The organism is Sphingobacterium sp. BS-2 (assembly GCF_046161205.1).
Classification (GTDB): domain Bacteria; phylum Bacteroidota; class Bacteroidia; order Sphingobacteriales; family Sphingobacteriaceae; genus Sphingobacterium; species Sphingobacterium mizutaii.
Genome location: NZ_JBIXGO010000016.1, coordinates 403,701 through 447,950, shown reverse-complemented (window position 1 = coordinate 447,950; position 44,250 = coordinate 403,701). Strand labels below are relative to the sequence as shown.

The following is a 44,250-nucleotide window of genomic DNA, read 5'->3' as shown; positions in this document are numbered from 1 at the left end:
GCTTTTTTATGTTGTGTCCCTTCCGGAATGGAAGGTCGCAATCTGTCATTTTTTTCCGCTCCGGACATCGCGTCCGTCGCTGTTTCCCTTGGTTGGGACTGCAAAGGTAGGAACCTTTTCTGAAACCGCAAAATCTTTTTTCAAATATTTTTTGTGGCCCTTTTTCGGTGGTTTCGGTAGTGCCCGTTCCGGCCTTCCCTCATCCCTTTTCCTTCCCTTATGTCAGTGGCCCTGCGGCCGTCCCTCCCTTGCGGAGTGGTGCAAAGATAGGAACAAACTACCTTCACTTCCAAGGGTACCGCCAAAGTATTTTTAGGCAAAGGGCATAACTCGCTGTAGCATTGCCAGATAAATTTTACCGGGGGCAGGGAAAAAGGGGCAATGGAGGGTAAAAGGGAGGCTTCCCGGGCCTTTCCATGGTCTTGGCCCATCCTCCTATCCTCCCCATCCTGGTCCCTGCCCAGATCTTGGCCCGTCCTCTTATCCCGTACCCCGAGCGGAGCCGAGGGGAATCCTGGTTCAAATGCGTGGGGCGGGCGAATTCGATTCGCCCCTACCGTGGACGGGAACCCCGGCCCAAAAATCCCCCCTCCCTTTACAGCTGACCCCATTCGACCCACGTTCCGAAATCTCGCAAAGCAAACCATGCCATCCCCCTCCCATTCCCGCAGCGTCCCCCTTCCATCCTCGGGTACGCTGCGGCCGATCCAGCTCCCTCCACCGAAGCTTTCCCGAACATGCCCCGAATGAGTCCCGAACCAGACCCCCAGAAAAACACCTCAAAACCTTTCCAAAAAAAATGGGTGGACCGAAGTCCACCCACACCATCTATTTTACTTTACCCATTTATTGCCATCCACCACCTAAGGCTTTATAGAGAACGACCTGATTCAGCATCTTCTCTTTGTTAATGTCCACGTCGGCAACTTGCGCTTCGATCAAGCCTTTTTGTGCAGTGATGATATCCAGGTAGGTAACCCGGCCTGCTATAAACAGTTCTTCCGCAGCTCCGATGGAAGATTCCAAAGCAGCCACTTGGTCCTTCACATGCGTTGCACGGGTAACGATGGCATCTTGTGTGTTCAAGGCCAAGGATACTTCATTGACAGCATTCAGGACTGTTTTTTCATATTCCAGAAAGCTGATTCCATAGGAAGCTTTCATTTTTTCGTATTCCGATTTCAATTCCCTTTGTCTAAAGATTGGCATGGTGATACCACCGAACAGGCCGTAGGTAACGGATTTGTCCAAACTGAAAAGCTTATCAAAGCTGAAAGACTGCAATCCCAGATAAGGCGAGATCGCTACGGTCGGCAAGAATGCCAAGCGTGTCGATTCCAACTCGTGGAAATCAGCTTTCAAGTCCATTCCTGCTTTACGGATATCGAGACGGTTATTTAACAACTCGTCAAGATTACCGACGGTCAGATCCTGGAACAGTAGGCTGCTACCAATTCCATTGCCATTTCTAGGGATGGGTTGATATACCCTTCCCAAAAGCGAATTGATCTGATGTTCATAGGCAAGGATCTCCTGGACCGCGTGTGCACGATTCGCTTTGGACTGTGACAAAAGCGATTTGAACTGTTGTACGGCCAACTCATCGGCACGGCCTGCTTCCTTCTGCGCTTCGATAATTTCCAGGGCGCGTTCATGGAGCTTGATATTCTCTTCGTAGACCTGGATCTTTTCGTCAAGGCTCATCAGCTCATAATAAGCAGAAGCGATTGAAGTAATCAATTCCGTTTCGATCAAACGTTTCAATTCACTTTCCGACATCAGGTTCAAGAAAGCAGCTTCTCTCCTATTCCGAAGTTTGCCCCATAGATCCAATTCCCAAGAAGAACGTACGCCGACAAAATAATCTGGAATAAAGGGTTCCGGGATTTTCTCATCATCTGTAAGGTTGTCTGAAAAATTGGAGTCATAATTACCTATACCTGATTCCGTATAGTGACCATATTTCCTCAATCCACCTTCCACCGCAGCATCCAAGCTTGGATATAGGGCAGATTTACGGAACTTGAAATTGGCCTGCGCCATTTCAATCCTATGGACCGCCTGACGGACATCCAGGTTATTTAGCAGAGCCGAATCAATCAAGGAGATCAATTGGGCATCCGTAAAAACGTTGCGCCAAGCTAAGCTCCCGACCGAGCTGGAATCTTTCATGACCTGATCAGCCTGTCCGGTCAAGGTCGGTGAGATATCTTGTTGGACACTCGCTTTAGGTACCGAACAAGAAGTGATGAAGAGCAATACCGCTACTGCCACTGCAGCTTGCTTGATTTTCTTTTTCTTTTCGCGTTTTGAGAAAAGAACCACCAAACCCGGAATTACGATAACTCCGATAATGGTACCGATAACCATACCTCCTACTGCCGCGGAACCAATCGTTCTGTTACCGATAGCACCAGCACCATTGGCTAGCATCAATGGAATCAAACCTGCAGCAAATGCAAAGGACGTCATTAAGATTGGGCGCAAACGTGCAACCGCACCTTCAATAGATGCCGTCAAAACATCCATGCCTTGCTTGCGTTTCAGGTTGGCATACTCCACGATCAAGATCGCATTCTTACCCAATAGACCAATCAACATGACGAGCGATACCTGTGCATAGATATTGTTTTCCAGACCGAATACTTTCAGGAACAAGAAGGCTCCGAACAATCCGGCAGGTAAACATAATAACACCGGTAAAGGCAACAGGAAGCTTTCATACTGCGCCGCCAATAATAGGTACACAAATACCAAACATAACAGGAAGATGTATGCAGCTTGGTTACCCGAGATTTTCTGCTCACGTGTCATCCCTGACCATTCGATCGCATAACCTTGAGGCAATTCAGCCGAAATGCGCTCTACGGCTTCGATGGCTTGTCCCGAACTGAAGCCGGGCGCCGCTTGACCAGTGATCATGGCCGATGTAAACATATTATAACGTGTGATCTGCTCAGGACCATAAACCCTTTCCATCGTCATAAAAGAAGAGTAAGGAACCATTTCGCCTTCTTCCGTTTTTACATAAAGGTTCAGTACATCCTCTGGTCGCTGTCTGGCAAAAGCATCCGATTGTACCATGACTTTGTACATCTGTCCGTATCGGATAAAGTTGGTCGCATATAAACTACCTAATAAGGTCTGTAGGGTATTCATCGAATTCTCTACAGAGATTCCCTTTTTGGCTGCCTGATCATAATCGATCTTCAGCATATATTGAGGGAAGTTAACATCAAAGGTGGTTGAAGCACTTTCAATGACTTCGTCCTGTTCCAATTTACTGATGAATTCATTCACCACTTCATTGGTCTGAGCCAAGTCTTCATTACCAGACCTATCCAATAACCTCAACTCGAAACCCGAGGAGTTACCGAAACCAGGTACGGTTGGTGGCGGGAAGAATTCGATTTCTGCATCAGCAATATGTGCCGTTTTCTCCCGAAGGATCTTCATGACATCATCTACGGATTCATTTCTTTCATCCCAAGCCTTTAAGTTGATCATCCCCATACCATAGGAAGCACCGGAAACTTCGGTCACGATACTATAACCTGCCAGGATGGAAACCGTTTCTACCATTTCCAATTCTCTAGAGATCTTATCGACTTCATTGAGTACCGCTTCGGTACGGTCAACCGTTGCTCCTGGCGGTGTAGTTACCGCCACATAGATCATACCTTGATCTTCGGTAGGAATAAATCCGGAAGGGAGGATTGCTGCGGAACCCCAAGTTGCGATGAACATAATAACTAACCCTAATAAAGTGATTATGCGACGACCTGCAATCTTGGAAAGCAACCCTTTGTACCCTCCGGAAATTCTGTTATATACATTGTTGAATCCTCTAAAGAAACGATCCAACCAGTTATTGCTTGGTTTTTTATCATGCGGGGAACGCAGGATAATGGCACAGAGTGCCGGAGTAAGTGTCAAGGCGTTGATACCTGAGATGACAATCGCTGCTGCCAAGGTCAGTGAGAACTGCCTGTAGAAGATCCCCACAGGACCGGACAGGAAGGCGACCGGAACGAATACCGCTGACATCACTAAAGTAATGGCGATAACCGCCGAACCAACTTCGTCCATTGCCGCCAATGTTGCTTCCATTGGAGAGAGGTGTTCCTCTTCCATCTTGGCATAGACGGCCTCGACGACGACAATTCCGTTGTCGACGACGATACCAATGGCGAGCACGAGTGCGAACAAGGTCAATAAGTTGATGGAGAATCCCATCATCTGCATAAAGAACAAGGACCCGATCAAACAGACAGGTACTGCCAAAATTGGGATAATGGTAGCCCGGAAATCTTGAAGGAATATAAACACCACCAAGAAAACGAGGATAAAGGCCTCGACCAAGGTAATCAGTACACTGGAAATCGAGGCATTCAAGAAACGGGATACATCATAACCCATGGTATAGGTCATTCCCGGAGGGAAAGTGGCATCCTTCAATTCAGCCATACGATCCTTAACCCGTTGGATTACCTCTTGAGCATTCGAACCCGGCAACTGCTTGATCATGATCGATGCAGAAGGTCTACCATCGGTTTTGGAAACCATTTCATAATCCAGGGAACCAAATTCAACATCGGCGATATCCTTGATACGGATAATCGATCCGTCTACATTGGCACGGATCGGTATATTTTCATATTCACTGATTTCAGTAAACTTACCGGGATAGCGCAATACATACTGCTGCATATTAACGGTTTTATCCGAACTGATCCCGGTTTGTCCCGGTGCAGCTTCGATATTCTGTCTACGCAAGGCAGCCACCAGTTCTTCAGTAGAAATGGAATAGGCCGAAAGACGGTCCGGTTTGACCCAGATACGCATCGCATAATCCTTCATACCCATAATCTGGGCGAAGCCTACCCCTTCGATACGCTTCAATTCCTTTAGGATATTGATATCGGTAAAGTTGTAGATAAAGCGTTCATCAGCTGTTTCATCATCTGTATACAAGTTCAGATACATCAACATACTGTTTACTTCCTTTTCCGTGGTTACCCCGGCTTTGATTACCTCTTCAGGCAATTCATCAAGAACGGTGGTCACCCTGTTCTGCACGTTTACCGCAGCAATATCTGGGTCAGTCCCCACTTCAAAGAAAACTTGGATCAGCGTATTACCGTTATTTGTGGACACGGAGGACATATAGGTCATTCCGGCCACCCCATTGATCGCCTTTTCCAGTGGAATTGCCACGGCATTGGTACTTACTTCGGCATTTGCACCGGTATAGTTAGCCGTTACAACCACCGAGGGAGGAACGATATCGGGGAACTGGGTAATGGGCAAGGTAAACAATGCCAACAGACCCAAAAGGGTAATAAAGATCGAGATGACCAGCGATAGCACTGGCCTCTTAATAAATTTTTCAAACATTAAATCCCGCTCCCTTCTTAGTTTTTAACCATTTTTGGTTGAATAACCATTCCATCACGAAGGGATTGTACACCTTCATAAACTACTTTAGCATCAGCCGGCAGACCATTTTCCACAACGTAATAATGTCCAACACGACGTCCGTTCTGGAAAGGGGTCATCTTAACGGTATCACCTTTTAAGGTATATACGTAAGCTTTGTCCTGGATTTCGAAAACAGATTTCTGATGAACCAAAAGCAGGTCGCCAGTTTGCACAGGCACCCCGATCCTTCCGGTTGCACCATGCTTCAATAGTCCATCGGGATTTTTGAATTTAGCACGAAGGGAAATTGATCCAGTACTGGCCTCAAATTCACTTTCCACGATTTCAGCGGTTCCTGTATTCGGATAAGCTGCACCATTGGCAAGGATCAATTGCACTTCTTTCTTAAAATTATTTCTATTAAAAGAGGAGTCTGATGCGATACCTAAATATTCTTGTTCAGAGATATCAAAGTAGACATTCATGTTTGCCATATCAGATATGGTTGTCAAAAGTGATCCTTCTTCCAATAAAGAGCCCTCTTTCAATTGGATCCTGTCAATTCTGCCATCAAATGGGGCACGGATCTGGGTATTTGACAGTCTTGTTCTAGCTTGGTTCAATATTGCTTCTGCTTCGCCAACTTTGGCATTGGCAGCGCGTAATTGAACTTTCAATAGATCATATTCGGTTGAGCTGACGATATTTTTCTGAACCAGTTTTTGGGTCCTTTCCATTTCCAACTCTACTTTTTTCACTTCGGCTTCAGCACTGCTGACCGCTGCTTGGGCTTGTGCCAAGTCAGCTTTGTATTCATCCGCAACTAAAGAGAACAGGACCTGACCTTTTTTTACGAATGCACCCTCGTCTACAAAGATCCTATCCAGGAAACCTACCAAACGAGAGCGTAATTCAACATTACGTTGAGACTGGATATCTGCGATATACTCTTTGTATACGACAGTATCCAGTTGAACTAAATTAGATACGGGTACGACTTTAGGTGCATTAGCAGTTGTCTTTTCGTTACTGGTAGCAGTACAGGACGCAACTAATAATGCACAACCTACTACTGGAAGTAGCACGTGTTGTTTTTTCATAGCAATTATAAAATATGGGTATTAAAAATAAAATAGAATACAATAGATGTTGGTTGCTATGCAGATGGCATAACAATCCCTATACTTCCAAGACTGAAAGCACAAAAAATGGAATTTAGAAAGGACGGTATCTATACAAGAACTGGTAATAGCCAGGGAGGCATAGTGTCTTGGACAGATAAAACGGATGTTTAATGGTTGATTTGACCCTGTAAAGTCTGGATATTAACCAGTTAAAGAAGAAAACTAATGGGATCAATCCTAGAAACAGGGAAAGGATTCGGTAATCATCGAAGATGATTTCAGGAAGAACCTCGGAATTTACAGGATGAGTAAGGTTAAGAACCTCTTCCAATACGACTTCGACTAGGGTTTCATTGGCTACCACATTAGCGGAACCAAAAAGGTCGATAGACTTTACCTCCAAACATAGGACATTGAGGTAACCGAATAGCGCCAAGAAATGTAACAGTCGAAACATACGCCACAAAGATAAGCAAGGCGTTAAGCAAAAAGGTATTAGGAATGTAAAAAAACTGTGATTTTAATTTTTTGGGGCTACTTTTTCAGCTTCGGGTTCCGGATTGCTGGGCTCATCGTCAAACAAGATTCTTACCGAAGGAGTATAGGTATCTTCATGCTGTCCGTTTTTGCTCGCCCAAAAGAACGCTCCTAAAAAGAACAGTGCAATCAAAACACTACAGCCAATTAAGAAAAATATGATGTTCATAGTACAAAGTTAAATTAATTTTCTCCGTTTTGCATATCCCCTAGTCATCAAACTGGTGAAGGAAATAATAGTGACGGTACTGATTGGCATGAGGATAGCCGCGAACAAGGGCGACATGGTTCCCTGGACCGCGAAACTGATACCGATTACATTATATAATAGGGAAATGATGAAGGACATCTTGATGACCTTGACCGCATCCTTACTGAAATCAAAGAATTTTGGCAATTTATGGAATGCTTCGCCATCTAAGATGGCATCACAGCCGGGCGAGAAATTATTGATATCATCAGAAACAGCAATGCCCAGATCTGCTTTCCTCAATGCGCCAGCATCGTTCAGCCCATCACCCAACATACAGACTTTTTTGCCTTCCTGTTGCCATTCTGTGATCTTATCCAATTTGGCAGCTGGAGTTTGGTTGAACAGGAGTTTAGCCTTTGAAGGGAATATCATGCGTAAAGCATCAGCACGACGCTCATTATCTCCCGATATTAAATGTAGGCCATATTGCTCCACTTTTAATTCATTGATAACCTCGGATAATCCTGTACGCCATGACTGTTCAAGGGTAAAATATCCTTTTAAGGTACCATTGATCTTGACATATACCACAGAGCCTTCTAAATCGACTTTGGCAGTATTCACATAACTGGCACTTCCGATCTGAATGCTGAAATCTTGGTATTTTCCAGATTGTCCCCTACCCACGACCTCTTCATAATCCTCAATATTCAGCATCTGCACATCTCCCAACCATTTGATGATCTCTCTACTCAAAGGGTGGTTTGAGTTTCTACACAAGGAAGCCAAGAGGTTTCGTTCGATGGGATTTAAATTTCCTTCGAAATACATGCTGGATGCGTTTGGAGAAGAAATAGTACCAGTCTTATCAAACACGACGGTATCAATAGCGGCCATTTGTTCAATAGCGGCGGTATTCTTGATGTACAATTTATTTTTATCGAAGATGCTCAAGGCAGCTGAAAGGGTAAACGGCGAGCTCAAGGCCAAGGCACAAGGGCAGGCAATAATCAATACCGCTGTAAATGCGCCCCAAGCTTTATCGGCATTTCCGCCTGCGATCCAAAATACACATGCCGCAAAGGCAATCATCAATAGACCGATGGTGAAATACTTACTGATAAAACCAACGAAGGTTTCAAATTTCTTTTCATACTGTTTCAGGCTGTCATTGTTCCAGAGCTTGGTCAAATAACTTTGGGAAACCGCTTTGACTACTTCTAGCTCAATGGCCTCCCCCATTTGCCTTCCTCCTGCATATACCACCTCGCCCAATACTTTTTCAACGGGTTTACTCTCTCCAGTCACAAAGCTGAAATCTACCGATGCATTGCCATTCAATAAAATGGCATCGGCAGGAATGATCTCATTATTGCGGACCAAGATCCGATCTCCAACCTGTAGGTCTGCGATCTGAGTAGGCTTTGCAATTCCTTCATCCAACACAGTCACCGCCACTGGAAAATAAGAACGGTAATCGCGTTCGAAAGAAATATGATAATAAGTTCTTTGTTGTACGTATTTACCAATCAAGATAAAGAACACCAGACTACATAAGGTATCCATAAATCCTGCTCCCGTCTGTGAAATGATTTCAAATGCCGAACGGAAGAAAAGCACGAAGATACCTAGTGCCAATGGCACATCGAGGTTCAAACGTTTCTGCTTTAGGCTTAACCAGGCAGATTTGAAATAATCAGATGCACTATATAATAGGACTGGAAGACCGAATGCCAAATTCATATAGTTGAAGAAATTGGAATACTGTCTTTCAAATTCTCCCATACCAAAATATTCGGGAAAGGAAATCATCATGGAGTTACCGAAACAGAATCCTGCCACGGTGATTTTTGCAATCAGTCCATTTTGGTTGATTTTCTTTCCTTCTTTTACGACATCCTGTAGGGTAATCTTAGGATCGTATCCAATCTTGTGCAAGAGGTCTACCAGATCACGAAGGGATATTTCCTCTTTTTTGAAAGTGATACTGGCTTGTTTTTTCATGAAGTCTACTTGCGAAGCCTTCACGCCAGGGTTCAATTTATATAAATGTTCAAGCAGCCAAATGCAGGAGCTACAGTGGATGGCAGGCACATAAAAAGTAATGATGGCTTGCTCATTGTCCTGATAATCCACCAGTTTGGCAATGATATTGGGTTCATCCAGGTAAGAAAGGTCCTCTTTCTGTGCTTTTTGGGATTTTCCTGGATGAGTATTGTATTTATAATAAGATGCCATGTTGTTATCATTCAAGATCTGATAAACTGTTTGGCAGCCTAAGCAACAAAAGCGATGGTCTTCTAAGATATAGGCAGCATCTTCCACCGGATCACCGCAGTGATAGCAAATTGTGTTTAATTGCAATTCCCCTTTTGTTGACATAGTATAAATATAAGGTTAAATAGCTTGACTGAATAGATTGTCTCTTTCTTTTGTTTTTTGGAGGCGTTCATCAAAGGCCATGCAGACATTACGAAGGAAAGATTTCCCCAGTTCGCTGATCTGAACGATATTTTGCTCAACGCTTACCAATTCATCAGCGATCAGTGGTTGAAGGCGTTCGATGATTCTCTCATTTAGTTCAAAGCCTTCTTTCAACTGAACTTTTCCACGGCACATCATATCCAGGATGTATTCACGGATGACAAGATCCTCATCATTTAGAATATGGCCTTTCACAACTGGCAAAGTACCTTCGCCGATAAGCTTATGGTATTCTTCGACGGTTTTGACGTTTTGGGCAAAAGCTGTCCAAGCATCACTGATGGAAGAAACGCCTAGACCGATCAATAATGGCGTATAGCGATCTGCATACCCCATAAAGTTACGGTGCAGGGTACCATCCAAGGATGCAATATATAAGGCATCGTCTGTTTTGGCAAAGTGATCCATACCTACGTCTTTATAACCGCTTTCTTGAATCATCTGTTTTCCAAGTTTATATAGGTTCAATTTCTCCTCGCCAACTGGAAGGTCATGTTCTGTAAATCTGCGTTGACCTGGTTTGATCCAAGGCACATGGGCATAGCTATAGAAGGAGATCCGGTCTGGATTTAATTTCATCGAATGTTCGATTGTCATCCGCACCGATTCAGCAGTTTGCAGAGGTAGTCCATAAATCAAATCGAAGTTGATAGATTCATAGCCTAGGCCTCTGGCATCTTGCATGACGCGAGCGACATCTTCTACAGTTTGATGTCTATTGATGATAAATTGGACTTTCTCGTCGAAATCTTGGATCCCTAAGCTCAGTCTCTTAAAACCTAGATCGTAAAGGGTCTTTAAGTGTTCGTAAGTTGTATTGGCAGGATGGGCCTCGAAAGAAAAGGAGGCATCTGCTGTTTTTTCATTTCCTTCCAACAGACCTGCGATCAAACGGTGCAGATTTTCTGCGGTGAAGAATGTTGGGGTACCTCCTCCTAAGTGGATTTCCGCAATCTTGAGTTTATCTTCTTTCAGGATATCTTTATACATCTGCCATTCTTTCAGCAGGGATGTAATATATGGATCTTCGACTTGGTGGTTTTTGGTGATACGGGTATTGCAACCACAATAGGTACATAGACTCTCGCAGAATGGCAGGTGCACATAAATGCTGATTCCCTGATCTTTGGACTTGTTAAAGTTCAAAGCCACTCTTTGTCGCCAGTCGGCTTCGTTAAAACGTTCGTTTTCCCAGAAAGGTACTGTTGGATAACTGGTATAGCGAGGTGCCGCTACATTATATTTGTTGATCAGTTTGTTTAGAATCTCCGTTTCCATATCGTCTATATTTTACCTTTTTATTGCATTCCATTCTACATTGACAAGCATCCCCCGTACAGCCACCTACCATCCATTGGGTAAGGTTCATGATGGTCTGTTTGGCAATTCCTTCAAGGGTATTATCGAAAGGGACGTTTGCAACGTGTATTTTCAATTCTCCGGCATAATCTAGGTCAATATGGTCGGTGGATCTCGATCGGGTGATAATATTTCTAATTCCGATTTTATAGAGTTCAAATAACATTACTCTATCCAACACATCGCGGTCGGAAATGATGACAGCCTCTTTACCGATGGCATAGTGCATGGTACTAAAATTCAACTCGTTTGATATCAAAGTCAAATCATGTACCTTACCATTTGCCTTGGCGAGGTGCTCCTTCTCTGGCCCCAAAATGTTATATGCAATCACTCTCATCCCTTAAGTAAAGTAGTTATTGTTCCAAAATTAGCGTTTAAGCAACCACAAACGAATGAACTGCATCATAAGAGAAAGTGATATAAATCATGTTTGTGGAGTGAAAAGCAACGGGGATTTAGTGTTTGCTGGGTATGAAAAGTTAGGAATTAGGGAACCTATTTTGAATAAATTGACAACAAACAGGATTGATCCAGAAGTAATTCGCATAAAAAAAGCGGCCTGAAATTGCTTTCAGGCCGCCGTATTGGATATTTCTTCTATTAATCTTTTTTCTTGTTGTTCTTGACATCAGAAGCTAGTGAAGAGTCATCGTCCTTTTCGTTCTTCGAAGAAGAAACAACGATGTCTTTCTTTTCATCATCATAGTCCACCAAGATAGTATCACCGGTTTTAAGTTCTCCTTTAAGGATTTCTTCGGCGATTGGATCTTCTAGGTATTTTTGGATGGCACGTTTCAAAGGTCTTGCGCCAAAGTTGCTGTCATATCCTTTTTCAGCAATGTAGTTTTTGGCGGCTTCAGTCAAGTTAATTTTATGACCTAATCCTTCGATACGGGCAAACAATGATCTAAGCTCTATATCAATAATTTTGAAGATATGCTCTTTTGTCAATGAGTTAAACACGATCACATCATCGATACGGTTCAAGAACTCAGGAGCGAATGCACGTTTTAATGCAGTTTCGATTACCCCTCTTGAATGCGAGTCAGCTTGATTTTCTTTCGCAGCTGTAGTAAATCCTACACCTTGACCGAACTCTTTCAACTGACGAGCACCGATATTCGAAGTCATGATGATGATGGTGTTTCTAAAGTCAACCTTGCGACCAAGGCTATCTGTCAACTGACCTTCATCCAAGACTTGCAACAACAAGTTGAATACATCAGGGTGAGCTTTTTCAATCTCATCCAATAACACGACAGCGTATGGCTTACGGCGAACCTTTTCAGTCAACTGACCCCCTTCTTCATAACCTACATATCCCGGAGGCGCACCGACTAAGCGAGACACAGCGAATTTCTCCATGTATTCACTCATATCGATTTGGATCAAGGCGTCTTCAGAATCAAACATGAAGCGCGCAAGCTCTTTTGCCAATTCAGTTTTACCAACACCTGTAGGACCTAAGAAGATGAAGGAACCGATAGGTTTCTTCGGATCTTTCAATCCTGCACGCGTACGTTGGATGGCTTTCACCAATTTCTGAACCGCATCGTCCTGACCAATGATCCTACCTTTCATGGACTCGCCCATGTTGAGTAGTTTTTGGCTATCCGATTGGCTGACACGTTGCACTGGGATACCAGTCATCATGGAAACCACTTCAGCTACATTATCTTCTGTAACGGTATAGCGTTTCGTTTTGGTTTCTGCTTCCCATGCTGCTTTTTCTTTCTCCAATTCCTCGATCAATTTCTTTTCCGTATCACGAAGTTTGGCAGCTTCTTCATATTTCTGACTGCGGACAACCTTGTTTTTCTCCACTTTAACTTCCTCGATTTTCTCTTCGATATCGATGATGGATTGAGGAACATGGATATTGTTCAAGTGTACACGTGATCCTGATTCATCTAAAGCATCGATAGCTTTATCTGGCAAGAATCTATCCGTGATATATCTTGTGGTCAAGGACACACAGGCATCAATAGCTTCTGGTGTATAAGTAACATTGTGGTGTTCCTCATATTTATCTTTGATACGGTTCAAGATTTCGATCGTATCGTCGATAGAAGTAGGTTCTACAGTTACTTTTTGGAAACGACGGTCTAATGCACCATCTTTCTCAATATACTGACGGTATTCATCTAGTGTAGTAGCACCGATACATTGGATCTCTCCACGTGCCAAGGCAGGTTTGAACATATTCGAAGCGTCCAATGAACCTGAGGCACCACCTGCACCAACAATGGTGTGGATCTCGTCGATAAACAAGATTACGTCAGGGGATTTTTCCAACTCATTCATTACTGCTTTCATACGTTCTTCAAACTGACCTCTATACTTGGTACCAGCCACTAGCGATGCTAGGTCTAAGGTAACCACACGTTTGTTGAAGAGTACTCTAGATACTTTCCTTTGGATGATACGCAGTGCTAGGCCTTCAGCGATAGCTGATTTACCGACACCGGGCTCACCGATCAGGATAGGGTTGTTTTTCTTTCTACGGGAAAGAATCTGCGAAACCCTTTCAATTTCTTTCTCACGACCTACGATAGGATCCAATTTACCTTCTTCTGCTGCTTTGGTCAAGTCGCGTCCGAAGTTGTCTAGAACCGGGGTTTTAGACTTGATATCAGAAACTTTTTTAGGTGAGGAGAATTGTGAGTCTTCATCAGCGTATTCTTCGTCACCTCCTGGAGGCGTACTAGAAGCTTCATCAGTGATGCCAGTGGCATTCTGTTCGACTTCGGTTTTGAATACGTTATATGAAACATTGAATTGCTGTAAGATTTGTGATGCGATGTTTTCTTCATCACGTAATATAGCTAACAGGAGATGTTCAGTCCCAATGATATCACTTTTAAAAATTTTAGCTTCCAAATAAGTAATCTTCAAGACCTTTTCGGCTTGTTTAGTTAGCGGCATATTACTAATTGGAGAGCGTGAAACGGAAGAACCTTTCACAGCATCCTCCACTGATTGGCGGACTGCGCCCATGTCAACTCCGATATTCTTCAATATCTTAATTGCCACTCCATCGCCCTCACGTATTAATCCTAGCAATAGATGTTCGGTACCGATATAATCGTGACGTAAGCGAAGAGCCTCCTCACGACTATATGATATAACATCTTTAACTCGGGGTGAAAATTTTGCTTCCATTAAATTCCTTTCTCAATTAAATTCGGGTGATCAACAGTATAAATGTACTAAAAATACGAATCACACCCATTTGTTATAAATATTTTTTATCAACAATTGCGCCACCAAGCGAAAACTATCAATTTGTCAGTAATTCCATTATCTTTGTGTAAAAACATAAAAGAAAATTTCAAAGCACCTATGTCTGACGAAAAAATTATCTTCTCAATGGCTGGGGTAAACAAAATTTATCCCCCATCCAAACAAGTACTTAAGAACATTTATCTTTCTTTCTTCTATGGAGCGAAAATCGGTGTAATAGGTTTAAATGGCTCCGGTAAATCTTCATTATTGAAGATCATCGCTGGACTCGATAAATCCTACCAAGGTGAGGTTGTTTTCTCACCGGGCTATTCTGTGGGTTATTTGGCTCAGGAGCCTGAATTGGACCCTACAAAGACCGTTAAAGAGATTGTGGAAGAAGGAGTTGCCGAGACTGCTTCGATCTTGAAAGAATACGAAGAAATCAATGAGAAATTTGGTCTTCCGGAGGTTTATGAAAATCCAGATGAGATGGATAAACTTTTGGCTAGACAAGGTGAATTACAAGATATTATAGACGCCACAAATGCATGGGAATTGGACAGCAAATTGGAGCGCGCAATGGACGCCTTAAGATGCCCAGAGCCTGACGCTTTAATTGCCAATTTGTCAGGAGGAGAACGCAGACGGGTAGCAATGTGTCGACTATTATTACAAGAACCTGACGTTTTATTATTAGATGAGCCGACCAACCACTTGGACGCGGAGTCTATTGACTGGTTGGAACAACACTTGCAACAGTATAAAGGGACAGTGATCGCCGTGACCCACGACCGTTATTTCTTGGATAATGTGGCGGGTTGGATCCTGGAACTTGACCGTGGAGAAGGTATTCCATGGAAAGGAAACTATTCATCTTGGTTGGACCAAAAAGCTAAACGTTTAGCCCAAGAGGAGAAAACCGAAAGCAAACGCCAGAAAACACTAGAACGTGAGTTGGAATGGGTAAGGATGGCTCCGAAAGCGAGACATGCCAAATCTAAAGCTCGTTTGCATAACTATGAAAAATTAGCTTCAGAGGAAACCAAAGAACGCGAAGAAAAATTAGAGTTATTTATCCCACCGGGACCTCGTTTGGGGAATGTGGTGATCGAGGCTGATAACATCAGCAAGGCTTACGGGGATAGAATTTTATTCGAGAACCTAAGCTTCTCCCTCCCTCCTGCAGGGATTGTGGGGATCATTGGCCCTAATGGTGCGGGTAAGACTACTTTATTCCGTTTGATTACTGGCCAAGAACAGGCAGATACCGGAACATTTAAGGTTGGAGAAACCGTAGCTTTAGGATATGTAGATCAAATGCACGATGACCTTGACCCTAACAAAACGGTATGGGAAAATATCACCGGCGGCAATGAGAACATTATGTTGGGCAATAAGTCCATGAACTCAAGGGCTTATGTTTCCAAATTCAACTTCAATGGAGCTGACCAACAGAAAAAGGTAGGCGTATTATCAGGTGGAGAGCGTAATCGCGTGCACTTAGCCATTACTTTGAAGAAAGGTTCAAACGTCTTGTTACTGGATGAGCCTACCAACGATATCGACGTAAATACATTACGGGCCTTGGAAGAAGGTCTTGAGAACTTCGGCGGATGCGCGGTAATTATTTCCCACGACCGTTGGTTCTTGAACAGGATCTGTACCCATATCTTGGCTTTTGAAGGAGATTCGCAAGTTTATTTCTTTGAGGGTAACTATACAGAATACGAGGAGAATCGTAAAAAACGTTTAGGGGATATTGGTCCGAAACGAATCAAATACAAAAAATTAGTAAAATAAAAACGTGTTGGAATCAGCTAGGCTATTAGAAGCGATCATCGAAAATGCCATTGATGGCATCATTACGATCGATAATCACGGAATTGTAGAGAGCATCAACCCTGCAGCCTTGGAACTCTTCGGCTACAGAGCTGAAGAAGTAGTGGGCAGAAATATTTCGGTATTGATGCCCGAACCTGACCGTTCTAACCATGACCGTTATATTGCCAATTATGAAGAAACTGGCAAAAAGCGAATCATTGGAATTGGGCGCGAGGTGAGAGGCTTGAAAAAAGATGGCTCTACTTTCCCTTTTCGCCTAGCTGTCAGCGAAGTTTTTTACAAAGACCGGAAGATCTTTACGGGCTTTGTACACGACCTGACCAAGGAAAAACAAGCTGAAAGCGAGCTTAAGAAGCATACCCAGGAACTGGAACTTAAAGTGAGGGAAAGGACCAAGGACCTGATCAAGCTCGTTTCCGAATTGGAGAGGGCAAAGGCCGATGTCAGTGTTTCCTTGGAAAAGGAAAAGGAATTGAGCCAATTAAAATCCAGGTTTGTTTCTATGGCATCGCATGAATTCAGGACTCCTCTGAGTTCTGTTCAGCTATCTGCATCATTGATCGATCGCTATGTTGACAAACAGGAATACGGCCCGATCGAGAAACATACCAGCCGAATCAAAGGTTCTGTACAGTTATTGAACACGATCTTGAATGACTTCCTGAACCTTGAGAAACTTGAGGCGGGGGTAGTCATCGTAAATAAATCGAATACCAACATTGTGCACCTTGGTGAGGAAATCGCCGAGGAGATGCAATTGATCTGTAAGAAAAACCAACATATCCTGTACCAACATACCGGTGAAGAATCTGATTTTATCATAGATCCTAATCTATTGAAAAACAGTATCATCAATCTGATTTCCAATGCCATCAAATATTCGGGTGAAGATACCTTTATAGAATTCAACACCCAGATCGGCAGAAACCAGCTTCTGGTTACAGTAAAAGACAACGGGATCGGTATCCCATTGGAAGAACAGAAGAGCCTATTTGAGCCTTTCTTCCGTGCCAATAATACGGGAAGTATTCCGGGCACTGGTTTAGGGTTGAATATTGTGAAACGATATGTTGAATTGATGGGAGGACGTTTGGAATATTGGTCAGAAGTAAATCAAGGAGCAATTTTTAAGATGTTTTTTATCCAAGAATAATGGAAAAGAGGAAAATATTAATAATCGAAGACAACAGTGACATTCGCGAGAGCACAGCGGAAATATTGGAATTAACCGGGGAATATTCTGTATTGGTAGCTGAAGAAGGTAAAACTGGAGTAGATATGGCCATTAAACATAAGCCAGATCTGATTCTTTGTGATATCATGATGCCTGAACTGGATGGCTACGGCGTACTTTATATGTTGAGCAAACATGAAAATACCCAACAGATCCCCTTTATTTTCCTTACCGCCAAAACCGAGAAAGCAGACTTGCGCAAAGCCATGGAAATGGGAGCAGATGATTATCTGACCAAGCCATTCGACGACATGGAATTACTGAACGCCATAGAAAGCCGTTTCAAAAAGCGCGCACAGTTACAAACTAAGGCCGTTCCTAATATCGATAGCCTAAGACTCGACGAACAAGAGCAAGCCTATCTATTGCAAGATCTGGCGGATCATGGCCGGATCAAGAACATCAAAAAGAAACAAACTATTTACGAAGCTGGTGATACACCAGTGTATGTATATTATATTAAGAAAGGGAAAGTACGTAGTTTCTTAAACTATAAGGACGGTAGAGAACTTTCCACCAACATCTATGTAGAAAACCAATTCTTCGGCTTAGAATCTGTCTTATTGAATGATAAGTATGGGGACAATTCTGCGACGCTTGAAGATGCGGAAATCGCTTTGATCCATAAGGATAATTTCTTTGAACTACTGTACAAAAAGCCAGGAATTGCCTCTAAGTTAATTAAGGTCCTTTCTCAAAACATTCGTGAAAAAGAAGAGCAGATGTTAGGCTTTGCCTACGATTCTGTCCGCAAGCGAGTGGCCAATGCTTTGGTGAATGTTGCCGAGAAATCAGACATTGAATCCGATGAAGTCACCATCAAGATTTCCAGAGATGATCTTGCGGCCTTAGCAGGTACGGCAAATGAGACAATCAGTAGGATGCTGGCCGATTTTAAGGACGAAAAGTTACTGACTAAGGAAGGAAATGCCATCAAAATATTTTCGGTTAACCGCCTGAAAAACATCAAACAATAAGGCTTGAAGACTTCCTTTATATAAAAGTTTCAAAAAGTGGTCATGTTTTTGCTTCATTCTTTAAACTTTCTTACAGTTTATCTGTCTGAATAAGAAAGAAGAATGAAATTATTTACAAAATAACTTTTACCACTCATGAAAAAACTTTTATTAGCACTCGCAATTGGTACAGCTTCTTTAGTAAGCTTTAGCTCTTGTACAAAGGAATATGTGACAAATTATTTACCAGGGGTAAGTTATTATCACCCATTGGCACCAGGTGACTGGGATAGGGTTTCAACAGGTATTTTTGAAGCTGTTATTTCAGTACCAGATCTTGATGATGTTTATTATGAAGATGGACACGTTAGTGTGGCCATACAGTTTGAAGATCAAACTGGAACATTCCACAACATCCCTTCAGAAAAATTATTTGGTTTTGGCTATAATGCCGCTTATTCTGTAGGAAAGGTTTTTCTAACCGCAGAGAATTTGTCAGGTAATACTCCTCCAAAAGCTATGCGCGTTAAGATTGTATTAACCGATGCAGACGTTGGTAACTAAGATATAGAAAAGGGGCATGATTGATCGTGCCCCTTTTTCTTTATTTCAACATTTCTTTGGCATGTTGTATTGCCGTATCTTCCGGATTGGCACCGCTCAACATTTGTGCTATTTCCAAGACCCTCTCCTCCTCATTCATCAACACAATATTTGATTTCGTTTTATTGCCCTTATCCTCTTTATATACTTTAAAGTGGCTATTCCCTTGTGAGGCAATCTGCGGTAAGTGAGTAATACTGATCACCTGCATGTTCTCAGCTAGCTCTTCCATCAATTCTCCTACCCTTAAGGCTACTTCTCCCGAAATCCCGGTATCAATCTCATCAAAGATGATGGTCGGTAATGCGGATGTTTTAGCGACCAAAGATTTAATGGCCAGCATCACTCTGGAAAGCTCTCCGCCTGAGGCCACCCGATGGATAGGCTGCAAAGCTTGCCCTTTGTTGGCCGAAAAAAGAAAGGAAACCTCATCTTGTCCGGATGATTTGAAATCCGATAGTTTATTGAGTTCAACATTCAATTGGGCATGTGGCATTCCAACTCTGGACAGCACCCCTTGAACTTCCTTCTCTACGATCTTGGTTGCCTTGTTCCTGTTTTTGGTCAATTGATCGGCCAACTTGGCTATTTCCTGATACAGCTTTTCAATTTTAACCTTTAACACTTCAATCTGCTCACCTTGCGAATCCGTAGCTTGTAATTTGTTTTCCAAGTCTTGTTTTAATTCCAAGAGCTCTTTTACAGTAGTAACGCGATGCTTCTTTTGCAGATCATATAAAATGGAGAGCCTTTCATTCACGATGCTCAAGCGCTCTTCATCCATGCTGATCCCCTCTGCTACCTGTTCTACTTCAGCACTTAGATCCTTCAATTCGATCAAACTACTCTGCAATCTGTCGACAAGGGATTCTGAAGATGGTAGATAACGGGCACCATTCTGCAAGGAACTCAATGCTTGCTTTAAGCTATCCAATACATTGATTTCACCATCCTGAAGCTCAGAACTTGCCGCATGGAAATGGCGTTTTATCTCTTCGGCATTTTCCAGTTGAGACTGTTCAGCTTCCAACCCTTCTTGTTCTTGATCTTGAAGATTAGCTTGTTCCAATTCGTTGAAAACAAATTGCTGATAATCGGATTCCGATCTGGCCTTTGCCAAATCTTCTTCTAATTGCTTGAGTTCAGCGACTGTACGTTTATATTCTTGGTATTTCTTTTTATAGTCAGCAAGTACAGATTGGTTTTGCGCTACGGTATCCAAAACCAGTAGTTGGAAAGATTCTGTATTGATTTGCAAGGTAGCATGCTGGGAGTGAATATCGATCAACTTCTCCCCTAGGACCTTAAGCGTTTGCAAGGTTACAGGGGTATCATTGACAAAAGCTCTTGATTTGCCATCGGCATGGAGCTCTCTTCGGATCAGACTGGTATCCTCATAGTCCAGGTCCAAAGAATTGAAAAGATCTTGAAGGTTATAGTCTTTGATATAGAAGTGACCTTCGATTATACATTTCCTTGATTCATCGAAGAAATGCTTGCTCTCGGCCCTATTGCCCAAGATTAGACCTAGAGCACCCATAATAATGGATTTACCCGCTCCAGTTTCACCTGTTATGATATTGAGTTTGTCGTCGAAATTAATGTCCAATGCATCAATCAATGCATAGTTTTTTATCTGTAGTTTGCTTAACATTCGCTCCTTTGTGCTTTAGCAACATGTTGAAATAGTCCATTTAATCCCTAACATGCTGTTCCTCATCAAATATAAATAATTCTCATCCCAAGCTAAAATTAAGGCATTAATATTCTGAAATCTCTAAAAAACTGATATGTTTGTATTTCATGCCTGATTTTAGCAAACAGTTAAGTAAGTATATCCCGTCTACCGCAGCCCCTATCATTTCTGAATGGATCAATGATACTGCCTGTAGGTTTAAGGTGACTCGTTCCAGAGCATCCAAACTGGGAGATTACCGTTCGCCTTTCAAAAACGAACCCCATCAGATCACCATCAACCACGATCTGAATCCCTATTCTTTTTTGATTACGACGGTACATGAGTTTGCTCACCTAAAAACTTGGCAACAGCATAAGAACAAGGTAAAACCCCATGGAAAGGAATGGAAAAACAACTTCAAAAGTTTAATGGATGCATTCCTTAAATTGAATCTGTTTCCGGAAGACATCACTTTGGCATTGGTCAAATACATGGACAATCCGGCAGCTTCTAGTTGTACGGACTTGACCTTATATAAGGTCCTTAAATCTTATGATAAGTCAGAATTTGAAACCGTAACGATTGATACCATTGAATTCAATAGTTATTTCAGCATAAAAAACGGCAGGGTTTTCCAGAAATTGGATCGATTGCGGAAAAGATATAAGTGTTTGGAAGTAAAAACACAGCGAATTTATCTATTTCACCCGATTGCTGAGGTAAAACCGATCGAAATGGAATCAAATTCTTAAATTGCGATAACCATATAATCTAAAATTGATAATCAACAATCATGATGAACAACAAACTATTTATTAGTGCAGCCTTATTACTCGGACTTGCATCTTGTAAATCAGGGAGCGATAGTTCTTCCTATGACAAAAACAGTTTAGACTCGACAGCGATTGCTGCGATCACCGAAGATAGCTACAAAGCTTATGTCGCTAAACTTTCTTCCGATGAATTCATGGGTCGCCTACCTTTCAGCAAGGGTGACACCATTACCGTAAATTACATTCAAGAACAATATAAAGCCCTTGGCTTAGATCCAGGAAATGGCGAATCCTATTTCCAAGAGGTCCCGATGGTGGAAATAAGTTCTAAACCTGTAAATCCAACCTTGACCTTTAAAGGTAAAAACGGCGATTTATCAGCAAAATACTTGGATGACTATGTGATCGGAACACCGCAAATGGCAGAAAACATCGATGTTGAAAATACCGAATTGGTGTTTGCTGGATTTGGAATCGTCGCACCTGAATATAAATGGAATGACTATGAAGGCCTTGACGTAAAAGGAAAAACCGTTGTCGTGATGGTTTCTGACCCCGGACGTTATGATAAGACTTTATTCAAAGCCGATACCATGACCTATTACGGACGTTGGATCTATAAATTCGAAGAAGCATCTCGTCAAGGGGCAGCAGGTATCTTGTTGATCCATGAAACAGAAGCGGCTAGTTATGGCTGGAATGTGGTAAGAAGTGGTTGGACAGGACCTAGATTATCCTTGGTACCTGAAAACAAAGGTGCCAACTTAAGCAAGTTCCAAGGTTGGGTTAGCAATGAAACTGCAAAGAAACTTTTCCAATTGGGCGGATTGAATGCAGACTTGATGGAACAAGCTAAAAAACCAGGATTTAAGGCCGTACCATTGAATGTGACTACCAGTGTAAAATTAGCAAACAGCTTCAGGGAGTCTAAATCTAATAACGTCTTAGGGATGATCAAAGGCTCCAAAAGACCTGATGAAACTATTATCTATACCGCTCACTGGGATCACTTAGGAATTGGGGAAGCTAGCAATGGCGACTCTATTTTCAATGGAGCGATGGACAATGCCACTGGCGTTGCGGCATTGTTTGAAATAGCAAAAGCTTTTAAAGCAGCAAAGGTTCAGCCAGAGCGTTCTGTAGTTTTCTTGGCGGTTACCGCTGAAGAGCAAGGACTATTAGGCTCTCAATACTATGCAGAAAACCCTGTATTCCCATTGAACAAAACTGTTGCCAATATTAATATGGACTCATTCAATCCAGTAGGTGCTATGAACGGTTTCCGTGTTACCGGAACAGGTCAGACAGAATTGGAAGACTATGCCATCCTATCGGCAGCTAAATTTAACCGCAAGATGGTACCAGAAGGAAGTGCTACAGGTGGTGGTTTCTACCGTTCTGACCATTTCAACTTTGTAAAAGTAGGTGTACCAGGCCTATATATGGGCAGTGGTGGAGATTACTTAGAATCGGACACAACCGTAATTAAGAACCGTCAGAAGGCATTAGCAGGCCGTTATCATGCCGTGACTGATGAACTAGATGACAACTGGAACTTCGATGGAATCATTGCCGACATCCGATTATTCTTCGATATTGGCTACACTTTAAGTATGGATACAATTTTCCCTAACTTTAAAGCAAAATCAGAGTTTAAAGAAATAGGCGACAAACGCCTTTCAAAATAGTATATTTGTGATATTATATAATTGAAACTATGCTTACAGGAATGAAACATCTACACTCAACTTTAGCTATTGTATTGTTAATAGCGTTGGTAATTGCAATCATTATTACACTTGTTAATTACTCAGGAAACAAACCTTACAACCGTAAAATCGCTTTAATCGGGTTAATCAGTGGACACCTTCAATTAGTGATTGGATTGGTATTATACTTCATTTCCCCACTGGGATTAAGTAGCTTTTCAGGAGAAAACATGAAAAATAGCGGAGCTAGATTATACTTTTTGGAGCATCCAATTATGATGATCTTAGGTATTGTATTGATTACAATGGGATACTCAAAGGCTAAGAAATTAGCAGACCAGAAAGCCGCTAACAAAACAGTCCTAATTTATTATATCCTAGGATTAGTATTGATCCTTTCAAGAATACCTTGGTCTACTTGGTCGATCTTTAACTAGTATCTAGTTTAGTATTTAGTATAAAGTATTTAGTATTTAGACACTAAGCGTATTAATAAAGGGGCAATTTTCATTGCCCCTTTCTCTTTTCTTACAGATAGCCATAGGTCTAAATACTAAATACTCCCTACTAAATACTACAAAAAGAGAGGGCTAAACATCTGTTTAGCCCTCTCTTTTTGTATGATATCTTTGCAATTACTTTTTGCTGAATCCTAAGATTGCAAAAACAACTTTGAATGCTAAGAAAGAAGCAACGATAAGTGCAATGTTAGCGATCCATGAGAATACAGATCCTAATTGATCCAACGCAGGGATTACATCCGGTACAAAACGAATAAACACGCCTACTAAGCCGATAACGATGGCAATAGTTAATGATACATAATATTCAGTACGGTTTGCATTATTGTCCGTATGTTTTGCTGGTCTTTCTACAGTTGTATTTTCCATAATTGATAATCTCCTATTAAAGCTGCACAAATGTACAAAAGTCTGTGTGCAAATAAAATAATAATTACAATAAATTAACGCGATAAGGCTTGTTCTAAATCAGCGATCAAGTCTTCGGCATCTTCTACCCCTACCGAAAGGCGCAAAAGATTATCGACTACCCCTACTTTTTCTCTGGTTTCTTTTGGAATTGAGCCATGGGTCATTGTTGCTGGGTGATTGATCAAGGATTCAACCCCACCCAATGATTCAGCCAAAGTAAATACCTTGAAGCCAGAAGCTACGCGGAACGTTTCTGCCAAATCAGCTCCTTTGATCACAATAGACACCATGCCACCAAAATCTCTCATTTGTTTCTTGGCAACATCATGTCCTGGATGGTCTTCAAATCCTGGCCAATAGATTTTCTCTACTTTAGGATGGTTCTTCAGATATTCTGCTACTTTTCTACCGTTCTCACAATGAGCCTTCATACGAAGGTGCAAGGTTTTGATACCACGTAGCACTAAGAATGCATCTTGAGGTCCCGGAGTTCCACCGCATGCATTATAATAAAACCATAATTGTTTGTATAAGTCTTCATCGTTCATGACCAAAGCGCCCATTACTACATCAGAGTGACCACCTAGATATTTGGTTACCGAGTGCATGACGATATCAGCGCCTAGGTCCAATGGGTTCTGAAGATATGGAGAGGCGAATGTATTGTCGACAGCGTAAAGGATATTTTTCGCTTTTGCAACTTTTCCAATAGCTTCGATGTCTGCTAACTTCAATGTCGGATTTGTTGGAGTCTCTACCCAGATCAACTTGGTTTTGTCTGTAATAGCTTCTTCTACTGCTTTTACATCGGAAGTATTGACAAACTTAAATTTAATCCCAAGAGGCTCATAAACTTTCGTGAAAATACGGTAGGATCCACCGTACAGGTCATCGCCGGTAACAACTTCATCACCTGCTTTCAACAAACGCAAAACACAGTCTGTTGCTGCCATCCCCGAAGAGAATGCTAAACCAAACTTACCATTTTCCAATGCCGCAATACAATCCTCTAGCGCTTTACGTGTAGGGTTTGTACCACGTGAGTACTCATAACCTTTATGGTCTCCCGGTGCTTTCTGTTGGTAAGTAGAGGTTTGGTATATCGGCGTCATCACTGCGCCCGTTGTAGGATCTGCCTCCTGTCCGGCATGAATTGCCTTGGTTGCAAATTTGTAATTCATATTATTTTGTATTAGTCGGACTAAGTTATTAAAAATCTAATGGAGAAGGGTATTTAAACTCGTAATTCAACAAATTGATGATCTTATCCGAATTTACCACTTTTTGGAAACTGTCCTTCGGTTCAAAAGCAATTGGATAACTGTACATATATTTCTGCGCACTTTTCAAGATCACCTCCTTTTTCGAGGGATGTTCTGGAGCAACAAGGTTATAATATCCGATTGGCAGATTGATATCTAGGCTCTGTTCTATTATCCCTACAACATCATCTAAATGAATAAAATTTGCGGGTTGATCTCCGATAGTCACGACCTTATCCTGAAAGTACTTCCCAAAGATCCGTTCTTTCCCAAAAAGACCACCAAGCCTAAAAGTAGAAGAATAAGGAAGGCTCATCATTTTCTTTTCAGCCAATCGGAGTTTAGCCGACATCAATCCTTCATCCCCAAAACTCTCATCGAAGTTGCCATCCCGATCAGGATAAACGCCGACTGAACTCAAAAAGATATGCTTTTTGTAATTTAAGGAACATAGGATATTGAACACATGTGAAAATCGGTGTTCAATCTCGGCTTCGGAATTTCTCTGCGTGGCTGGAATCGAATTGACGATCGCATCAAAACTGACATCAACGGGTAAATCTAGGTTAAGGTCCCTATCGAAGTCATGGATAAATGCAAAAATACCATCGCTTTGCAAGCGATGGTATTTTTCTTCTGTACGGGTGGTGACCCACAGATTCCAACCTTTCTTTTTGAGCTTACGAGCAAGTTCCTCACCTACCCAGCCACAACCCAATATCAAAAGGTTCTTCATTTCATTATATTAATATGCTTTCGCAAATAAAACTCGTTGTTTCGAAGGCTTACCAGTAAAGATACATACACCTTCCTCTTCTTTAGCATCCAAAGGAATACAACGGATCGTTGCTTTGGTCTCTTCTTTCACCCGTTTCTCCGTCTCTACTGTTCCATCCCAGTGCGCAGAAATAAATCCACCTTTTTCTTCTAAAACTTGTTTGAATTCATCATAAGAATTCACCTCAGTAATATGTTCATCACGGTAAGTCAATGCCTTATTATAGATGTTATCTTGGATTTCTCCCAATAAAGCAGCAATACGGTCTGGCAAACCAGCTTGTTGAACCGTCTCTTTGGATTGTGTATCGCGACGAGCGAGCTCAACAGTACCATTCTGCATATCACGAGAACCTAAAGCCACGCGCAAAGGCACACCTTTCAATTCCCATTCTGCGAATTTAAATCCTGGTCTCTGTGTATCACGATCATCATATTTCACACGGATATCCAATTGCTTCAATGCAGCAGTTAATTGATCTACATAAGCATCAAGGTTTGCTTTCTCCTCATCCGTCTTATAGATAGGAACAATTACCACCTGGGTGGGTGCCAATTTCGGAGGCAATACCAATCCTTGATCATCTGAATGCGCCATAATCAAAGCTCCCATCAAACGAGTTGAAACTCCCCATGAAGTAGCCCAAACATAATCCAATTTACCTTCTTTGGAAGTAAACTTCACATCAAAAGCCTTCGCAAAGTTCTGTCCCAAGAAGTGGGAAGTCCCTGCTTGCAAAGCTTTACCATCTTGCATCAAGGCTTCGATACATAAGGTATCGATCGCTCCGGCAAAACGCTCGTTTTCAGTTTTTCTACCACGAACCACTGGAACGGCCAAGGTACCTTCAGCAAACTCCGCATAAACCTCCAACATTTGTTCTGCTTCTGCAATAGCTTCTTCACTGGTTGCATGGGCAGTATGCCCCTCTTGCCATAAGAATTCCGCTGTACGAAGGAATAAACGCGTACGCATTTCCCAACGAACCACGTTTGCCCATTGGTTCACAAGGATTGGAAGGTCACGATAAGATTCGATCCATCCACGGTAAGTATTCCAAATAATGGTTTCTGAAGTAGGACGAACGATCAATTCCTCCTCTAATTTAGCATCTTCATCAACGATGATGTTTCCATTACCATCATTTTTCAACCTGTAGTGTGTAACAACGGCACATTCAGTCGCAAAGCCTTCTACGTGCGAAGCTTCCTTAGAAAAGAAAGATTTGGGGATAAATAAGGGGAAATAGGCATTGGAGTGGCCAGTTTCTTTAAATCTTTTGTCCAGAGTGGCTTGCATTCTCTCCCAGATTGCATATCCGTATGGTTTGATTACCATACAACCTCTTACTGCAGAATATTCTGCTAGATCGGCTTTAATCACCAAATCGTTGTACCATTGCGAATAATCTTCGCTACGGCTCGTTATCCCTTTACTCATTCGAAAATTTAAATAGTATTTTAACCAAAAACATGGGTTTGCGTGTACTTTAACACATAAATAACCAAAGCAAAAAAATAATTTGTAATTTTGATTGGTAGATTAAACCCTGACGATAAAATCGGGTCTAAGATAATAATTAATGACTGTAATATCGAATTTTAACTGTTTTAGAATCATGAAAAACAACAAGATATTTTTGGGAGGGTTAGCCTTAGCTTTTGCAGCTCTGATTAGCTCCTGTTCGACGACAAGCCGGACAGTATACCGTGACGATGTCTATAATAACAGGGACAATGGTACGGTTTATCAAAGCCCAGACTACTACTATACTGATGGCACGGACGAAGAATCCATTGCACAATCAGATTATTATGCAGATGAATACTCCGATGAGGATTACGTAGAAGGTGGTATTGAGGATTTAGAATATGCAAACCGCATCAACCGATTCTATTACAATTCTCCAGGAATGATGTACTACGACCCTTGGTTTGATCCTTGGTATGGCTATTCTGGTTTCGGCCTTGGCTGGAACTCCGGATTCGGCTGGTCCTTAGGCTTTGGATGGGGATCTCCTTATCTTGGCATGGGCTGGGGTTGGGGAAGTCCTTACTACGGCTATGGCTGGGGAAGACCTTACTATGGATACGGATGGGGTAACTATTGGGGCCCTAACTCCTACTATAACTATTGGGGACACCCTTATTACGGCGGTGGTTACTACGGGAATGGATACTATGGCGGAAACTACTACGGAAACAGACGCGTTGCATCTGGTAGAAGTTACTCTTCAGGATATGCTCCTCGTTCTAACAATGGCCGCGTAACTAGAGATGCAAGCGGTAGATTTGTGAATAGCAGATCTGGCGTATCTTCAGGACGCAGTGGCTCAAGATCAAATGGTACCACAGTAGGTAGAACCCCTTCTTCTAGATCAGGTTCTAGCAGATCAGATGGTACGATCAATAGAACTCCTTCTTCTAGATCAGGCTCTAGTAGATCACAAGGTACGATCAACAGAACCCCTTCTTCTAGATCAGGCTCTAGCAGATCTCAAGGAACTATCAACAGAACTCCTTCTTCAAGATCAGGCTCTAGTAGATCTCAAGGTACGATCAATAGGACTCCTTCTTCTAGATCAGGTTCTAGCAGACCTCAAGGAACCATCAACAGGACTCCTTCTAGATCTTCGGCTCCAAGCACAAGATCATCGACTCCTCGTTCAAGCGGAAGCTTTGACCGCGGTAGCTCAGGAAGTTCTGGTGGATTCAGCAGAGGAAGCTCAAGCGGCAGTAGCAGCAGAAGCTCTGGCGGTGGTGCATCCTCCTCAGGAAGAAGCGGAAGTAGACGCTAATTACAACAGATATATGGTATAGCCAATATAAATTTATATTGGCTATACTTTTTTCCGGACAAATGTTTTAAATAACCTCTATCAATCTTAGGCCGCTTTTCCTGCAGAACCTAAGATGAAACAAAAGAACACTATTACAATATGAAAAAAATCTTACTCTCCCTCACTTGTTTTGCCCTCGCTTACAATTATTCCAACTTACAAGCCCAATCATTAGTCGACAATTCATTGTTGATCTCCAGAGATATTACTAATGGAACTGCGCGCTTTAAGGCTATGGGAGGTGTAAATACAGCTTTGGGTGGTGATATCAGCTCTGTATCAGGAAACCCTGCCGGACTTGGATTCTTTGGTCAGTCTGATGTCTCTCTTTCCGTAAACTATTTGAACAATAACAATAAATCAAATTTCTTCGGTCAATCAACCTCCCAAGGGCAAGGTAAATTTGGATTGGAAAACCTAGGTATTGTTATCCACTACCCTACCCACAATGATCCCGATTATGGTTGGCAGAACTTCAATGTGGGTCTGAGTATAGACAAACAGAATAATTTCAACGACCACCTCAAGTATTCAGGTACCAACAACCAAAACTCTTTGGTGCATTCTTATACCGACATCATGGAAGATGATGATATCTTCGCTAAAGATTTTTGGAATTCCTATTTGGTGGATGAAGGAAACACTGGTCGATATTTTCCTACTGTTTTGGAAGCAGATCCTAAAAACCAACAGATGGATTTACTCACTACTGGTTATAAGTATAACACCAATGTTTCATTCGGTGCAAACTATGGCAATAAGTTATATATCGGTGCTAGATTTGGTTTTATATCCTATAAATATGATTCCAAGGCTACCTTCCTAGAAAAAGGTTGGACCAAGACAGCTGGCGAGATCAAAGCCGATAATCCAACAACGGATTTTGCTAATCCAAATGATCCTGCTTATAAATATACCGACATTAGTTATGACCTAACCGATATCAATGACCTGACCTTAAAAGGAACTGGTGTCAACTTTGGTTTAGGAGCTATTTTCAAGCCTACTTGGGATTGGAATATCGGTATCAATATTTCGACGCCGACTTGGACAGAAGTTCAAGAGGATAGCAATATTGAAACTTTGGTTGATTACTATAAGGACGAAAATACAACCACTTCATTACACCCAGGCTACGGATCTAAAAACTATGGCCAATCCTATGATTATGCCATCATCTCCCCTTGGAAGACTTCCTTTGGTTTAACCAAATTCTTTGGAAGGGGTTTATTGTCTACGGAAATAGAATACTTAAACTATTCATCCATCAAATATCGTGAGATCGTAACTGAGCCGGATTATGCATTCGAAAGTGAAGTAAACGGCAATATCAATAATACCTTCAAAGGAAACTTTAACTTTAAGATTGGTGGCGAACTCTTGATTACAGATCAATTGGCTGCACGTGCTGGTTTTAACTTGATCGGTTCACCATACAAAGGCGACACACAACCCGATTACATTGCCAGCTTAGGTTTAGGTTATGTCCTGACCAAGTCTCTATATGTAGATTTAGCAGCTATGCAATACAAGCAATTCAACTATAACCATAGCCCCTATTCATTCTCATCTTGGAACAGTCCAATTCCAACAGCAGAAGTAAAGAATACCCGTACAAATGTGGTATTGACCCTAGGAGCTAAATTTTAAAAAATAAAAGCCCGGAATTAATTTCCGGGCTTTTATTTTTTAAAGTATTTAGTAGAAAGTATTTAGTATTTAGACCATTTACCTTCAACAGGACATATCTCAAATCTCAAATCTCAATAATCAATACTCATATCTCTCTTAGAGCCTTTCTATCTCATATCTCAATACTCATATCTCAATACTAAATACTCATATCTCAATACTCTCTTACACTTTGCGCTCCGACAATTTCCTCACAAAGAGGTTATAGTTTTCATGTTTCTCGACATAGATCTCTTCGCCTACATCGATAAAACTATCTAGGGAAACCGCATCGTACCATACATTGTCGATTTCTATTTTTCCACTCGGGCGCAGGACCGTTTTGGTCACCCCAACCTTATTGATTAGATTAGGTTTAGCAACAGAAGAGGTATAACCTTCATCCGCTTTTTGTTCATCTTGCAAGACCAGTCGTTTGAAAGTTGGAGATTGCAATACATTTTTGCCAAAAATAACCATCAAGACAATGGTCAAGATCATGGCGCCTATTACTATTATAAAGGAATTCATTAATAATCCTGGTTGGGTAAGTTTAAAATCAAAATAATCATTGGCTACCATAGAGAATGCCAATCCGCATAAAACTAAGATAATTCCAGCAATACCGGCGACTCCAAAGCCAGGAATTACAAATATTTCCAAGACCAGGAGTATCACCCCTAATACAAAAATTGCGATCTCCCAGTTATCCGCTAAACCTTGCAGGTACAATGGCGCAAAGAATAAAGCTCCACAGATCAAGGCCACTACCAAAGCAAACCCTATCCCTGGTGCCTGTAATTCGAAATAGATCCCGCCAATAATACCCATGATCAACAAGCCGCTAACCAAAGGGTTGATCAATAAAGCGATCAAGGAATCCACCCAAGTGATCTGATGTTCCTGTACATCCGGTTTTGCAATATTGAGATCGGAAAAGATATCGACCTGACTTTTGACTTCTTTTTTAGCCAATCCTATCTTTACAGCCTCGGAAGCCGTCAAAGTCAATAATTTTCCATCTTCTTTAAGTTCCGGTACCGAAATAGCTGGGTCTACAAAAGCCTCAGCGACTTTCGGATCACGGCCTTTGGCTTCAGCAGTAGCTCGCATCAAGCCACGCATATAAGATTGGTATTTCTCAGGAAGGACTTCCCCCTGCTGATTCACCACCGATGCCGCACCTAGGCTAGCACCTGAGTGCATGTAAATATAATCCGCTGCTAATGAGACCAATGCTCCCGCAGATGCAGCATTATTATTAACGTATACAATAGTTTTGAACTGATTGTCGTTTAATAGGCTAGAACGAATAGAATCGGCAAAATTTAAAGCGCCACCAAACGTATTAAGATCGATCAATAAATACTCTGATTTACTCAATTTGGCTTGCTTTATCGCATTTTTCATGGTACGCCATGCATTGGGGCCAATATCTTCCTTGATCTGCACAGAATAAACGGTCTGTGCCTTAGCTTGAAAGAAACTCACAAAGCAAATGGCGAGAATACCTAAAATGTATTTTGTAAATTTGTTCATAATAGTGTTTTTTACCGAATTTGCTTGTCATCGGATGACTAAATATACGATAAATAAAATTTTCGAGAAAGCATTCCCAACGAATATCTGGAAAATAGAGATCGACTCCGTTAAGCCCTATGTAGCTGTAGAAACTAGGGACGTGGAGACTACTCTAGCCTCCTTTTTTGTGTTCGATTTTGAAGGCAACTGCCTGATGTCACCTTGTCAAGCGGATGGAAAGGAATGGACACTTGACTCCATCCAAAATGGTTATATGATCCTGAAAAGAATTGGCGAACAAACTCCAGTACAAGAAGGGATCCAGATCATCCAGATTACCAATAATGAAATTATCTTCAGCAGCTATGAATTTGTCCTTTTAGATGTATTCAAAGATTACATCCATGCCAGACACCGTAGCATCTCCTCGGGAGAAAGCATCGCCATCGAAATCCGAACTGGAGAATACAGCTCCGCAAATGACATCCTATTTGACATGGCATGCAACAAAATCCAGTACCCTGTCACGTATCAACAGACCCCACGATTTTTAAAAAATGAGCACAACATTGGGCCCTTATGGTTGAGTAAATGTGGACACCACTTCCTCTGGTGTTACCATAAACAGAAAAATGACCATTTCGACCTCTGTTTGGCAACAAGTAATTTAAACCAGATACTAGATCAACAAGTCATACTTCATGACATGGAGAAAATGATCCCCCAACCTTATTTCCAATTAGGTAGCCAAGTCTTCTTTATGTCCTTTAACAAGAGAGAAATTGTTTCATATTTAGTATAATTGCACTCAATGATGAAAGAACGATTATTCAAAAAGTCTTACAGAAAGACTATTATTATATTTTCTGCTGCTTTTTTATTCGCCGGAATCTCTCTGGCACAAGCCCAATCAAGCAACCCAAGTCAAAAGAAAACAGTAGTAAACGGAAAAACTTTTATTGAACATAGCGTCACAGCAAAGGACACTTACTACCAGCTGAGCAGGATCTATGGTATCCCTGTGAAGGATATCATGAATGCCAACAACAAAAAGAACCTGCGCGTTGGTGATGCTGTTTATATCCCATTCAAGGAAGAAGAAAAGAAACCGGAAAATAAACCAGAAGTTGTTCAGAACGAACCCAATAATAGGGATTCAAAACCTCTTGGAGATCCTAATACGCAAACCATCCAAGCTAAGATCCTTACGGAATACAAAGTGGGTTCCAATGAAACCTTATATTCCATTGCGAAACGTTTCTCGACCACGGTAGACAATATTAAAAAACTGAACAGCCTAGATTCAGATACTGTTCGTGAGGGACAGACTTTGAAGATCCCCGATGGCAATGTAGTTGTGGTACAGAAAGAAACTGCTCCGGCAGCCATCAATCTCCCCATCCCTGAAAACATCAGCAAAGAAGAGATCGAATTCGAAACCAACCGCTATGGGATCCGTGAGAAAAAGGAAAAAGGTATTGGTATCTGGATGGAAAACCTCGAGTCCGGAGGCCGCAGCAACCTAGCTTTGCACCGTACAGCTCCGGTAGGTACAATTCTAAAAATTACAAACCCATTGACAAAAAGTGTTACCTTTGCCAAAGTTGTAGGAAAATTCTCCGATACTGCAGAAAGCAGAGATGCCATTGTTATTCTTTCCAAATCCGCAGCATCTTATATTGGAGCTCTCGATAAACGATTCCTTATTGAAATTGCCTACGGCGCACCAGTAAATTAGTGCAAGTTAAAAAATGGACAAACCCTATGTAATTGGAATCGCTGGAAGCAGCGGTTCAGGAAAAACTTTCTTTTTAAAAAGCTTTTTAGATCATTTTTCACAGAAAGAAGTCACCTTGATCTCTCAAGATGATTACTATATACCTGCTAATACCAAAACAAAAGAGGAAAATAGGCTCTATAATTTCGACTTACCAACTTCTATCAATCGTGATGCTTTTTATCATCACATCAAGGAACTATTTGACGGCAACACTGTATTCCAAAAGGAATATACTTTTAACAATCCCGATATTGCTCCCAAAATGCTGGAAATCAATCCAGCCCCCATTTTAGTAGTCGAAGGCTTGTTTATTTTCCATTATGAGGAAATCAATGAACTATTGGACTATAGGATTTTCTTGGATGCTGATGAACCGATTGCCCTGCAGAGAAGGTTGAGAAGGGATTTGGTCGAGCGCGGTTATGACCATGACGATGTAATGTACAAATGGATCAACCATGTCGTACCTTCTTATAATGAATATCTTCTCCCTCACCGTGAAGAATGCGACCTGATTATCCACAACAATGTGGATGACCCATTAGTTATCAAAACATTCACCAACGATATTGCCATCGAACTCCGAAAAAGAATAGGATAATTATTTTTAATTAATCTAAATTAGCTATCTTTGCGTCATGTACGAGTCCATGATCAAGCTGCATATTTTAGAAAACAACCCTTTTGAGGACCAGAAGGGTCATTCTCCCTTTAATCCGAACGGAGAACAAGCATTCAAAAAATGTTGTAAGAAATACAAAAAGGGCAAAAGATGTAAAAAATGCCCTGGTAGGACGGAATAATTTCCCTCTAGCTACTACTCCTATTCTTCCACATAATCTAGATCTTTGTCAAAGCTCTCTTTTAATTGAGTCAGAGCAAAAATAGCGATCAAGGATAGCAACACGATCATGATCATGGCCGCTCCAATAATACCTACCCAATTTACCAATACTCCATACATCAAAGTCGAAGGAATAAGCGCCCCCCTAACAAAGTTTGGTGCCGTCGTCGTTACGGTCGACCGTATATTGGTTCCAAATTGTTCTGCAGCAATGGTAATAAAGGTTGCCCAATAGCCCACACCTAGCCCCATCAAAAAGGCTAACCACATAAACTCATTCTCTGAAATACCTTGTCTTGTCAGGTAGATACATGAAAAAAGAAGGATCAAGATTTGATAGATAAAAACTACCTTACGTCTCGATTTAAAGACCTGAGCTAACCAACCTGCAAGAAAATCACCCAGCGAAATCCCTATATAAGTAAACATTACGCCCTTCCCTGCGCTCAAGGTAGTCTGCGCATGCAAAGCTTGCCCAATTTCAGGTGCTTGGGTCACCAAAACCCCAACGACAAACCATATTGGCAATCCTATACACAAGCAGTACAGGTATCTTCTGAATCGATCGCCATTGTTAAATAGCATGGAAATTTTTCCCTTTTGGACGGACTTGTTCTCCAAGGAAGAAAACATACCGGATTCAAAGACTCCAACACGCATAAACAACAAGAGGATACCCATTCCACCACCAACAAAATACGCCGTTCTCCAGCTGAACCATTCTGATATGAAATAGGCCAAGATGGCCCCCAGGACCCCTACTCCAGCAACGATCATGGTTCCATAGCCTCTTTTCTTTCGGTGCATGCTTTCGGACACTAAGGTTATCCCAGCGCCCAATTCACCCGCCAGACCGATCCCTGCTATAAACCTGATGATGCCATAGGTCGTGACATCATGCACAAAACCATTGGCAATATTCGCAATCGAATAGAGCAAAATCGAACCAAACAAGACCTTCAACCGGCCATATTTATCACCCAGCACGCCCCAGATTACCCCACCGATAAGCAGACCGCCCATTTGCATGTTCAATACAAATTCGCCTTTGCTGCGCATCTGATCTGCCGGAACACCGATATCACTAAAGGATTGGATGCGTACAATAGAAAAAATGATGAGGTCATAGATATCAACAAAATAGCCGAGGGCGGCTACAAAAATCAAGATCCAAACATTCTTGTTAGGTTTTTGAGAGTCCATAATTCAGGAATATTTATTGAATATAAGGGAGAGTTTCTTTTATTACAATAGAAGGATGTTTTTTCTTAGAAATTAACTGTATTTTTATCCGCATGAAAGTATCTCCAAGTACTTTAAAATGGGGTCTTCGCTTGTACCCTCCATTCTTTTTCCAACGCATCTGGGTGCGCCGGATCCTGAACAGTTTCTTAGGGGCTGATGTCAAGATCAACAGAAGCATTCTCAACATCAATTCCAATAGAACGATATTTGGGGGCACTATCTTTTCTGCAATCGACCCATTCTATCCCATCCTACTGGATCAATATTTCAAACATCAAGGGATTACTCGCACCGTGGCTTGGTTAAAGACCGCCCATATCGACTACATCAAACCCGGCAGGTTTGATCTGGAGGTCCGCATCCGCCTTGATCAGGAAATCTTGGACGAAACCTTGCAGACCATAAAAAAAGAAGGCAAGGTAGTCAGAACCTTCCAAACCCAAGTCTTCGATAAACACGGAACCTTATGCGCCATAGCACATAATGAAATCTACATCCGTGATCTTGACTTTAACTTCGAATCTTTAAATCCTGCTCCTACTCAAATTGAGAACTCGAGTATTGAACTATAATTTAATTAATCATGAAAAAATTAATCTTATTAAGTGCAGCATTTTCTATTGCTTTTGTTTCTTGCCAGAACAAACAGGTTGAAAACAAAGACCAAAAGCTTTCTGAACAAGCTATTGCCATCCATGACGAAATCATGCCGCAAATATCGCAGTTTGATAAATCGACCATCAAGATCGATTCTATCATAAGCAACTTGGCAGCGATCAAAGAGGAAAAAGCTGACTTAGATACCGCAAAAACACGTGTTGACCTGACGAACCTGAAAGATAGCATCGAAGATGCAACCGATCACATGATGACCTGGATGAAGGATTACGATGCAACAAACGAAGATGAAGCCTACCAACAGAAAGAGGTTGACAAAATCAGCGCCATGAAAAAACAGTTCGATCGCGTAGCTGAACAAATCAAAACATCATTAGCAGCATTCAATTAATAAAAATCAAATGAAAAAGTACTTAGGCGGAGCGTTTGCCGCATGTATGGCCAGTATCCTATTGTTCTCTTGTGGACCCACGGAAAGAAAACTGCCCATCTATGGTGAACGTAGTCCAGTTGAAAAAGAAGTCGATGGCAAAACAGTCGTGGACACCATTTATCATACCATCCCTAATTTCTCTTTCCTAAACCAGGATAGCACGAACTTGACCCAAGATTTCTTCAAAGACAAAATCTATGTGGCCAATTTCTTCTTTACCCACTGTCCTAGTATCTGCCCGACCATGCAACGTAATTTGCTCAAGGCATACGAAAAATACAAGGGTAATGACAAGATCGCTTTCCTATCCCACAGCATTGATTTCAAATACGATCAACCTTCTGTCTTGAAAGACTATGCAACCAAATTGGGGGTCGATAATGATCAATGGCAGTTTGTGACCGGAAGCAAAGCTGATATTTACGGCATTTCCGAAAAATACATGGTCTTCACCAAAGAAGATCCCAACGCACCGGGAGGCTATGACCACCAAGGTTATTTAGTGATCATCGATCCTGAAAAAAGAATCCGTGGCGCCTATGATGGCACCAACGATGAACAGGTAAAACAACTATTGGAAGATCTAGATGTCATTTTAGCAGAATACAAATAATGATAACTCGATATTTTATAGGGTCTATTGCGCTCGTTTCCGTGCTTTATTTTCTGTTTTCGTGCAACACAGACCTGAGCGTGGAAACGATGCAATATGCCACCAACGGCCAGAAAATTTATGTCAAGCATTGCCAAAACTGCCATGGCGCCAATGGAGAAGGGTTAGGAAAGCTATACCCGCCCCTTACCGACGCAAATTTCCTGAACGAGAACAGGAGCAAACTGGCCTGCATCGTCAAAAACGGAATGTCCGGCGAAATCAAAGTCAACAATACCCTATTCAATCAACAGATGCCCGGAGTACCCGAACTCTCCGCTGTCGATATCGCCTATGTCCTGACCTATGTCACCACCTATTTCGGTGATAGCAAAACCCATTTCAAACAAGAAGAAATCGAAGAGTTTTTAAGGAAATGCGAGAAATAGACATCAGACAATAGAAATAAGACACAAGACCTTTCTGAAGGAATGGCTTTTGGAAAAGTGACATTTGGCTTAACCTTCAAATTACAATTAAATTTGAGGTGCTATGGTTTATCAACTAACGCAGGTTGGGCGTGAATCATTTTAATATCCTAGGAAACTTCCAATTCTGAACGACGAGTGAAGAATCTGTACGGTTCTATTAAATTAAAGCTTGTCATCTTCAATCTTCGATTGAAGAACTGTTCGCCAATACCAACCTTTAATTTATTCAAAATATGCGGCGGGCGTATGCGATACGCCCCTACAGTATTTGGGATTTTCCAGCGCCATTTTGTCAAGATGGTCTTGGTCTATCCTCTTATCCACGTTGGCTGAGCGGAGTCGAAGCTCATCCTGGTTCAAACCTAGATCTTGGTCCATCCTCCAATCCCGTACCCTGAGCGAAGCCGAAGGGAATCCTGGTTCAACCCACCTTAACCCTTCATCCTCAATACTTTACCCAAAACCTTATAAAAAGAAAAAGGTTTTCAAACGGGGAGAATGAAAACCTTTAATAACCAATTATAAACCTAAATTATGATACTACAAAGGTAAGTGTAAAAAATACACACGTCAAGAGGAATTTGAATATTTAACAATTTCTTAACATTGGAATGATTTAATCGCATTTATAACGAATACGTGACACAATCGCCTTAAAAAAAAGCCTACATTTGCAACCGAATGAACATTCAATTGACAGAAAAAAAAGAGCAAATCTTCTTTAGCACGCTGAAGTTGATCAACACTTATGGATTCCATGGGTCTCCAATGAGCAAGATCGCTAAAGATGCCGATGTAGCAGTAGGCTCGATCTATCATTATTTCCCGTCTAAGGAGGATTTAATCGTAGAATTATACTGGTATTGTAAAGAAAAATTGAACAATCAGGTTTTTTCAGCCATAGACCCTACCTTGGGCTACGAAAAAAAATTCAAGCAAATCTGGAGAAACTTGGTGTGGTACTATCTGGACAACCTAGACCATTTCGGGTTTTTGGAACAATTCTACGGATCTCCCTTCTATGAAGGCATCCGAACAAACATCTTCCAACAAAAGTCCGAAAGAAATGTTTTGCTCCATTTTTTAGATGAAGGTGTACACTTAAAACATTTAAAAGATTTAAATGTTCGACTATTAATATCTGCCTACCTGGGCGTAGCTATCTCCCTGGTTAGAGGCTGCTTATATGAAAAATCAAAACCTACTGATCAAGAAATTGAAACCATGGTAGACATCATTTGGAACGGGGTTAAAAAATAATATATATGAATTTTAGAATTAAGGACTTAGTAGTTTATCTTTCCTTTACTGCGATCTCTGTAGGATCAGTATTTGCCCAAACGACAAATAACCTGAACAGTAATGCCACCTTGGATGAATTGATCCAGTATGCATTGGAAAACAAAATCGAAATCAGACAAGCTCAGATTGACCAAGAAATCGGCGAACGTGAAATCGCTTCTGCCCTTTCCGGTTGGTTCCCGCAAATCAATGCAAATGGTAGCTTAACCCATTTTATGCAATTGCCAACAGCCAATATCAATGGCCAGAACATTGCCATGGGACAGCGCAATACCTCTGCATTAACCTTTCAAGCCGATCAAGCAATCATTAACCCTGGCTTGTTCCAAGCTTCTAAGGCTGCCAAATACATCAGGCAACAAAATGATCTAAGTGTAGAAGACACCAAAATCAATACCGTGGTGGATGTCAGCAAAGCGTATTACGATATCCTTACCAGCGAAGAACAAATCAATATCATCCAGGAAAACATCTCCCGCCTGAACCGTCAGTATACCGAAGCAAATGCGCGTTATGAAACTGGTTTGGTTGATAAAACGGATTATAAGAGAGCACAGATTTCTTTGAACAATGCTAAAGCCGAGTTAAAAACAGCTCTAGAGTTTAGAAAATATAAATATGATTACTTAAAAACCTTATTGGGTATGAACCCAACCAATGGTTTGACGTTATCTTTCGAAAATCAAAACATGGAATCCAATGTATTGATGGATACTACGGATGTTCTGAATTACAACAACCGAGTTGAATTGAGACAATTGCAGACCATGAAGGATATCCAAAAATTGAATACCCAGTATCAGAAATGGCAATTCCTTCCTAGGCTAGGTGCTTTTGCAAACTACGGTCTAAATTATAGGAACAATTCCTTTTCTGACCTATATGGCGATAACTTTCCACAGTCCAGCTTTGGTCTGAGCCTTACCTTTCCTATTTTCCAAGGTGGAAAACGCGTTCAGGAAATCAAGAGATCAGAATTGTTGGAATCCAGGATCGATATGGATATTGAAAACCTAGAGAACCAAATCGGCGCTCAATATTCTGCTGCTATGGCTAACTACCGTGCAAACATCAACGAATGGAGAAATGCAAAAGAAAACGTTGAACTTTCAGAAGAGGTTTATAACACGATCAAATTACAATACGATGCTGGAGTAAAGACTTACCTCGAGTTGATGACGGCGGAAACAGACTTGAAAACAAGCCAATTGAATTACTTGAATTCACTCTATGCCGTTCTTTCAAGCAAGCTGGATATCCAAAAAGCATTGGGAACCGTAAATTTTGCTAATTAATACAACAACCACCATACATATCACAATAGAAACTACGAAAACATGAATACAACTCGTTTATTTTCAACAATACTTTTAGGCTCTGGACTGTTCTTTACAGCTTGTGGCAATAAAGAAGGCGCAAAACAACAAGGTCCGGGGCAGATGCAAGCACAGGCGATGCCTGTTACCATGGCTGTTGTACAACATGAAATCGTTTCAGGACAGCATAGCTATCCAGCGAATGTTGTTCCATTACAAGAAACTGAAATTAGAGCAGAAGTCTCCGGTTACATCACAAACATCAGTGTAGCTGATGGTGCACATGTAAGTAAAGGACAGAAGCTATATGATATCGACCGCGTACGCTATGCTGCTGCAGTGGACCAAGCTAAAGCCAATCTTGAAATCGCAAGAGCAAACCTTGCTCGTGTGGAAAAAGATTTGCAACGCTATCAGACCCTAGCAGACAAGGATGCGATCGCAAAACAGACTTTGGATTATGCATTTACAGATGTCAATAATCAAAAAGCACAGGTTCAAGCTGCTGAGGCTGCTTTAACTACAGCAAGGGTAAACTTGCAACGTTCTAGTATTGTGGCTCCATTCTCTGGAACTGTTGGTATCTCTCAAGTTCGTAACGGAGCTTTGGTATCCGCAGGAACCACTTTATTGAACACCATCAGTTCTACCAATCCTATTGCGGTGGAATTCCAGATCAATGAAAAAGAGATCATGGAATTCAGCAACCTGAAATCAGGTAAGTCAAGCACACAGATCAATTTGACGCTTCCAGATGCGAGCACCTATGGTTCACATGGCAGAATCTCTACGATCGACCGTGCTGTTGATCCTCAAACAGGTACTTTAAAGGTTAGAGCGACTTTCGACAACCCTAACAATACCCTGCGTGCAGGAATGAACTTAAACTTGAATGTAGTAAGTACTTCCAAAGAAGAGGCAGTGGTAATTCCTTACCGTGCAATTTTCGAGCAATTAGGTTCCTTCTCGGTATATACCGTGACTGATAGTAACACTGTAGACTTGAAACAAGTAACCTTAGGTCAAAAATTAGGTGATCGCGTGGTGATTGCAAAGGGCATCAATCCCGGAGAGAAAGTCGTAGTAGACGGTGTAACCTCCTTGAAGCCAGGCGCAAAAGTTGTGGATAAAGCGACTATGGCTCCGCAACAACCTCAAGCTCAACCGAAAAAATAAGTGCTGTTCCATAAAATATATTTAACGAATGATCTCAGAAGTATTTATTAAAAGGCCGGTAACGGCGATGGTGGTATCCATATTGATTTCGATCATAGGGGTTATCGCGATCACCACCTTACCAATCAGTCAATATCCAAATATTGCTCCCCCTACGGTATCGGTTTCAGCGACCTATACAGGTGCGGATGCACAAACAGTAGAAAAAACAGTAACGACTCCTATCGAGAGTCAGATCAATGGTACCCCCGGAATGATCTATATGAGTTCCAACTCCACTTCGGATGGTGGTTCTCGTATCACAGTGACTTTTGAAGTAGGTACCGATATCGATATTGCAACACTTGACGTTCAGAACCGTGTGAGTATCGCAGAACCGGTATTGCCAGAGGCGGTACGCCGTTTAGGTGTAACCACACGTAAGGTAAATACCGATATCTTGATGATGGTTTCATTGGTGTCACCTGATGGCAGCCGCGATATCAACTTCCTTTCCAACTACATTAACTTATACTTGAAAGACGCTTTATTACGTGTACCAGGTGTGGGTGATGTGCAAGCATTTGGACAACCATTCGCCATGCGTGTATGGTTAGATGCCAACAAACTTGCCAATATCGGAATGTCTCCAGCGGATGTCAATACTGCTATCCAAGAACAGAACTCCCGTATGCCGGGTGGTTCAGTGGGTGCGCGTCCACAAGAGAACATGCAAGTATTCGAATACCCGATCGTAATGGACTCCGATTTGGAAGAAGTTGATCAATTTGAAAATATCGTAGTCAAAACAAATGCTGATGGATCCATCGTGCTATTGAAAGATATTGCCAGAGTAGAACTTGGACAATTTAACTATGGTATTACCAACAAGGTAAATGGAAATACAGCATCGGGTATGATGATTTCCCAAACACCAGGTGGTAATGCGGTGGAAACTGCCGATGGTATCTATAAAACTTTGGAGGAATTGAAGAAATCATTCCCTTCAGGTGTAGATTATGTGGTAGGTTATGAAACTGTATCGGTGGTTAATGCTTCCATCAGCTCGGTAATCCATACCTTAATCGAAGCCTTGATCTTGGTAACCTTGGTGGTATTCTTCTTCCTACAAAGTTGGAGAGCAACCTTGATCCCATTATTAGCGATTCCGGTTTCCATCGTCGGAACCTTTATCTTCTTTACCTTATTTGGATTCTCGATCAACAACTTAACGATGTTGGCTTTCGTGCTCGCCATCGGTATTGTGGTGGATGATGCCATCGTTGTGGTGGAGGCTGTCCAGCATTACATCGACCATTATAAGATGGATGCCAAAGAAGCGACCATGCGTGCCATGAAAGATATTACCGCACCGGTTATTGCCATTGCCTTGATCTTGGCGGCAGTATTCGTTCCGGTAGGATTTATCCCAGGAATGGTGGGTAAACTGTACCAACAGTTCGCGATTACCATTGCGGTATCCGTAATGTTATCGGCATTTATCGCACTTTCCTTAACACCTGCTCTATGTTCGATCATGTTGAAACCTTCGGCAACGACAAAGGATTCAAAAGGCTTGAACAAGTTTTTTTATAAATTCAACGTTTGGTTTGATAAAGTAACTTATCGCTATTCAAAAGGCGTGAAGAAAGCGATTAAATCCGCTCCACTAGTATTGATTATCTTGGTTTGTATTTTCGTAGGAACCGGATGGATGTTTACCGCTAAGAAAGCCGGATTTATCCCTAACGAAGATGGTGGTATCTTCTTTATGGGGGTCAGCTTACCAGAAGGTGCATCCAGTGCACGTACTGAAGAGGTATTGACCGAATTGACAAATGATTTACGCAAAGAATTCCCTGAGATCAATTATGTGACGTCCATCAACGGTATGAACTTGTTGAACCGTTCTGCTAAACCAAACGGTGCATCACTATTCGTATCCTTGAAACCATGGGATGAAAGACAGAAAACAGTTTCTGATATCACAGGTGCTATCATGGGTAAATACCGTGGCTATTCTAAGGCAACCGTTATTGCAGCAACGCCGCCGCCAATTCCTGGTTTGGGTACCGCTGGTGGTTTTACCATGGAGATCCAAGATAGACAAACAGTAGATATCAAAGATTTCGAAGCGATGGTTGGCCGATTCTTGGCCGCAGCAAACCAACGTCCTGAAATCGGAATGGCCTATACCCTATTCAACAGTAATTCACCGAACTATAAATTACAAGTAGATCGTGAAATGGCGAAACGTATGGGTGTGCCGGTTTCCAATATCTATAGCACCATATCTTCTTACCTAGGTAGTAGTTATGTCAATGACTTTA

35 protein-coding genes (1 of these 35 cut by a window edge) are annotated in these 44,250 nt (G+C 41.7%); 20 read left to right on the top strand and 15 right to left on the bottom strand.

The window, feature by feature from the left end; translation table 11 throughout:
• Positions 1–846: 846 nt before the first annotated feature.
• The 8 genes from ACK2WI_RS08810 to ACK2WI_RS08775 all read right to left on the bottom strand — a co-directional run bounded on the left by ACK2WI_RS08810 (position 847) and on the right by ACK2WI_RS08775 (position 14,283).
• Positions 847–5,397: an efflux RND transporter permease subunit gene (locus ACK2WI_RS08810; protein ID WP_093099047.1), complete on the bottom strand. Its 4,551-nt coding sequence runs from the start codon at positions 5,395–5,397 to the stop codon at positions 847–849.
• A 17-nt stretch (positions 5,398–5,414) separates the two neighbouring features.
• Complete coding sequence (locus tag ACK2WI_RS08805; RefSeq protein ID WP_409150413.1) at positions 5,415–6,521, bottom strand: efflux RND transporter periplasmic adaptor subunit; 1,107 nt, start codon at positions 6,519–6,521, stop codon at positions 5,415–5,417.
• A 115-nt stretch (positions 6,522–6,636) separates the two neighbouring features.
• Positions 6,637–7,002, bottom strand: a complete 366-nt coding sequence (locus ACK2WI_RS08800) for a hypothetical protein (RefSeq protein ID WP_312696646.1) — start codon at positions 7,000–7,002, stop codon at positions 6,637–6,639.
• A gap of 63 nt (positions 7,003–7,065) precedes the next feature.
• Positions 7,066–7,251, bottom strand: coding sequence for a cbb3-type cytochrome oxidase assembly protein CcoS (ccoS, locus tag ACK2WI_RS08795; protein WP_093099041.1), 186 nt, complete (start codon positions 7,249–7,251; stop codon positions 7,066–7,068).
• Positions 7,252–7,260: 9 nt separating this feature from the next.
• Positions 7,261–9,657 carry a heavy metal translocating P-type ATPase gene (locus ACK2WI_RS08790; RefSeq protein WP_409150412.1) on the bottom strand — a complete coding sequence of 799 codons (2,397 nt, stop codon included), beginning with the start codon at positions 9,655–9,657 and terminating at the stop codon, positions 7,261–7,263.
• A gap of 15 nt (positions 9,658–9,672) precedes the next feature.
• Positions 9,673–11,037: an oxygen-independent coproporphyrinogen III oxidase gene (gene hemN / locus ACK2WI_RS08785; RefSeq protein WP_312696644.1), complete on the bottom strand. Its 1,365-nt coding sequence runs from the start codon at positions 11,035–11,037 to the stop codon at positions 9,673–9,675.
• On the bottom strand, positions 10,997–11,458 hold the full coding sequence (locus ACK2WI_RS08780; RefSeq protein WP_093099035.1) for a hypothetical protein: 462 nt from the start codon (positions 11,456–11,458) through the stop codon (positions 10,997–10,999). Before ACK2WI_RS08780 ends, hemN begins: the two co-directional genes overlap by 41 nt.
• Positions 11,459–11,721: 263 nt before the next feature.
• Positions 11,722–14,283: an ATP-dependent Clp protease ATP-binding subunit gene (locus tag ACK2WI_RS08775; protein ID WP_093099033.1), complete on the bottom strand. Its 2,562-nt coding sequence runs from the start codon at positions 14,281–14,283 to the stop codon at positions 11,722–11,724.
• Between the two features lie 180 nt (positions 14,284–14,463).
• Between ACK2WI_RS08775 and ettA the strand changes: the two genes are divergently transcribed.
• The 4 genes from ettA to ACK2WI_RS08755 all read left to right on the top strand — a co-directional run bounded on the left by ettA (position 14,464) and on the right by ACK2WI_RS08755 (position 18,942).
• Positions 14,464–16,146 (top strand): energy-dependent translational throttle protein EttA, encoded by a 1,683-nt coding sequence (gene ettA / locus ACK2WI_RS08770; RefSeq protein WP_312696643.1) that lies wholly within the window; start codon positions 14,464–14,466, stop codon positions 16,144–16,146.
• 7 nt (positions 16,147–16,153) lie between these two features.
• A complete protein-coding gene (locus tag ACK2WI_RS08765; protein WP_093099092.1) occupies positions 16,154–17,341 on the top strand; it encodes a PAS domain-containing sensor histidine kinase in 1,188 nt (395 codons plus the stop codon).
• Positions 17,341–18,399 carry a response regulator gene (locus ACK2WI_RS08760; RefSeq protein ID WP_093099030.1) on the top strand — a complete coding sequence of 353 codons (1,059 nt, stop codon included), beginning with the start codon at positions 17,341–17,343 and terminating at the stop codon, positions 18,397–18,399. Before ACK2WI_RS08765 ends, ACK2WI_RS08760 begins: the two co-directional genes overlap by 1 nt.
• A 135-nt stretch (positions 18,400–18,534) precedes the next feature.
• A complete protein-coding gene (locus tag ACK2WI_RS08755; RefSeq protein WP_312696642.1) occupies positions 18,535–18,942 on the top strand; it encodes a hypothetical protein in 408 nt (135 codons plus the stop codon).
• A gap of 40 nt (positions 18,943–18,982) precedes the next feature.
• On the opposite strand, the gene recN is transcribed toward ACK2WI_RS08755, so the two are convergent.
• Positions 18,983–20,635 (bottom strand): DNA repair protein RecN, encoded by a 1,653-nt coding sequence (recN, locus tag ACK2WI_RS08750; RefSeq protein WP_409150411.1) that lies wholly within the window; start codon positions 20,633–20,635, stop codon positions 18,983–18,985.
• Positions 20,636–20,784: 149 nt separating this feature from the next.
• Here recN and ACK2WI_RS08745 point away from each other — a divergent pair, with 149 nt between their 5' ends.
• The 3 genes from ACK2WI_RS08745 to ACK2WI_RS08735 are packed head-to-tail and all read left to right on the top strand — an operon-like array spanning position 20,785 to position 23,578.
• Positions 20,785–21,411 (top strand): SprT-like domain-containing protein, encoded by a 627-nt coding sequence (locus ACK2WI_RS08745; RefSeq protein WP_409150409.1) that lies wholly within the window; start codon positions 20,785–20,787, stop codon positions 21,409–21,411.
• Positions 21,412–21,452: 41 nt separating this feature from the next.
• Positions 21,453–23,120, top strand: coding sequence for a M28 family metallopeptidase (locus ACK2WI_RS08740; protein ID WP_409150408.1), 1,668 nt, complete (start codon positions 21,453–21,455; stop codon positions 23,118–23,120).
• Between the two features lie 41 nt (positions 23,121–23,161).
• Positions 23,162–23,578 (top strand): hypothetical protein, encoded by a 417-nt coding sequence (locus tag ACK2WI_RS08735; RefSeq protein WP_409150406.1) that lies wholly within the window; start codon positions 23,162–23,164, stop codon positions 23,576–23,578.
• A 198-nt stretch (positions 23,579–23,776) separates the two neighbouring features.
• Here ACK2WI_RS08735 and ACK2WI_RS08730 read toward each other — a convergent pair whose 3' ends face one another.
• The 4 genes from ACK2WI_RS08730 to proS all read right to left on the bottom strand — a co-directional run bounded on the left by ACK2WI_RS08730 (position 23,777) and on the right by proS (position 27,553).
• Positions 23,777–24,031, bottom strand: coding sequence for a hypothetical protein (locus tag ACK2WI_RS08730; protein WP_093099024.1), 255 nt, complete (start codon positions 24,029–24,031; stop codon positions 23,777–23,779).
• A gap of 74 nt (positions 24,032–24,105) precedes the next feature.
• A complete protein-coding gene (locus ACK2WI_RS08725; protein ID WP_093099022.1) occupies positions 24,106–25,254 on the bottom strand; it encodes a cystathionine gamma-synthase in 1,149 nt (382 codons plus the stop codon).
• A 28-nt stretch (positions 25,255–25,282) separates the two neighbouring features.
• Entirely contained in the window at positions 25,283–26,071 is a 789-nt protein-coding gene (locus tag ACK2WI_RS08720) for an NAD-dependent epimerase/dehydratase family protein (protein ID WP_409150404.1), read from the bottom strand.
• A 9-nt stretch (positions 26,072–26,080) separates the two neighbouring features.
• The gene (gene proS, locus ACK2WI_RS08715; protein ID WP_409150402.1) at positions 26,081–27,553 is read right to left on the bottom strand and encodes a proline--tRNA ligase; all 1,473 of its coding nucleotides are present in this window, start codon (positions 27,551–27,553) and stop codon (positions 26,081–26,083) included.
• A gap of 178 nt (positions 27,554–27,731) precedes the next feature.
• Between proS and ACK2WI_RS08710 the strand changes: the two genes are divergently transcribed.
• On the top strand, positions 27,732–28,910 hold the full coding sequence (locus ACK2WI_RS08710; protein WP_236736524.1) for a hypothetical protein: 1,179 nt from the start codon (positions 27,732–27,734) through the stop codon (positions 28,908–28,910).
• A 141-nt stretch (positions 28,911–29,051) separates the two neighbouring features.
• On the top strand, positions 29,052–30,602 hold the full coding sequence (locus tag ACK2WI_RS08705) for an OmpP1/FadL family transporter (RefSeq protein WP_093099018.1): 1,551 nt from the start codon (positions 29,052–29,054) through the stop codon (positions 30,600–30,602).
• 207 nt (positions 30,603–30,809) lie between these two features.
• Here ACK2WI_RS08705 and ACK2WI_RS08700 read toward each other — a convergent pair whose 3' ends face one another.
• Complete coding sequence (locus tag ACK2WI_RS08700) at positions 30,810–32,162, bottom strand: NfeD family protein (RefSeq protein WP_409150400.1); 1,353 nt, start codon at positions 32,160–32,162, stop codon at positions 30,810–30,812.
• A 34-nt stretch (positions 32,163–32,196) separates the two neighbouring features.
• On the opposite strand from ACK2WI_RS08700, the gene ACK2WI_RS08695 reads away from it, so the two are divergent.
• The 3 genes from ACK2WI_RS08695 to ACK2WI_RS08685 are packed head-to-tail and all read left to right on the top strand — an operon-like array spanning position 32,197 to position 34,525.
• Complete coding sequence (locus ACK2WI_RS08695) at positions 32,197–32,946, top strand: hypothetical protein (protein WP_093099015.1); 750 nt, start codon at positions 32,197–32,199, stop codon at positions 32,944–32,946.
• Positions 32,947–32,955: 9 nt separating this feature from the next.
• Positions 32,956–33,882, top strand: coding sequence for a LysM peptidoglycan-binding domain-containing protein (locus tag ACK2WI_RS08690; RefSeq protein ID WP_236736523.1), 927 nt, complete (start codon positions 32,956–32,958; stop codon positions 33,880–33,882).
• Positions 33,883–33,895: 13 nt separating this feature from the next.
• The gene (locus ACK2WI_RS08685; protein WP_409150398.1) at positions 33,896–34,525 is read left to right on the top strand and encodes a uridine kinase; all 630 of its coding nucleotides are present in this window, start codon (positions 33,896–33,898) and stop codon (positions 34,523–34,525) included.
• A gap of 222 nt (positions 34,526–34,747) precedes the next feature.
• Here ACK2WI_RS08685 and ACK2WI_RS08680 read toward each other — a convergent pair whose 3' ends face one another.
• On the bottom strand, positions 34,748–35,971 hold the full coding sequence (locus tag ACK2WI_RS08680; RefSeq protein WP_312696631.1) for an MFS transporter: 1,224 nt from the start codon (positions 35,969–35,971) through the stop codon (positions 34,748–34,750).
• A gap of 92 nt (positions 35,972–36,063) precedes the next feature.
• Between ACK2WI_RS08680 and ACK2WI_RS08675 the strand changes: the two genes are divergently transcribed.
• The 8 genes from ACK2WI_RS08675 to ACK2WI_RS08640 all read left to right on the top strand — a co-directional run.
• On the top strand, positions 36,064–36,585 hold the full coding sequence (locus ACK2WI_RS08675) for a hotdog fold domain-containing protein (protein ID WP_093099010.1): 522 nt from the start codon (positions 36,064–36,066) through the stop codon (positions 36,583–36,585).
• Between the two features lie 11 nt (positions 36,586–36,596).
• Positions 36,597–37,022, top strand: coding sequence for a transposase (locus tag ACK2WI_RS08670; RefSeq protein WP_409150396.1), 426 nt, complete (start codon positions 36,597–36,599; stop codon positions 37,020–37,022).
• Positions 37,023–37,032: 10 nt separating this feature from the next.
• Positions 37,033–37,677 (top strand): SCO family protein, encoded by a 645-nt coding sequence (locus ACK2WI_RS08665; protein ID WP_312696629.1) that lies wholly within the window; start codon positions 37,033–37,035, stop codon positions 37,675–37,677.
• A complete protein-coding gene (locus tag ACK2WI_RS08660; RefSeq protein WP_409150394.1) occupies positions 37,677–38,105 on the top strand; it encodes a c-type cytochrome in 429 nt (142 codons plus the stop codon). The genes ACK2WI_RS08665 and ACK2WI_RS08660 overlap by 1 nt, the downstream gene beginning before the upstream one ends.
• Before the next feature lie 723 nt (positions 38,106–38,828).
• Positions 38,829–39,407: a TetR/AcrR family transcriptional regulator gene (locus ACK2WI_RS08655; protein WP_312696627.1), complete on the top strand. Its 579-nt coding sequence runs from the start codon at positions 38,829–38,831 to the stop codon at positions 39,405–39,407.
• A gap of 5 nt (positions 39,408–39,412) precedes the next feature.
• Entirely contained in the window at positions 39,413–40,744 is a 1,332-nt protein-coding gene (locus ACK2WI_RS08650) for a TolC family protein (RefSeq protein ID WP_093099003.1), read from the top strand.
• Positions 40,745–40,786: 42 nt separating this feature from the next.
• Entirely contained in the window at positions 40,787–41,941 is a 1,155-nt protein-coding gene (locus tag ACK2WI_RS08645) for an efflux RND transporter periplasmic adaptor subunit (protein ID WP_409150392.1), read from the top strand.
• A gap of 28 nt (positions 41,942–41,969) precedes the next feature.
• Positions 41,970–44,250, top strand: partial view of an efflux RND transporter permease subunit gene (locus tag ACK2WI_RS08640; protein WP_093099000.1) — the 5' portion only. Its footprint extends 890 nt past the window's final position; only the first 2,281 of its 3,171 coding nucleotides appear in the window; its start codon is at positions 41,970–41,972; its stop codon lies beyond the right edge, outside the window.

Excerpts from the sequence above, each read along its gene's own strand:
- ACK2WI_RS08810 (WP_093099047.1), bottom strand. The coding sequence starts at position 5,397 with ATGTTTGAAAAATTTATTAAGAGGCCAGTGCTATCGCTGGTCATCTCG.
- ACK2WI_RS08805 (WP_409150413.1), bottom strand. The coding sequence starts at position 6,521 with ATGAAAAAACAACACGTGCTACTTCCAGTAGTAGGTTGTGCATTATTA.
- ACK2WI_RS08800 (WP_312696646.1), bottom strand. The coding sequence starts at position 7,002 with ATGTTTCGACTGTTACATTTCTTGGCGCTATTCGGTTACCTCAATGTC.
- ccoS (WP_093099041.1), bottom strand. The coding sequence starts at position 7,251 with ATGAACATCATATTTTTCTTAATTGGCTGTAGTGTTTTGATTGCACTG.
- ACK2WI_RS08790 (WP_409150412.1), bottom strand. The coding sequence starts at position 9,657 with ATGTCAACAAAAGGGGAATTGCAATTAAACACAATTTGCTATCACTGC.
- hemN (WP_312696644.1), bottom strand. The coding sequence starts at position 11,037 with ATGGAAACGGAGATTCTAAACAAACTGATCAACAAATATAATGTAGCG.
- ACK2WI_RS08780 (WP_093099035.1), bottom strand. The coding sequence starts at position 11,458 with ATGAGAGTGATTGCATATAACATTTTGGGGCCAGAGAAGGAGCACCTC.
- ACK2WI_RS08775 (WP_093099033.1), bottom strand. The coding sequence starts at position 14,283 with ATGGAAGCAAAATTTTCACCCCGAGTTAAAGATGTTATATCATATAGT.
- ettA (WP_312696643.1), top strand. The coding sequence starts at position 14,464 with ATGTCTGACGAAAAAATTATCTTCTCAATGGCTGGGGTAAACAAAATT.
- ACK2WI_RS08760 (WP_093099030.1), top strand. The coding sequence starts at position 17,341 with ATGGAAAAGAGGAAAATATTAATAATCGAAGACAACAGTGACATTCGC.
- ACK2WI_RS08755 (WP_312696642.1), top strand. The coding sequence starts at position 18,535 with ATGAAAAAACTTTTATTAGCACTCGCAATTGGTACAGCTTCTTTAGTA.
- recN (WP_409150411.1), bottom strand. The coding sequence starts at position 20,635 with ATGTTAAGCAAACTACAGATAAAAAACTATGCATTGATTGATGCATTG.
- ACK2WI_RS08745 (WP_409150409.1), top strand. The coding sequence starts at position 20,785 with ATGCCTGATTTTAGCAAACAGTTAAGTAAGTATATCCCGTCTACCGCA.
- ACK2WI_RS08740 (WP_409150408.1), top strand. The coding sequence starts at position 21,453 with ATGATGAACAACAAACTATTTATTAGTGCAGCCTTATTACTCGGACTT.
- ACK2WI_RS08735 (WP_409150406.1), top strand. The coding sequence starts at position 23,162 with ATGAAACATCTACACTCAACTTTAGCTATTGTATTGTTAATAGCGTTG.
- ACK2WI_RS08730 (WP_093099024.1), bottom strand. The coding sequence starts at position 24,031 with ATGGAAAATACAACTGTAGAAAGACCAGCAAAACATACGGACAATAAT.
- ACK2WI_RS08725 (WP_093099022.1), bottom strand. The coding sequence starts at position 25,254 with ATGAATTACAAATTTGCAACCAAGGCAATTCATGCCGGACAGGAGGCA.
- ACK2WI_RS08720 (WP_409150404.1), bottom strand. The coding sequence starts at position 26,071 with ATGAAGAACCTTTTGATATTGGGTTGTGGCTGGGTAGGTGAGGAACTT.
- proS (WP_409150402.1), bottom strand. The coding sequence starts at position 27,553 with ATGAGTAAAGGGATAACGAGCCGTAGCGAAGATTATTCGCAATGGTAC.
- ACK2WI_RS08710 (WP_236736524.1), top strand. The coding sequence starts at position 27,732 with ATGAAAAACAACAAGATATTTTTGGGAGGGTTAGCCTTAGCTTTTGCA.
- ACK2WI_RS08705 (WP_093099018.1), top strand. The coding sequence starts at position 29,052 with ATGAAAAAAATCTTACTCTCCCTCACTTGTTTTGCCCTCGCTTACAAT.
- ACK2WI_RS08700 (WP_409150400.1), bottom strand. The coding sequence starts at position 32,162 with ATGAACAAATTTACAAAATACATTTTAGGTATTCTCGCCATTTGCTTT.
- ACK2WI_RS08695 (WP_093099015.1), top strand. The coding sequence starts at position 32,197 with ATGACTAAATATACGATAAATAAAATTTTCGAGAAAGCATTCCCAACG.
- ACK2WI_RS08690 (WP_236736523.1), top strand. The coding sequence starts at position 32,956 with ATGATGAAAGAACGATTATTCAAAAAGTCTTACAGAAAGACTATTATT.
- ACK2WI_RS08685 (WP_409150398.1), top strand. The coding sequence starts at position 33,896 with ATGGACAAACCCTATGTAATTGGAATCGCTGGAAGCAGCGGTTCAGGA.
- ACK2WI_RS08680 (WP_312696631.1), bottom strand. The coding sequence starts at position 35,971 with ATGGACTCTCAAAAACCTAACAAGAATGTTTGGATCTTGATTTTTGTA.
- ACK2WI_RS08675 (WP_093099010.1), top strand. The coding sequence starts at position 36,064 with ATGAAAGTATCTCCAAGTACTTTAAAATGGGGTCTTCGCTTGTACCCT.
- ACK2WI_RS08670 (WP_409150396.1), top strand. The coding sequence starts at position 36,597 with ATGAAAAAATTAATCTTATTAAGTGCAGCATTTTCTATTGCTTTTGTT.
- ACK2WI_RS08665 (WP_312696629.1), top strand. The coding sequence starts at position 37,033 with ATGAAAAAGTACTTAGGCGGAGCGTTTGCCGCATGTATGGCCAGTATC.
- ACK2WI_RS08660 (WP_409150394.1), top strand. The coding sequence starts at position 37,677 with ATGATAACTCGATATTTTATAGGGTCTATTGCGCTCGTTTCCGTGCTT.
- ACK2WI_RS08655 (WP_312696627.1), top strand. The coding sequence starts at position 38,829 with ATGAACATTCAATTGACAGAAAAAAAAGAGCAAATCTTCTTTAGCACG.
- ACK2WI_RS08650 (WP_093099003.1), top strand. The coding sequence starts at position 39,413 with ATGAATTTTAGAATTAAGGACTTAGTAGTTTATCTTTCCTTTACTGCG.
- ACK2WI_RS08645 (WP_409150392.1), top strand. The coding sequence starts at position 40,787 with ATGAATACAACTCGTTTATTTTCAACAATACTTTTAGGCTCTGGACTG.